The organism is Rhizobacter sp. P2_G4, from assembly GCF_056403575.1.
Map to the genome: position 1 here is coordinate 1 of NZ_JBFUFG010000010.1, position 54,603 is coordinate 54,603.

A 54,603-nucleotide genomic window follows, 5' to 3' on the forward strand; every position below is an offset into this window, starting at 1 on the left:
GGACATGGCGGCGACGATCCTGGTGTGCACGCCGATCTTCTTGCCGATCTGCCAGAAGTACGGCATGGGGGAGATCCAGTTCGGCATGGTGATGTTGATCAATTGCGCGCTGGGGCTGAACACGCCTCCGGTCGGTACGACGCAGTTCGTGGGCTGTGCCATCGGTGGGGTCTCGGTGAGCACGGTGATGCGGACCATCTGGCCGTTCTATGGCGCTCTCATCTTCGCTCTCATGCTCGTCACCTATGTGCCTGCGTTCTCGCTTTGGTTGCCTAACCTGGTGTTTCGCTGAAGCGGCATCGGGCCGACATGCAGGCATCAAGACAGGAACAGATCACCCCAACGACCTGACTCTTTTCTGACCCCGCGCGCCATGGCCGTGGCATGCGGGCGGGGCTCGCCTCCGAAGGCGCACCGCAAACCAACGGCTTCAATTCAAACGAGGAGAGAGACATGCAAACCCGAACCATCGAGAAGGCCCTCCTGGCCGCGGCCGCACTGCTGGCGGCCGGCGCATCGCAGGCCCAGTCCAGCGTCACGCTGTACGGCCTGATCGACCTGGCCGTGGACAACTACAAGGCCGGCAGCGCCGCCGGTGGCACCAACGTCTGGAAGCTCAACGACGGTGTGGTCAACGGGCTGAATGGCTCGCGTTGGGGCGTGCGAATCGGCGAAGACCTGGGCGGTGGCCTGCGCGCCAACGCGGTGCTGGAAGGTGGCCTGTCGGCCGACACCGGCGCCTTGGGCCAGGGCGGTCTCGCCTTCGGCCGCCAAGCGTATGTGGGTTTGTCCTCCGCCTCGTTCGGCGAAGTGCGCCTGGGCCGCCAGTACATCCTGGAAGACTCGACGATGGGCCTGTCGAACCCGTTCGGCAATGCGGCGGTGAACAACCAGGGCACGGGGGTGACGAACCTGGGCAAGGCGCTGCCGTTCTGGCTGAATGCGCCACGCGCGAACAACGTGATCCAGTACCAGACGCCGTCGATGGGCGGCTTCTACGTGGCAGCCCAGCTCGCCCCGGGCGAGGCGACGGCGGACCGCTTCCACGGCACCAAGTTCGGCTTTTCGTCGGGGCCGCTGAATGCGGCGGTGTCGTACGAGTGGAACAAGTCGCGCACGACGGGTGACAACACGAACAAGTCGCTGACCGTGGCGGCGAACTACAACTTCGGGGTGCTGAAGGTGCTGGGGGGCATCCAGCGCAATGACGACCTGACCACCACCGCGGGCAATGGCGCCTTCACCGGGTCGAACCTGTCGGTGACGAGCGGCAAGGGCACGTTCACGGTGGCGAAGATCGACGGCTACACGGTGGGGGTGGAGATTCCGGTCGGGGCCCTGACCTTGGGCGTCAATTACTCGGGGGTGAAGTACGAGAGCGCGGCGGGGCAGGACGTGACGCTGGGCAAGGCGGCTTTTGCGGGGCGTTATGGCTTGTCGAAGTCAACCTTCCTGTATGCGGGCTTCTCGGTCTCCACCGGGGACCTGAAGGAGTACATCACCGAGAACCGGGTCGTCCAGGCGGGGTTGCGGATGGCTTGGTGATGGGTTGATCGGCAAGGTACTCGCGAGGGTGCCTTGCCACGAACGAACGCGCCAGACACAGAACTCGAATCGGAAACACACATGCAAAGCCTTCACCCTGTCCGATGCCTCTGGCGCGCGCTCGCATCCGCCGTGGTCGCGGTGCTCGCCGCCGGCAACGCCTCGGCAACCACCTACGCCTACATCTCCAACGCCGACAGCCAGGAGATCTCGGTGCTCTCGCTCGACGCGCGCAGCGGCGAGCTGACACCCGTCGAGACCGTCAAGGTCGGCGGCACCGTGATGCCGCTCGCCGTGAGCCCCGACAAGCGCGTGCTCTATGCCGCGCTGCGCTCGCAACCCTTTCGCGTGGCGAGCTTCGCCATCGACCCCGGCACCGGCCAGCTGCGCAAGCTGGGCGAGGCCTCGCTGGCCGACAGCATGGCCAACATCGCCACCGACCGCAGCGGCCGCTGGCTGTTCGCGGCGTCCTACGGCGGCAACAAGATCACCGTCAACTCGATCGGCAAGGATGGCGCGGCGGGTGCTGTGCAGCAGCTGATCGCCACGTCACCCAACGCACACTCCATCCAGCCCGATGCGAGCAACCGCCTGGTGTTCGCCACCAGCCTCGGCGGCGACAACCTCTCGTCCTGGCGCTTCGACGACAGCACCGGCACGCTGAGCGCGAATGACCCCGCATTGACGAAGACGCGCGCCAAGTCCGGCCCGCGCCATTTCGTGTTCGACCGCGCGCAGAAGTTCATGTACCTGCTGTGCGAACTCGACGCATCGCTCTACGTCTTCGCCTACGACCCCGCGCGTGGCACGCTGAGCGAGCGGCAGGTGACGACCGCGCTGCCGACCGGCTTCACCGGCAAGCCCTGGGCCGCCGACCTGCACCTCTCACCCGACGGCCGTTACCTCTATGCGTCCGAGCGCACCACGAGCTCGCTCACCGCCTACAAGGTCGACGCTGCGACCGGCGAGCTGAAGACCATCGGCCAGGTGCCGACCGAAAAGACACCGCGCGGCTTTGCCATCGACCCTTCTGGCCGCTACCTGCTCGCAACAGGGCAGGAATCGCACAGCGTGTCCGTGCATGCCATCTCCCCTGCCGACGGCAGCCTGAGCCTGCTCAAGCGCTACCCAGTCGGCCAGAACCCGAACTGGGTCGAGATCGTGGACCTGCCCTGAGGCAGAAGAGCCCGTTTTTGTTTTACCAAGGATCATCATGACCACACGCCGCCACACCCTCGCCCTCTCCATTGCCCTGGGCCTCTCTGCGCTGGCGACCAGCGCCGCACTGGCTCAAGACACCTGGCCCAACAAGCCCGTCCGCCTCATCGTGCCCTTCTCGGCCGGCGGCACCTCGGACATTCTTGCCCGCACGATCGGCGAGAAGCTGCAGGCCGCACTGAAGCAGACCATCGTCATCGACAACAAGGCCGGTGCAGGTGGCGTGATCGGCGCCGACCTGGTGGCCAAGTCGCCACCCGACGGCTACACGATGCTGATCGGCACCATCTCCAGCAACGCGATCAACCCGGCGCTGCAGCCCAAGATGCCCTACAACGCGGCCACCGACTTCGCGCCGGTGATCCTGCTCGGCAGCATCTCCAACGTGCTGCTGGTTGGTGCCGAGCAGCCGTACAAGACGGTCAAAGACCTGATCGCCGCAGCCAAGGCCAAGCCCGGCGACATCGCCTTCGCATCGGCCGGCCAAGGCAGCTCGCAACACATGTCGGGTGAGCTCTTCAAGCTGCTGGCCGGCGCCGAGCTGATGCACGTGCCCTACAAGGGCAGCGCACCGGCGGTGCAAGACGTGATCTCCGGCCAGATCCCGATGAGCTTCGAGACGGTGACCGTCGCGCTGCCGCACATCCAGTCAGGCAAGGTGCGCGCGCTGGCCGTGACCTCGGGCCAGCGCAGCCCTGCGCTGCCGAACACGCCCACGCTGCAAGAGGCCGGCGTGGCAGGTTTCGACGTGGCCAGCTGGCAGGCGCTCTACATGCCCGCCGGCACGCCGCCTGCCATCGTTCAGCGCATGAATGCCGAGGTCGCGAAGATCCTGGCGCAGCCCGAGGTGAAGACGAAAATGGAAGGCCTGGGCCTTGTCTACAGCCCCAACACCCCCGAGCAGTTCGCGACCTTCGGCCGCACCGAAATCGCGAAGTGGACCAAGGTGGTGAAGGACGGGAAAGTCAAACCTGAATGAATACAGCCCCCCAGTCGCTTCGCTCCTGCCCCCAAGGGGCGCCACCTGGCGGACCGGCAAAGCCGGCTCCGCGGGCGTTGCTTGATGTGAGCGTCGCTTCGCTGGCTCGCGGATTCGCAGCTTTGTGGGAATGACCTGAGTTCATATGAGCGCACCTCTCTTCATCACCATGCACGATCGCGACAACGTCGCGATCGTCGCCAACAACGGCGGGCTGCCTGCCGGCACGGTGTTCGACAACGGGCTCACGCTCGTCGACAAGGTGCCGCAGGGCCACAAGGTGGCCTTGGTCGACATCGCCGCCGGTGAGCCGGTACGCCGCTACAACGTGACCATCGGCCGCGCGGCGAAAGCCATTCCCGCCGGCAGCTGGGTGCACGAGCGTTTGCTCGAGATGCCTTCGGCGCTGTCGCTCGAAGGCCTGCCCATCGCGACGGTGAAGCCGCCCGCACAGCCGCCGCTCGAGGGCTACACCTTCGAGGGCTACCGCAACGCCGACGGCTCGGTGGGCAGCCGCAACATCCTCGCCATCACGACCACGGTGCAGTGCGTGGCCGGCGTGCTCGACTTCGCCGTCAAGCGCATCAAAAGCGAGCTGCTGCCCAAGTACCCGAATGTCGACGACGTGGTGGGCCTGGAGCACACCTACGGCTGCGGCGTGGCCATCGACGCGCCCGACGCCATCATCCCGATTCGCACGCTGCGCAACATCAGCCTCAACCCCAACTTCGGCGGCGAGGTGATGGTGGTGAGCCTGGGTTGCGAGAAGCTGCAGCCCGAGCGCCTGCTGCCACCGGGCTCGTTCGCCATCGTCGACGAGCGCAACGTGGCCGACATCGGCACCAACGAAGAAGCCAAGCTCGACGTGGTGTGCCTACAGGACGAATCGCACGTCGGCTTCATGTCGATGATCGATTCGATCATGAACACCGCCGAAGAGCACCTCGAACGCCTGAACGCACGCCGCCGCGAAACCGTGCCGGCCAGCGAGCTGGTGGTGGGCGTGCAGTGCGGCGGCAGCGACGCCTTCAGCGGCGTCACCGCCAACCCGTCGGTCGGCTTCTGCACCGACCTGCTGGTACGCGCCGGTGCCACCGTGATGTTCAGCGAGAACACGGAGGTGCGCGACGGCATCGACCAGCTCACCTCACGCGCCAGCACACCCGAGGTAGCCGACGCGATGATCCGCGAGATGGCCTGGTACGACGCCTACCTCGCCAAGGGCCGTGTCGACCGCAGCGCTAACACCACGCCGGGCAACAAGGCCGGCGGGCTCTCCAACATCGTCGAGAAAGCGATGGGCTCCATCGTCAAGAGCGGCAGCGCGCCGATCAGCGGCGTGCTCTCACCCGGCGAGAAGGTCAAGCAGAAGGGTTTGATCTACGCCGCCACGCCGGCCAGCGATTTCATCTGCGGCACGCTGCAGCTCGCCGCGGGCATCAACCTGCACGTGTTCACCACCGGACGAGGCACGCCCTACGGCCTGGCCGAGGTGCCGGTGATCAAGGTGGCCACGCGCAGTGACCTCGCAAGGCGCTGGCACGACCTGATGGACGTGAACGCGGGCCGCATCGCCGATGGCGAGGCCACCATCGAAGAAGTGGGTTGGGAGCTCTTCCACCTGATGCTCGACGTGGCCAGCGGCAAGAAGAAGACCTGGGCCGAGCACTGGAAGCTGCACAACGCGCTGGTGCTGTTCAACCCAGCGCCGGTGACCTGAGCGCGCGCCTCCGTTCGCCCTGAGCCTGTCGAGAAGGGTGCGCGGCGCATCGCGCTGGCGTCCTCACAACCACAAGAGGAGACAAGACATGCACGAGAGTTCATCGGCGCCCCGCCGCCGCTTCCTGAAAGCCGCTGCGGGCACCGCCCTCGCGACGCTGGGCAGCGCAGCACTCGCCCAGGCCTTCGAGTTCAAGCCGAACCAGCGCTACCCCGACCCGGCAGTGCAGATCCTCGACCCGAGTTTCGCCAAGTACCGCATCTACAGCAGCACCATCGAGCAGGTGGCCACGGGCATGCGCTGGGCCGAAGGACCGGTGTACTTTCCCGATGGCGGCTACGTGCTGGTGAGCGACATCCCGAACAACCGCATCATGAAGTACAGCGAGCGCGACGGCAGCTTCACCGTCTTCCGCAACGCGGCCAACTACGCCAACGGCAACACGCGCGACCGGCAAGGTCGGCTCGTCACCTGCGAGCACTCGGTCACGCGGCGCATCACCCGCACCGAGAGCAACGGCAAGATCACCGTGCTGGCCGACAGCTTCGAGGGCAAGCGCCTCAACGCGCCGAACGACATCGTCGTCAAGTCCGACGACAGCATCTGGTTCACCGACCCGCTGTTCGGCATCAACGGCGAATGGGAAGGCTCGCGCGCCAAGCCCGAGCAGGCCACGACCAACGTCTACCGCATCGGTTCCGACGGCAAGATCACCGCCGCGATCACCGAACTGGTCAACCCGAACGGTCTCGCCTTCTCACCCGACGAGAAGAAGCTCTACGTCGTCGAATGGAAGGGCACACCCAACCGCAGCATCTGGAGCTACGACGTCGGTGCCGACGGCAGCTGCACCAACAAGACCAAGCTGATCGACGCCGCCGACCAGGGCGCGCTCGACGGCTTCAAGGTCGACCGCGACGGCAACCTCTGGTGCGGCTGGGGGAGCAACGGCGCACTGCAGCCGGAGCCCACCGACATGGGCGGGCGCAAGGTCTTCCAGCTCAAGGGCAAGTCCGAAGATCTCGACGGCGTGATGGTGTTCAACCCGCAAGGCAAGCCGCTCGCGCACATCCGCCTGCCCGAGCGCTGCGCCAACCTCTGCTTCGGCGGCCCGAAGAACAACCGCCTCTACATGACGAGCAGCCATTCGCTGTACGCCCTGTACGTCGAGGCACACGGGGCGGTTTGATCAGCTCGCGAAAAGGCTTGCGAGCCGATTGACGGCTGCATCAGACGCCGCACGGTCGGGCGTGCTGTCGGCATTGCCGAAATCGCCTTCGGCCTGCGCCTGCACGAGGATCCCATCGCGCCGCGGCACGACCGAGAGGTTGTGGCCGCGCCAAGTGATGCCGTAGTTCACCTCGGGCTGTGGGATCAGCCGCGCCGTCTGCCCACGCACCGGGATGATCGATTCATCGCCCAGCAAGGCACGCGCGCCGTAACCGGTGGCGTTGATCAGCGTGCGCTCCTTCAGTGAGGCGAACTGGCGTGGGCTCTCGAACTCGCGGTGCACGATCTCGCCGCCTTCGCGAAAGAAGTCGTCCATCAACAAGCGCGTGTACGACGGCAGGTTGAACACCATCTGGCTGTAGCGGCGCGCATGCGGCACGGCGAACGGGTGCTGCTCGCGCGACAGCGGCTGTGAGCGCGGCCGGATGTCACTCAGCAGCAGCCGTTCGAGCTCCGGGTACTCGGGCTCGGGGTGCGCCTCGGACACAGCACTGAATGGCGCCGGCTGGTCGAACGGCGTGTCGGACAAGACATAGCCGTCACGCCATTCCACCGGGTCGCCCGCCAAGCCGAGCAGGCTCTGGTACATGCGGAACGAGTAGCGCGCCATCGTCTCCCAACGCTGCTGGAACTGAGGTGTCGCATTCGCTTCGGTGCAGATGCGCGAGTCGGGCGACCACACGCCCGTGGCTGCCGACGAACGCACCTCTGGCGGCCGATCACGACAGTAGATGCGCACCTTCAACCCGGCGCGTTGTGCGACACGGGCGGAGGTGAGACCGATGGCGCCGCAGCCGATCACCGCCAGGTGCTTCTCTTTCGTGGCCAGCGCCAGGCGCACCGCCAGCATCGCCGAGCCCCACGACAAGGACCAGCCACTGCCGCCATGGCCATAGTTGTGGATCACGGTCTGGTGGCGCAGCTGCTGCGCCTCGATGCGTGGGCCTTCAGCGCGGAACGGACGCGTGCAGACGGAGACGTCGATGATGCGATCGGGGGTGGCGCGTATGCGGGCCAACGGCGGCATCGAAGCAAACGCCGGGAACTCCGGCAGTGGCCCAGCGGGCACTGTCTGTGCCGACACTTTCGAGAAAGGAATCGAAGACAGCGAGGCCAGCGTCACGCCGGCCCCACCGATGAACTGGCGACGTTGCATTGAGTTCAACCGTGGAAACTGGGTTTGCATTCTCTTGCAGTGGCACGGGGTTGCGGGCGAGACGTCATGCGATGCTCGGGCCGCTCAAGGAGCAACACCCAGGTCGGCCGGCGCGTCGAGCCCGTAGTGATGCGCATCGGCCTCGATGCGAGGGCGCATCGCCTTGGCAGTGGCGATGTCGGCCAGCCCCGGATCGCGGGCGCCGACCTGCAGTTGGGCTAGGCCTCGCCCCAACAGCGACCATGCCAACTTGGGGTTCAAGGCCAGCGCCGCGTTGTAGTCGGCGATCGCCTTCTTCCATTTCCCCAGGCGCAAGTACACCAGGCCGCGGCTGTCCAGGTAGGTCGCTTCCTTGGGACGCGCATCGAGCGCCTCGTCGCAATCGTCCAGGGCCTTGTCCAGCTGCGTATTGGCCAGCGCGCGCGCCCAGCATCGTGAATTGAGTACCCTGTCCAGAAGGGCCTCGCGAGAGTGCGACGCCACCCACTGATCGAACTGCGGCACCGCAAGCAGTGGCTCGTCCAGCGAGAGGAAGAGCTCGCCCATCCTGCGGCGCAGGTTCGATTGAGGCGCTACGCGGCCGTCCAGCACCTGCAGGTCTGCGCGTGCAGCGTCCACGGCGCCGTTGGCATGGAGGACCGCGGCACGATCCAGTCGCGCCTCATCGGCCTGCGGGTCCAGACGCAGCGCCTCGTCGAGATCGGCCAGCGCCGCGTCGCGCTGACGCAGGCCCAGTTTCAGCTGGGCACGCTGCGCTCGATAGCCTGCCACCTCGGGCGCCAGTTCGACAGCGCGGTCCAGGTCGGCCAAGGCGTGCTTCAGATCGCCGCGCGCAGCAGAGACCGCGCCGCGGTGTGACAGGCCGGCCGCGTCTTGCGGTGCATCGGCATTGCTTTCATCGGCGGCGGCCGGCTCGTCCGACTTCTCCGAAAGAGAGAACACCGGCCCGCCGTTGTAGGTGAACAGAAGCCGATTCTGGCTGCGTGCCACGTAGATGCGGTGCGACAGGAAGAAGTCGATGCCGATCAGCATGTCGATACCGTCCATGTCCATGATGTCGGCCACGCGCAAGCGGATGTTGTTGACGCGCTCGGTGCCGAGCTCGAAGCTGGCCACTGGCACGATCCATGAGGGGCGTTCACCTCGGCCTATGCCGAGCACCGTGCCTGCAGGTGGCAAGCGGGTCTCGTCATCGATCAGGCCCAGGCGCTTGGCCGCACTCAGCGTCAGGAGCGACCTGGCCCCGGTGTCGAACAGCACCTTCACGCTCTTGCCGTTGATGCTGGCCTTGGCCTGGATGGACGGGAGCTTGGCGCGAAGCTGGGTGATCAACGGCACCACGACGACCGGTGTCGTGTCTGTCCAATACGCGAGGTCGGCGTCCGCGCAGTCTGCGTTCGGGCGCATGAGGCGCACGAACCCGTTGGCCAGGTCGTACTCCGTGTCACCCATGCCGAGCACATTGCGTCCCAGCAGGCCCATGGTGCCAGCGCCGGGTTCATTGCCGCCCACCAGGAATTCGACGCCGTTGATTTCTGCACCCTGCACCCCGAGCCGTTCCACGCGGGTCACCTTGAAGTCGGCACGGCCTGTCACGCCCCACACGCCCAACTCGGTCCGGCGCGACTTGAGGTTCAGCTGGGCCGCCGCCGCCTCGGTCATTGAACTGAAGAACATGCCGCTGTCGACCGTGAACGGCGTCTCCGTTCCGTTCACACGCAGCTGAGCCACCGCACGCTGCCGTTTCATCGTGATTGGGATGTCGAACGACTGCAGTTGGCATTTCGCGTTGGCAGCCAAGGGCATGAGCGCGGCGCAAAAAAGGGCGATGTGACCGGCGCGACGAAGCAGTGTGGGTGCGAGCGGCATGCGAACGTTCCGGCGTCTGAGTGAGGCCATTGTGCTGCCCAGCGCCCCCCATTTGCGACGGCGCCTCGTTCAATGTGGCGCAGGCGATGGGGACGGTGTCGCCGACCCAGGTTCGATTCAGGCACCACACGGTGCAAACAACTGCACGAGCACGGTCCGTGGGTTGATTCCGTGCAGAAAGCTGCGGTTCGATCAAGTTGTTGACGGGCTGTCTTATTGAATCGAAGTCAACACCACAGAATCGCGCGGACTCTCCGCGGCCGCTTTTTCGCCTCTTCATATTCCGTTCATGTCACGAGGTAGATCAATGACACACACCACCCTCCGCGCCCACTGGGCTGCGACTTCCCTGTCCGCCGTTGCTGTACTCATGCTGGCCACGCTCGCCGCTTGTGGCGGCGGGGGCTCCTCGGCGGATTCCGTTCCCCTGCCGCCGCCGTCCGAGACGGCCACGGCCGCAAGCTACACGGTTCGCGACTTCAACTTCGTCGATACCGGCAACTACGCGCTGCGCTACTACTACAGCGACAACGTTTCCGATTCAGCAGGCCTCTACACCTACTACGACGTACGCGAAGCCCTCGGCAACGGCAAGCCTGCCGTCGTGGTGTACAGCACCAATCGCTACGTCACCGCCAGCGGCTGGCACACGCCGTTGAACGGCGCGACACCCAACACCAATACCGGCGGGGCGAGCAGCAGCTACACCTACAACTACGGCTACACCGGCCAGTCGGCGCGCACGGACAGCGACGTCAGCGGCCAGTCGATCGCGAGCGTCGTTGCGTTGGCGCAAGATCTGAGCGTCAACACCTCCTCCACATTGAATGGCGTGTCCGCGGCCGGCCTCTCGGGCACGATGCCGGCGGGTGCCAAGGTCCGCAAGATCGTCAACACCGACCTCAGCACGCCGGTCGGCTACGACCCGACCGACGGCACCGTCGGCAACGGCGTCACCAGCCTGACCACCCTGGTCACGGCCTTCCCGGTGCCAGCCGCTGGTACGACGATCACCACGTCGAACTCGGTGACGATGGGCGGGCTGCATGGCACTGCCGGTTGCGGCACAACGGTGTGCTTGCAGGAGCGCATGCGGGTGGCCTTCGGTGGAGGCACCAGCGTCACGTACTACCTGTGCGACGTCAACACCAGCACGTCGGTGCAAAGCAACTGCACGGTGGCCGGTACCGGCAGCTTTGCCAACAGCATCGCGGCCAACGGCACGACACCGATCATGAGCTTCTCCGGGCTGCCCGCCGCAGCCAGCGTGCAGACCTTCTCTCGCGTTTTCGTGCAGCTCTCCGGCAAGGTGTATTTCGGCTTCCAGGACAAGCTGACGACAAGCACCCAGACGCGCCTGAACAAGGTCGCCTTCGAAGCGCTGAGCACTGCGCTGGGCATCACGCCGCCTTCAATCTCGGCCCACCCGGTCTCGGCCGGCGGCGTCTGGAGCGTCAGCTATGTCGGCGGCGACACAGGCAACTGCGCTGCGATGACCGTCAACGCCGCCGGCCACGTGATCGGCACCTGCACCTCAACCGGACTGGGCGGCAGCTTCATCGTCAGCGGCACCGCAGCCGCCGACGGCAGCCTCACGCTCGGCAGCACCTCCAGCGATGCGAGCTTCAGCGGATCATTCGGCGCCACGACCGGCTCAGGCCCGTGGCACAGCACCAGCTTGTCGGTCTCGGGCACGTGGACAGCCACCCGCCAGTGAGTTGGTGAAGGTTCAGCAGGCGCGATGCCGCCTGCGAGTGGGGGTCAGTCCGCCGACATCGGCTCCAGCTGCGCCCGCTGTACAGCGCTGAGGACCTGCGGCTGCCTGATCGGCGCGCCGGTCGCGGCGTCGAAGAACGGGTTGTCTCGATAAGCTCCGCGCAATCGCGCCGGGATCATCGTACTCATGAGTTTCAACACCGCCATGACGCTGGCAAGCGGTGTGGACTTGACGGGCTGGTGGGCAGCGTGCGTGTTGATGCGCACCTTCACCGGCCCGAACGACGGTTCGAGGGGCTGCGCCGACAGGCAGTTGTGGATCAGGCCGATGTAAGGCGTCTTGCGGTCTCTCGGTGTGTTGCCGATCGGCGTCTTGCAGCAGCTCGCGTACCAGCGCAGCAGCCCGCGGTCGGAGAGCGACATGCACTGCACCGCGTCGAAGCCTTGCTCGATGTGAACCTGCGCCGGCATCGTTGCGATGATGTCGGTGCCGCCGGCTTCATCGAGCACGTCGCCAGCCCGTTGCAGGAAGTGGGCAAAGGCCTGGCAGTCTTTGCAGTAGCAGACGGCTCGGCCGGTCGTTGCGGGCAGTTGAATGTGGCCGCGGACCTTGCCGCAGCTGCAGCGCAAAGGGTGTCGGGTGATCATGGCTCGTCTCGTCAAACCGCGCTACCCGGCCATTCGTTGGCATGCGCCTCGAAGTCAGGGCGCTGCGGGCGGACGACGCAGAAGCGCTGGCCGGTTGGAGCCTCCATCACCCACCAGCTCTTGACCTGCGCGACGCGCTTGGCGCCGAGCGATTCGAGCCGGTGCACTTCGGCATCGATGTCATCGGTCTCGATGTCGACGTGAACGCGACTGGGGTGTGACACCGACTGCACGAGCACCTGCACTTCGGAGTCCGGGCCGGCGAGCTCGCGGTAGTTGGCGTTCTGCGGGTCGTTGAGCGATCGCGTGGGTCGGCCGAGCGCACTGCCCCAGAAGCTGGCGGCTTCGTCGAGGCGTTCGGTCTGGCAGTCGATGACGAGGGTGGCGAGTCGGCTTCTGTGCATGGGCACCTCCACGTTGGCCGGGTTCCACCCAGCCCGGCAAACTGCATGCCGAACGAGCGATTGCAAAGGCCCAATGGGTTGCGCGTGTCGGAGAGCGCGCGGCCATCACATGCCATCGCGCCGCAACGGCTTGAACATGTTCATTCCGCTGATGCCATAGCCGATGGATCGGTACAAGGCCTGCGCACCGGTGTTGAAGCTGAAGACATGCAATGCCAGCGACGACAAGCCCTGCGAGATGGCGAACTTCTCGATCAGGTCGAGCGCCGCCTTCGCGTATCCGCGCCCGCGGAAATCGGGGTGGATGCGGATGTTGTAGACGTAGCCCGAGCGCACATCACCGCTCTCGATGATGGCGAACCAGAGCACTCCGACAGGCTCGCCGGTGGGCTGGTGCTGGATCTCGAAAACGAAGTGACCGGGCGTCTGCAGGCCCTGGTGCAAAAGGCGGTGGAACTCGGCACGCGAACGCTCCAGCGCCAACTCACTCGGCCACCGACCGGATTGAACGTTGTCGGTGGCGTACCCGGCGATGGCCTCTTCGGCGAACGACTCGAACGCCTCTGGCCGCATGGGACTCAGGATGATCACGATCGATCCCCCTCGCCCGGCACGCGCCGGGCATCACGGTGTGGTGGACGTCTCCACTATCTCACCATGCAGGGCCGCTTGGGATCAAATTTCCAGTCGCGGATAAGGTACTGCATGGCCATCGCGTCGTCGCGCGAACCCAGTCCGTGCTGCTTGTACAGCGCATGCGCTTTTTCCACCTCGGCCATGTCGAGCTCGACACCGAGGCCGGGCTTCTTGGGCACTTGAACGTGGCCGCCGACGATCTGCAGCGGCTCCTTGGTCAGGCGCTGGCCGTCTTGCCAGATCCAGTGCGTGTCGATGGCCGTTACGCGGCCGGGTGCGGCGGCGCCGACGTGGGTGAACATCGCGAGCGACACATCGAAATGGTTGTTCGAATGCGAGCCCCAGGTGAGCCCCCAGTCGCGGCAGGTCTGCGCCACGCGCACCGAACCCGCCATGGTCCAGAAGTGCGGGTCGGCAAGCGGGATGTCGACCGACTGCAGGCTCAGCGCGTGCGTGAGCTGCCGCCAGTCGGTGGCGATCATGTTGGTGGCGGTGGGCAGGCCGGTGGCGCGGCGGAACTCAGCCATCACCTCGCGGCCCGAGAAGCCGTCTTCGGCGCCGCACGGGTCTTCGGCATAGGCCACTACGCCGTGCAGGTCACGCATCAGGCGAACGGCTTCTTTCAGCATCCAGCCGCCATTCGGGTCGAGCGTGACGCGCGCTTGCGGAAAGCGCTCGTGCAGCGCCCTCACCGCCTCGACCTCGGCGTCGCCGCTCAGCACACCGCCCTTGAGCTTGAAGTCGTTGAAGCCGTAGCGCGCACGGGCAGCTTCGGCCAGGCGCACCACCGAGTCGGGCGTCATCGCCATCTCGTGGCGCAGCCGCTGCCAGTCATCGGCATCCGCGGCTTCATCGGCCGGTGTGGCGTAGGGCAGATCGGTGCGCGTGCGGTCGCCAACGAAGAACAGGTACCCGAGCATCTCGACCGAGTCTCGCTGCTGGCCTTCGCCGAGCAGTGCCGCAACGGGCAGCTCCAGGTGCTGGCCCAGCAGGTCGAGCATGGCCGATTCGATGGCGGTGACCACGTGGATGGTGGTGCGCAGATCGAAGGTCTGCAGGCCGCGGCCGCCTGAGTCACGGTCGGCGAACAGGTCTCGCACGGTGCGCAGCACGCGCTGCACGTCGCCCACCGGTTGGCCGATCACGAGCTTGCTTGCGTCTTCGAGCGTCTGGCGGATCTTCTCGCCGCCCGGCACCTCGCCCACACCGCTGCGGCCGGCGTTGTCGGTCAGCAGCACCAGGTTGCGCGTGAAGAAGGGGCCGTGCGCGCCGCTCAGGTTGAGCAGCATCGAGTCCCGGCCGGCGACCGGGATCACGCGCATCGCGGTGATCTTGGGGGTGGAGGTGGTGTGAGTCGACATGGTGCGCGCTGGTTCGTTGCGTGGGTTCGGGTTCATTCCGCGGTGATCTTGCGCGTCTCGATCAGGCTCTTCCAGCGTGCGAATTCGGACTGCTGGAAGCTCGCAAACTGCGCCGGCGTGTTGGCCACGACCTCGACGCCCACCTTGGCGAAGTCGGCCTTGATCTGCGGGTCGTTGAGCGCGGCCACCAGCGCGGCGTGCAGCTTGGTCTTCACGTCGGCGGGCAGGCCCTTGGGCGCGGCGATGCCCTGCCACGAGTAGACGTCGACGCCCTTCACGCCGCTCTCGCTCAGCGTGGGCACGTCGGGCAGCACGGCGGAGCGTTTGTCACCGGTGACGGCCACCGCGCGCAGCTTGCCGGCAGCGATGTGCTGCAGCACGGCATTGACGTTCTGGAACGAGGCGTCTACCTGGCCGCCCAGCAAATCCTGAATCGCCGGCGCGCCGCCCTTGTACGGAACGTGCGTGCCGCTGGTGCCGGACTGCAACCAGAACAGTTCGGCAGTGAGGTGGTCGGACGAGCCGTTGCCCGACGAGGCGAACGTCAGCTTGCCCGGGTCTTTCTTCGCAGCGGCGATCACGTCGGCCACGGTCTTCAGCGGCGATGACGCGGGCACCACGAGTACGTTGGGGGCACGCACTGCGACGGTGAGCAGATCGAAGTCTTTCAGCGCGTCGTACGGCATGCTCTTGATGAGGTGCGGCGCGATCACGAAGGGGCCGAGCGAGGACACGAGCAGCGTGTAGCCGTCAGGCGCCGCGCGCTTCACTTGGCCGGCGCCGATGGTGCCGGTGGCACCCGCGCGGTTGTCGACGACGAAGCTCTGGCCGAAGGCGGTTTGCAGCGGCCCCGTGAGCACGCGGGCCAGGGTGTCGGTGGACCCGCCGGGCGGAAACGGCACGACGATGGTCACCGGCTTGTCGGGCCAGGCGGCCTGAGCTGGCGTGCCGGCCAGCGCGGCGATCGAGAGGGCGAGGGTGAGCAGCAGTCGGTTCATGGTGTGTCTCCAGCAAAGCCATTTGGTAGCGCTAACAGTATTCTATGGTAGCGCTACCGTCGGCGGCTGCAAAAACCCCACGAAGGCAAAGTTCAGCCGCTCGCCCGCTCGATGATCTGGAAGCCCAGGTCGACCACCTTCTCGGCCACCGGGCGGCCCTCGGCGCGGTCGACGATGAATTGCGCGGCCTGTCGGCCGATGCCGGTGCCGTCGATGCGCACGGTGCTCAGCGCGGGATGGGCGTCGCCCGCGAACGCGAGGTCGCCGAAGCCGATGACGGCAAGCTGCTTGGGCACGTCGATCCCGCGGGCCGTGGCTTCGGTCAGCACGCCGAGCGCCAGCAGGTCGGAGCTGCAGAACACCGCGTCGACTGCGGGAGCGGTGTCTAGCAGCTGCGCCAGGCCGAAGCGGCCACCGCCCAGCGTGGTGGGTGCCGGCACGAGACGCACCGGCACGTCGACCGCGTCGCGCGCCAGACCGAGCCGCACGGCTTCGTCGATGAAACCCTGGTTGCGGCGCTGCGCACGCTCGTCGTCGCCGCTCAGCAAGGCGAGGCGGCGCCGGCCCTTGGCGTGCAGGTGCCGCGCCACTGCGGCTCCGGCTTGTGTATGGGAGAAACCAACGAGCATGTCGATCGGCGTAGGGGTGAGGTCCCAGGTCTCGACCACCGGGATGCCGGCGGCGAGCAACCGTCGGCGCCCGGCTGCCGAATGCATGATGCCGGTGAGCACGATGCCGTCGGGCCGGCGGCCGATGATGGCGTCGAGCAGCGCGTCTTCGCGCGACTCGGTGTAGCCACTCTGCCCCAGCATGAGCTGGTAGCCGGCATCTGCCAACGCTGCGGTCAACGACTCCAGCATCTCCATGAACACCGGGCCCGAGATGGTGGGCACCACCGCGGCCACTAGGCGGCTGCGCGACGAGGCGAGCCCGCCAGCCATGCGGTTCGGCACGTAGCCGGTGCGCGCCACGGCGTCACGCACCTTGGCCAAGGTCTCCTTGGCGACGTGGTCAGGGGTGTTGAGTGCACGCGAGGCGGTGATGGGCGACACGCCAGCCAGCCGCGCCACGTCGCCGAGGGTGATGCCACCGCCGCCGCGGCGAGGGCGTCTTGCGGTAGAGGGCTCTTCGACGGTCATGCGGCAGTGTAGCTTTGCGGATGACACCGCTACCATTCGCGCCCATTTCAATCGCCCCTGAGTCTGTCGAAGGTGTGCCGTGCCTGCGCCTGGGAATCCGGTCGGGCTGAGACATGCCGAAGGTGAGTCCGTTACCAATCGTGATTCGCGGCCCTTTTCTGCCAGCTTTTTCGCGGTTTGCAGGGCAGCCCCCGGTGCTGCAATTCAACCCATGCAAGCCGCCGAACAGCTCTTCTTCGAAGGCACCCGCCAGATCGCCGCCCACAACTACGCCGACGCGGAAGACTGCTTCCGCCGCACGGTGGCAATCGCCCCTCACCTGGCCGAAGCGCACGCCAATCTTGGCTGGCTGCTTGACGAAGCCAACGCGCCCGAAGAAGCCGATGCCTGCTACCGCCGCGCGCTGGCGCTGAACGCGTCGAACCCGCAGATCCTCCTCAACTACGGCGCCCTGCTTGCCCGGATGAAACGGTTCCGCGAAGCCGAGGCCGTGTACCTGAATGCGCTGCAGCTCAACCCACAGTCATCCGCCGCATGGTCGAACCTCGGCGTGTTGTGCGCACAGATGGCGCGCTACGCCGAAGCGATCACCTGCTGCGTGAACAGCCTGCTGATCGACCCCGATTACGCCAAGGCACACATCAACCTCGCCTACCTCTATCTGCGGCAAGGCCGCTTCGAAGAAGGCTGGGCGCACCTCGAGCGGCGCACGTGGAAGTACACGCCGCCCGCGAGCATCACCTGTCCGCGCTGGCGCGGCGAGTCCCTGCAAGGCAAGTCCATCCTCATCGGCCATGAGAGCGGGTTGGGCGACATGATTCACTTCGCGCGTTATGCGCAGGTCTTGCGCGACCAGGGCGCGCGCCACATCACGCTGGTGTGCCCGCCGGCCTTGCAGACGCTGCTGGCGTCGATGCCCGGTGTCGACGAGGTGCTGAGCCTCGACGCTGCACTGCCGGCCGGCAACTGGGATTGCTGGGCCTCATTGATGAGCCTGCCGTTTCATTGCAAGACACGCCTGCACGGCATCCCTGCCGCGCTGCCGTATCTGCATGCGAACCAGCAGGCCGCCGCACGTTGGAACACTCTGCTGCCGCAAGCGCGTTTGCGTGTCGGGCTGGTGTGGCAGGGCAACCCGAAGTTCGAGAACGACGACGAGCGCTCGATCGCATCGCTCGATCTGCTGCAGCCGCTCGGCGGCATCGACGGTGTGGCATTCATCAGCCTGCAAAAAGGCTGCGGTGAAGCGCAGGCCCAGAATCCGCCGCAGGGCCTGGACCTCGTCTGCCTGCCCGACGAGATTGGCGACTTTGCGGACACCGCTGCCATGGTCGCCAACCTCGATCTCGTGGTCACGGTCGACACCGCCGTGGCGCACCTCGCCGGCGCGATGGGCAAGCCCTGCTGGATCATGCTGCCGCATCACATGCCCGACTGGCGCTGGCTCTCCTGCCGAGACGATTCGCCTTGGTACCCAGGTGCAGTGCGCCTGTTCCGCCAACCCAGCCGCGGCGACTGGGCCACCGTGCTCACTCAGGTGCGTGCGGCGCTGGTGGACTTCAAGCCCGCCTGAGGGAGCGGCGCTCGTTCAGCGCGCGAGGCGAATGCCGCTGAACTGCCAGCAGGCCGTGGTCGGAAAGAAGTTGCGGTAGCTCGCCCGCAGATGCGAGCGCGGCGTCACGCACGAGCCGCCGCGCAACACCATCTGGTTGACCATGAACTTGCCGTTGTACTCGCCGACCGCGCCTGCGCTGGCCTTGAAGCCGGGGTACGGCAGGTAGGCGCTGGCCGTCCACTCCCAACAGTCACCGAAGAGCTGCTGCACGCTGCCGCCGTCGCCGGCCGGGGCGGGGTGGAAGCGGCCATCGTCTTGCACGCAGCCGCTGCCCTGCCAGCCGGTGAGGTGCGCGGCTCGCTCCCACTCGGCCTCGGTCGGTAACCGCGCACCAGCCCAGCGCGCATAGGCGTCGGCTTCGAAGTACGAGACATGCACCACCGGCTCGTGCGCGTTCAGGGCACGCAGTCCGCCGAGGGTGAACTCCTGCCAGCCGCTGTCTTGCCTTGCTTCTTCCTTCCGCCAATAGAGCGGGTGCTCGCGCTTGTTGGCATTGCGCCAGTCCCAGCCTTCGGACAACCAAAGCCCTGGGTCCTGGTAGCTGCCCTCGGCGATGAAGGTTGCATATTCCGCATTGGTGACGAGGCGCGAGGCCAGCTCGAAGCTCTGCACGAACGTGCGGTGGCGCGGGCCTTCGTTGTCGAAGCTGAAGCCGTCGCCGGCGTGGCCGATCTCGGTCAGCCCTTCTTCGAACGCGTGCCACTTGAGCGGCTGTGCCAACACCTCGCGCGGCGCGAGCTTGCCGTAGGCTGGCAGCAGCGGGTTGCACGAGAAGAGGTGCTTGATGTCGGTGAGCAGCAGTTCCTGGTGTTGTTGCTCGTGGTGCAGCCCGAGCTCGATGAGTTCGAGCGCAGCCTGATCGGCGGACCCGATCAGCCGCTGCACGCGGCGGTCGACGTCGGCGCGGTAGGCCAGCACCATGTCGAGCGCGGGCCGCGTGAGCAGCCCGCGCTGCGGCCGCGGGTGCTTGTCGCCGACGGCGTTGTAGTACGAATTGAAGAGCACGCGGAACGCCACGTCGAAGGGCTTGAAGCCGCTCTCCCAGCGCTCGAGCACGAAGGTCTCGAAGAACCATGTGGTGTGCGCCAGGTGCCACTTGGCCGGGCTCGCATCGGGCATCGACTGCGCGGCAGCGTCTTCGGGCGACAGCGCATCGGCCAGCGTGAGCGTCTGATCGCGAACGTGTCGGTAGTGGGCGGCGAGTTCGCGAGCGTTCAGTTCGTGCATGGGTGTTGGGATCAAGGACAAGCCAGGACGACGGCAAACCAGCGCCGCTCGTCCGTCCAGGCCACCGTGCGGTGGAAACCGGAGTCGTCGAGCAGGCGGGCAAAGCCTTCGATGTCGTACTTGTAGCTGTTTTCGGTGTGGATGCGCTCGCCGCGTGCGAATGCGCGTCCGCCGCCCGGCCACTGCACGATGGTGTCGGCCACGGCCTCGAGATGCATCTCGATGCGAGAGGCTTCTGCGTTGAAGAAGGCCACGTGCTTCCAGTGCTTGAGGTCGAAGTCGCTGCCGATCAGGCGGTTGAGGTGGGTCAGCACATTCAGGTTGAAAGCCGCCGTGACGCCGGCCGCATCGTCATAGGCGGCTTCGAGCACCGCCACGTCCTTGCGCAGGTCGACGCCAATCAGCAGGGCCCCGTCGTCTTGCAGCATGTGCCGCATGCGGGTCAGCAGGCCTCGGGCCTCGGGCGGGTCAAAGTTACCGATCGACGAGCCGGGGTAGAACAACAGGCGATGCGCCTGCGGCACGTCGGCCGGCATGACGATCTCACGGGTGAGGTCGGCACCGAAGGCGCGCACCTTCAGAGCGGGTAGCTCGGCCTGCAGACGCTTCACCGCCTGCTGTAAAAATTCTTCGGAAATATCTACCGCAACGAAGCGCGAGGCGGCGATCGATTCGCACAGATCGCGTGCCTTCTCGCAGTTGCCGGCACCGAGCTCGATCACGGTGCGGCCGGTGCCGACCTTGCGGGCGATGTCGTCGGCATGGCGCCGCATGATCTCGCGCTCGACACGGGTGGGGTAGTACTCGGGCAGCCGCGTGATGTCTTCGAAGATCGCCGAGCCGCGGGCGTCGTAGAAATACTTGGGAGAAATGGAGGCCACGGGCCGGCTCAGGCCCTCGATGATTTCGCGTATGGCGTCGGTCATGAACTCTCCTGAGTGAGGGGCCTGGTGAGAAGCCACCAAGAGAAACAGCAAGCCCGGCGGCCACCTTCAGCGACCGTCGGCCATGATCGTCGGAGACCTGCGCTGTTGGCAACAAAGCTGCCAGCAGCTGACATCCCGCCCGACGCCTTCGATGCAGACTACCTGCAACCCCTCGTCGTCGCCGGAAAGGGGTTTCTTACACGTTGGCATTTGGCATGCCACGCCCCGCGACGACGCGTCACAGCACGGCTTGCGACGATTTGCGACAAGCTTGAAATGTTGCCGCTGCGGCGCACCACGCGCTCTAGACTTCAGCGCCATGAGCAAACCCCTGGTCCTGATGGTCGACGATGACGCCGAACTGTCGGGCATGGTGGGAGAACTGCTCGAACGCGAGGGCTGGGCCGTGCACACCGTGCTCACGGCGGGTGACGGCGAGCGGGCGCTGGCTCAGCAGCAGCCGGAGGCCGTGCTGCTCGACGTGATGCTGCCCGACGCCAACGGCTTCGACGTGTGCCGCCGCTGGCGCGCCGCCCACCCCACGCTGGGTATCGTGATGCTCACCGCACGGGGCGACCCCATGGACCGCGTGCTCGGCCTCGAGATCGGGGCGGACGATTACCTGCCCAAGCCCTTCGAGCCGCGCGAGCTGGTGGCCCGCGTGCGCGCGCTGCTGCGCCGCCAGGCACCGGGCCGCGCCGACGTGCCGCAGCTTCGCTTCCAAGGCCTGGTCATCGACCTGCTGAGGCGCGAGGTGCTGGCGGGCACGCAAGCCGTGCTGCTCACCAGTGTCGAATACAAGCTGCTGATTGCGCTTGCCCGCGTGCCCGGCAAGCCGCTGTCTCGCACCGAGCTCAGCGACGCCGTGCAGAGCGGCGGTTACAAGCCGCTCGACCGCACGGTCGACGTTCAGGTGGCCCGGCTGCGCCGCAAGCTCGCCGAGGCTGCGCCAGGGCAAGAGTGGATCGACACGATCCGCGGTGAAGGCTACGTCTTCGTCCCGAGATGACAGCCCCGGGTTGAGGACGCCATGAGATTCCTGCCCCGTTTCGACAGCCTCTTCTCCAGGCTGCTGCTGGCGCAGATCGGCATGGTGTGCGTGCTGCTCTTCGTGTTGGGCGCGCTGTTCTTCGTCGATCGCAACGTCGCCATCGCGACGCTGTATGCCGACCGCTGGGCGCCGGAGCTGGCGAGCGCGGCGGGTTTGCAGCCGGCCCCCCAAGCGTCGACACCGGTACTGCGCAGCGCCGAGCGGCCGTCGCGCGGGCGCGTGGCCTCAGAGTACTCACCGCGCTTCGTGGCCTTGCGCGAGGCCTTGCGGGCCCGCGGCGTGCCGGTCGACGAAGTCGTGCTCGCGCGGGGCGCGCCCGAGCCGATGGTGTGGCTGCACGTGTCGCCCGAAGGCCGGCCGGCGGTGTGGTTGGGCGTGGCCGGGCAACTCGTGCTGCCCGAGTGGTCGCGGCGCACCGTGCTGGCCTTCGTGCTGTCGGCCGTGGTGCTGGTGGGCATGAGCTGGGCTTTCACGCGGCGGCTTACGCGGCCGCTGGAGCGCCTGCGCACACGCATGCAGACGCACACGCCCGGCGGCGAGGCGTCGCCGCCGCTGGGCTCGGTGTCAGCCGTCTCGCCGGAGATCGCCGCCATCGATGCCGCCTACACCGACCTGCTGGCGCGGCTGCAGCAGCACGAGCGCGAGCGGGCCGTGCTGCTGGCCGGCGTGTCGCACGACCTGCGCAGCCCGCTCGGGCGCATCCGCATGGCGGCCGAGCTGCTGCCCGACACGGCCGACGTGAATGCACGCAAGGCCTTGATTGTGCGCAACATCGGCCAGGCCGACCGCCTGATCGAGAGCTTTCTCGACTACGTGCGCTCGGGTGAACTGGCGTTCGATGAAACGGTGGACCTGGCAGCCGCTGCGCGCAGCGTGGTCGCCGGTTTTGAACGGCCCGCCCATGAGCTCGACATCGCAGCCCCTGCGAGCCTGCCCTGGCCACGTGCCAACCGCCTGCTGGTCGAGCGGCTGCTGGCCAACCTGGTCGACAACGCACTGAAGCACGGCAAGCCGCCGGTTCGACTGGGCCTGGGTGGCGACAGCAAGCACGCCTGGATCAGCGTCACCGATGCCGGCGAGGGCATGGATCCGCAAACCCTCGAGCGCCTGCAGGAAGCCTTCACGCGAGGCGACGGCAGCCGCTCCACCCCTGGCAGCGGGCTGGGGCTGGCCATCGTGCGCCAGGTGGCCGCGCGCCTGGGCGGCACGCTGTCGTTCGACCATGAGGACGGCGAGCCTACTGTTCGCGTCACACTGGGGTCTGCTCACCCGCACTGAACATTTCACCGCTGTCGCAATTCGTCGCGCAACGTGACCGCACGCCCGGCCCGGCTCGACTTCAATGGGAAGCATCGACAACAACCTCCTGGAGCCGACCATGCGCCACTTCAACCCAAGCGTTTTCCACCCGAGCCTTTCGCTGACGCTGCTGTGCGCCGCGGCCCTCGCCGCCTGCGGCGGTGGTGGCGATGACGCCGACAGCAGCACCAGCGCCGACACCGCCAGCTATGCCGCCAACGCAACCCTGATCGCCGGCGACGCCGGCTCGGCGCTCGACGAAAGCGTGGTGGCAGCAGAGGCGGTGGTCGCTGCCCAGGCCGGCACCTCGGTGCCCACCGGCACACGCGAAGCCGCGATGGGAGCGCCGGCGGAAAGCCCGCAGGCCGTGGTCGACGTGCCGGTCACCTGCGCCGGTGGCGGCAGCGCCACGCTGACGATCACCGGCGGCACCGCGAGCAGCGTGCTCAACGGCCAGCTCGACACCGGCGAGGTCTACCAGATCGTGTTCGCCAACTGCAAGGGCTCGGGCAGCGCCGCCACCGTGAACGGTACGCTGGCGATGACGGTGCTGAGCGCCAACGGCAGCGACCTCTCCATCACCACCACGGCGACCGACCTGTCTGTCACATTGCCACGCGGCACCGTCACGCTGAACGGCAGCACCTCGCGCCAGGTGAGCAGCAGCGCCGGTGCCGGCGGCACCACGGTACTCAGCAGCCGGTTCATCTCGCCGAACATCACGCTCGCCACGCATTTCAACGCACGCAACAGCAGCTTCACGCTGAGCGGTGTCGACATCACGCGGCAGAGCACCTGGCTCAACGGCGTGCTGCAGTCGAGCTCGATCAACGGCACGCACACGCTGTCGGCCTCGCTGCCCAACGGCTCGTTCAGCTACACCGTGGCCACGCAAGGCGGGGTGAGCTATGCAGCCAGCGGCCTGCCGACGGCGGGCGCCTGGACCATCACGCTGCCGTTCACGCGCGTGGGCGTGTCGATCGCCAACGCAGTGGTGACCATCACCGTCGACGATGGCAAGGACGGCACGATCGACCGCACCTTCACCGTGCCGATCGGCCGGCTGGAGTCCGACGCAGGCTGACGGCCCGCGAGGGCCTGAGGTATCGTTTCGGCTCCTTCGACAACGATGAGCCGCCTCAGGCCCGTCTTCCCATGGCCACCGCACGCAACAAGCCCGTCGCGAAGTTCCGCATTCGCGTCACCGCGGGTGACGTCATCGCGATCGGACCGGGCAAGATCGCCTTGCTCGAAGCCATCAGCGAAACGGGTTCCATCACGGCCGCGGCCAAGAGCCTGGACATGTCGTATCGGCGCGCCTGGATGCTGCTCGACGAGCTGAACCGCGCACTTCGCAAGCCCGCCGTCGACTCCGCAAAGGGTGGCCAGCACGGCGGTGGCAGCGAGCTGACCGAGGTGGGCCGCCAGCTCATCGACACCTACCGCCGCATCGAAGAAACGGCCTCTCGCGCCTGCGCGGCCGACATCAAGCGCCTGGTGGGGTTGATCGCAAGCTAGCGCCGGAGCGTGCGGGGCGCCGCACGGCGAATGTAAGAAGAGCGCCGCCATGTCGACACACCCACGTCGAACTCTCGGCAAGGGTGGAAGTCGAACCAGGACCTGCACCCTCCTCTCTCGGAGAACCGCCATGAACATCCCCACCCGCAGAACACTCATGACCCTCGGCGCATCGGCGCTCGCGTACGGCTTCGTCGCGCTGCGTGGCGGTGGCTTGAAGCAGGCCGAGGCGGCCAGCCCCGAAGTGTTCGAGGTCACGCACACCGATGCCGAATGGCGCAAGCTGCTCGATGCCAACCAGTACGCGGTGCTGCGCCACGAAGGCACCGAGCGGCCCTATTCGAGCCCGCTCAATGCCGAGCACCGCGAGGGCCGCTTTGCCTGTGCCGGCTGCGCGCTCGAGTTGTTCAGCTCGAAGACCAAGTTCGACAGCGGCACCGGGTGGCCGAGCTTCTGGAAGCCGCTCGACGGCGCCGTGGTCGAGCGCGAAGACGGCTCGCTCGGCATGCGGCGCACGGAGGTGCACTGCCGCCGCTGCGGTGGGCACCTCGGGCACGTCTTCAACGACGGGCCACGGCCCACCGGCCTGCGCTACTGCATGAATGGCGTCTCGCTGACGTTCAAGCCCGGCACCGCCTGAGCGCGGCACGGCCGCAGCGCTGCGGCTCGTGTCGAGAACGGCTGAGTCGCGGCAGTCGATATGCTCTGCGGTATATTTCGGTCACTCTTCAGCCGCGGCCACCGATCTCGCATGCGCTCAGCTTTCTTCCTCCGATCACTGCGCCACATCGGCGCCGCGCTTCTCTTCGCTGGCACCTTGAGCGCCCACGCGGCCGAACTCACCGTTTCGGCCGCTGCCAGCCTGACCAACGCTTTCAAGGAGGTGGGCGCAGCCTTCGAAGCGCAGAACCCCGGCACCAAGGTGCTGCTCAACTTCGCCGCATCGGACACCCTCCTCGCGCAGATCGCCAAAGGCGCGCCCGCCGATGTGTTCGCCTCGGCGGACCAGGAGACGATGGACAAGGCCGATGCGCAGAAGCTCACCACGTCGGGTTCGCGTCGCAACTTCGCCGGCAATGCACTGGTACTGGTGACGCCGAGTGACAGCACGCTGAACCTGAAGGCGCTGGCCGATCTGCAGCAGCCTGCCGTCAAGCGCATTGCGCTCGGCACCCCGAGCGGCGTGCCCGCCGGCCGCTATGCGAAGAGCGCCCTCGAATCCGCCAAGCTGTGGACTGCTGTCGAGCCAAAGGCCGTGTTCGCGCAGAACGTGCGCCAGTGCCTCGACTACGTGGCACGAGGTGAGGCCGAAGCCGGCTTCGTCTACGCCACCGACGCGGCGACGCAGAAAGACAAGGTCAAGGTCGCCCTGACCGTCGCGACGGAGACGCCAATCCGCTACCCCATCGCCGCGGTCGCTGGGAGCCCCAACGCCGCTGATGCACGCAAGTTCATCGAATTCGTTGCCTCGCCAGCCGCGCAAGCTGTTCTGGCGCGATACGGTTTCCTGAAGCCCTAGCTTCACAGTCGCATGGACTCAGCATGGATCCCGCTCGCACTCTCGCTGAAAGTGGCAGCGTGGTCGACGGCCATCAACCTGGTGCTCGGCGTGGCAGTCGGCCTGCTGTTGGCACGGCGCCGCTTCATCGGCCGCGAGTTCATCGATGCGGTGCTCACCCTGCCGATGGTGCTGCCGCCCACCGTGCTCGGCTACTACCTGCTGGTGCTCATCGGCAAGCGCGGGCCAATCGGTGCATGGCTGTACGACAGCTTCGGCATCAATCTGATCTTCACCTGGCAAGGGGCCGTGATCGCGGCCACCCTCGTTGCATTCCCGCTGGTGCTGAAGGCGGCACGCGCCGCGTTCGAAGGCGTGGACCCGCAGCTCGAGAAGGCAGCGCGTGTGCTCGGGCTCAACGAGTGGTCAGTGTTCTTTCGCGTGACCTTGCCGATGGCCTGGCGCGGCATCCTGGCCGGCGTACTGCTGGCGTTTGCCCGGGCACTCGGCGAGTTCGGCGCCACGCTGATGGTGGCCGGCAGCATCCCGGGCCGCACGCAGACCTTGTCGGTGGCGGTGTACGAAGCCGTGCAGGCGGGGCAGGACTCGGTGGCCAATGTGCTGGTGCTGATCACGTCGGTCACCTGCATCGTGGTGTTGTTGTCTGCTGGGCGCCTCGTCCCCGGGCGCGTGGCGCAGTAGTCACATGAGCTTTGACGTTGACATCGCCAAGACCGTGAGCAGCGGCAAGCGTCACTTTCACCTGCGCGTGAAGTTCCAGTCGACGGCGCGCCGCACCGCCATCTACGGTCCGTCAGGCGCTGGCAAGAGCCTGACGCTGCAGGCGCTCGCCGGGCTGCTGACACCCGACACCGGCCGCATCGCGTTCGACGGCAAGCTGCTGTTCGACCGCGACAGCAAGGTCGACGTGCCCGCCCGCGAACGCCGCTTCGGTTATCTGTTCCAGGACTACGCGCTGTTCCCGCACCTCAACGTGCGGCAGAACATCGCCTTCGGCTTGACTGCCGGGCTGCGTAACCCGTCGGCTCAGGTGGGCGGCGAGGCCGTCGACCGCTGGCTGCGGACCTTCGAACTCAACGACGTGGCTGCGCAGTACCCGAACGAACTCTCAGGTGGGCAGCGTCAGCGAACCGCACTGGCGCGCGCCCTCGTCAACTCACCGCGTGCCCTGCTGCTCGACGAACCGTTCTCCGCACTCGACTCCGAACTGCGCGACCGCATGCGCAGCGAGCTCGACGACCTGCTGCAACGCATCGACATCCCGATGCTGATGATCACGCACGACAAGGACGACCTGGCTCGCTTCGGCGAAGCCACGCTGTACCTGCGCGACGGCCTGATCTCGGAGCGGCCCGCACCTTCGCTGCTGCGGGCTTCGCCTTCGTCACTGCATGCCGTCTGAGGACGCGCAAAGAGACGCGCTGATCAGGCAGCGCGGCTTTTCGGGTCCGAGTCCTGAATGTAGACCGCGCCCGAGACACGCCCACCAGCGTCTTGCGCCGCCATCGCGACGTTGCGGCGGCGCCAGGCCCAGGTCTTGATGGCCTGCGGCAGGATGCTGATGCACGAGCAGTAGTAGATGAACTTGAAGCCCAGCAAGCGCGGCCCCACCGGGGTGCTGCGGAACAGGTCGCCGGCCAGGATGGACAGCAGCGCCTCCTGCATGCGCCACACATTGCGCGGCTGCATGAAGATCTTGCGGATGGCCGGCGAGGTGATGCGGTAGATGAACCACGAGAACATCTTGGGGCCGTGCTTCATCATCTTCTCGAGCCGGCGGAACTGCTTCTCGGCCATGGGCATCTCGCCCTTGAGCCAGTGGTCGACGGCGACCGCGCTTTCGAAGGCACTGTTCATCGCGAGGTACACGCCCGACGAGAACATCGGGTCGACGAAGGCATACGCGTCGCCGATCATCACGAACTTTTCGCCGCGGCAGATCTTCGAGTCGTAGGCGTAGTTGCCGGTGGTGGTGGCCGGCTCCAGCAGCGTCGCGTCTTTCAAGCGCTCGGCCAGCTTGGGCGCCAGGGCGATGGTCTGCATCAGGAAGTCGTTGAGGCTTGCGCCCTTGCGGTTGTCCTTGAAGTAACCGGGGTGGGCGACGGCGCCGACGCTGGTGGTGCCGTCGAGCAACGGGATGTACCAGAACCAGCCATGGTCGAACCAGAACAGCGTGATGCTGCCCTCCCACGCGCCCGGTGTGCGGTACGCATTGCTGAAGTGGCCGAACAGCGCGGCGCTCGCATGCCGGCGGTTGCGCTGCTTCACGTCGAACTGGTTGGACAGCAGCGTGTCGCGGCCGCTGGCGTCGATCACGAAGCGCGGGCGCCACTCGGTCTCGGTGCCGTCGTCGTTCTTCACCTTGACGAGCGCGCGGCCATCACCGCCCTTGCCTGCGTCCATGTCGGCATGCGTGACGCGGCAACCCTCGAAGGTGCGTGCGCCTTGCTTGGTGGCATGGCGGAACAGCAGCTCATCGAACTCCGAACGCCGCACGTGCACGGCGTAAGGGAAGGATTTGTCCATCGCCTCGGCAAACAGGAAGCGGCTGGTGTGGTCGTGCCACGGCGAAACGAATTCGGCGCCGTGCTTGGTAATGCCGATGGCCTCCACCTCCTTGCGCACGCCGAGCCGGTCGAACAGCGGCATGTTCATCGGCAGCAGCGATTCACCGATGTGAAAGCGCGGGTGCTGTGCCTTCTCGAAGACCACCACGTCATGGCCCTTGTCGGCCAGAAGCGCAGCCACCGTCGACCCGGCCGGCCCACCCCCAATGACGACGACGTCGGGCGTGTTGCCCGAAAACTGCTGAGATGCCATTGCGCTGTTCCTGCTCTGATAAGTGATGTGTCGAGAGATCGGTGACTCAAGAATGGCCTGCCTCAGCGGTCATGCGTCGAATGCGGCTCATCCCAAAGTATAGAAATACTTTGAGGGGGCTCTGCAGGGTGACAACGTGACGCTGTGCTCGCCTCGGCGGTGCGGACGAACAAATGCCGCTGCACGGAGCGCCGGGGCGCCCGTGAGCGGCACGAAAGAGGCAGTCTGAACACGGCGGACACCGTGACGGCCATGCGCTCGCAACCCTTGGGTGATCTCGGCGGGACGCCGAAATCACCAGGTTCTCAAGTCAGGAGTTCGCCGACTTGAAATAGCGGGCTTCGAGTCCTTTGGCGTTGGTGAGGTGCAAGGCAACCATCACCCGCTCCATGAAGGTCAGCTGCTGGATGCGACCGTCAGGCATGGCCAGCACGGTGCCGAGGATCGGCTCTTCGGCGATCGTCGATTCCTGGTAGTCCCTGGACTTCAATGCTTCTCTCATGGGGTCTCCTTGTCTGCTTTGCACACCGCTACAGAGGGCTGCGGAGCCTCTGTAACAAGCTGTATTTTACGGCTCAGGCCCCGTTCATGGAGCGGTTTTGAGGGCCGCTTTCCCATGGGCAAACCCTTGATCCGGCCAGGGCCACGAGTCCTACGCGAGCTTCAGCCTGTGCTGACAGCCATGCTGAGCGGGCACTTCTAGAGTGAAAGCCGGTTCAACTTCTGGAGATGTCATGACCCAGCTCAAACGCGTTGTTCAGATCGGCTTGTTTGCCATGGCCTGCGGCCTGGCTGTTTCGGCACAGGCGCGCTCGGACGCCTCGTTCCTCAAGCAGGCGGCGCAGAACGGCAACGCCGAAGTCGAGGCCAGCAAGCTGGCAGCAACCAAGGCGCAGAACCCCGAGGTGAAGGCCTTCGCCGAAGCGATGGTGGCAGAGCACAGCAAGGTAGCGAGTGAACTGCAATCGCTCGCGGCCAGCAAGAACGTGAAGCTGCCCGACGGTCCCTCGGTGATGCAGAAGACCGAGCTGAAGATGATCAACGCCGGCGACGACGCCAAGTTCGACGAGCGCTACGCCAGAAACTTCGGTGTGAAGGCACACGAGTCGACCATCAAGCTCTTCCAGGAAGCGGCACAGAACGCGAAGGATGCGGACGTGAAGGCCTGGGCGCAGAAGACCCTGCCCAGCTTGCAGCACCACCTCGAGATGGCTCAGGCGCTGCCACCGGCCAAGAAGTAACCCCGAAAGCAAGAGGAGGCGTGTGACGAGTGGCCGGCTCGACAGAGCCGGCCACTTTGTTTGCGCTTTGTTTGCGCTCAGTCGCCGCGGTTCGGCACCAGGGCGTCTTCAACGGATTGCGGCTGGTGCATCGGGCAGCCGTTGCGGGCGCCACGAAACTCAACCGATGCGGCATACGTCTGCCGCCGCGCCCGCATCACCGAACCCAGCGGCTGGTGATCGACGACGCCATGCCACGGGCTGAACGACAGCGCATCGTCGATTGCCTGGGAGCCGTTGTCGTCCCACGTCGCCTGCCTCGGTGCCGTGATGCGCGCCACCGCCACGTAAGGGCTTTGCAGCTCCGGCCACGCAACCGATGCGTCTTCGATCGGCATCGTCTTTAGATCGGTGCAGAGCTGCACGCGCAGCTCCCACTCACCACCCTGGTCGCGAAAGTGGTCGCGCACCGCTTCACGCAGGCCGTTCGAGTGATGCCGCAAGTCCAGCGGCACGCCGGTCAACGCCTGCAGCTCAGGCGACACCGGCGCCAACGAGAACTTGCCCATGTACTTGCCGTGCCGCAGGGGCGCCTGGGTGAAGAAGGTGTCGCCGAGGATGTGCGTCATCGCGTGGCCACCCAAGCCCTTGATGGCCAGGCTCTCGATGTTCACGCTCTCCAGCGCACGCTCGGTTCCGCGCAGCAGAGACGAGAACGCCTTCTTCAGGCCTTCGGCCTTGTCAGCAGTGGTGGCCAGCAGCTTGACGCTCCCCAGAAACTTCTTGGCGCTCGGCGCCACGAACGCAGGGCCGTCGACCATCAGAAAGTCTTGCGTCGTTGCCTGCTCCGACCCGGGCAGGCGCTCGCCTTCCACGCCGATGACCTTGATCGACACGCCATGCGGCGTCGACACGCTGTCATCGAGGATGTCGCCCGGCGAGGTGGACAGGCGCATCACCACCGGGTAGCTGCGCGGCCTGGCAAAGATGCCCTGTGCCCACTCGGGCGCAAGGCCGTCGAGCACGCGCATCTCGCCACGCAGGATGCCGTGGCTCTTGGCATGCACGCTGCGCAGGCCGTGGCCGCTGTCGGCAAAGGTGGTGTGCGAGATCTTGAGCAGGGCTTCTGTCAGGTGGGCGATGGTCTCGGCTTCGTCGCTCGCAACCTGCTCCACGGAGTAGTCGTAGGGAATCGGGGTGCCGGAGGGAGTGTTGGGCATGCGAGCCTCCTGGAGCCAAGGGTCGCTCGATCTTGTGCGCAGGCGCAGGCGGCGACAAGCTGATCCTGCTGTCGGCCAGTTCCTACGCTGCCCTTGCCTTCGCGCCGCGTCACACAGGCGTCACGGTCAACAGGCACAGTCAAGGGTTGCTTTCTCGAACCCTTGCCACCATGACCCTGCGATCCCTCGTGAATTCCACTGCGTTGGCCATGGCCCTGTTGGCCTCGCCGCTCCTCGCTCAGGCCGACGGCGGTACGCCGGTCGACCTCAAGTTCGCCAGCTTCTTCAAGCAGCCCATCGGCCCGCGCGGGCTCGAGATGGCTGATGCGCTGCGCGCCGTCGATGGCAAGCGCGTGCGCCTGGTGGGCTACATGGTCGCGCAAGAGGAGCCGCTCGCCGGCCGATTCATGCTCACGCCGCGGCCGGTGCGCATGAGCGAGCACGCCGATGGCGATGCCGACGACCTGCCGCCCGCCACCGTGACCGTGCTGCTCGACGCAGCGCAGCGCGACCGCATCGTGGCCCACCAGTCCGGGTTGGTGGCCCTCACCGGCCTGCTCACGCTAGGCCGCGAAGAAGACAGCGCCGGCCGCGTGTCGTGGGTGCGCCTGCAGCTCGACCCCGAGGCACTCGCCGCCGACCGCCTCAGCGCCGCACCTGCTGCCACTCATGTTCACTGATCCCTCTCCAAAGACCATGCCCACCACCATGACCCCACGTTCCTCGTTGATCCTGTGTGCCCTGAGCCTGGCCGGCCTGGGCAACGCGTTCGCCGCGCCCACCGTCACCCGCCTCACGCCGCCGAGCGAGCTGTTCACCAGCAACCGCCCCGACCCGGTGATCGCTCGCTTTCTGCCGGGCCAGCGCTTCGACTTGCAAGCCACCTTGCGGCCCGATAGCGGCAAGCGTTTCACCGAAGCGCGCTTCTTCATTGACGGCAAGCCCGTCGCCGCGCCAGTCGCCTTGCGTGATTGCGCCAGCGGCTGCCTGAAGGGCGTGCCGGTGGAGTCGGCCATCGCCACCGTGCGCGCCGTCAGCGTCGAGACCGCGGGCCGCCATCAGTTCAGCGTCGTGGCGACACAAGACGACACGCAGACTGTCACCGCGCGTGGCGACTTCATGGTTGTGCCCTTCAGCGCCGCCATGGGCCCGAAGGTGAAGAACATCATCATCCTGCTCGGCGACGGCATGGGCGCGGCCCAGCGCACCGCAGCGCGCATCGTCAAGGGCGGCTACACGCAAGGCAAGGTGATCGAACCGCTGGCGATGGATACTTTCCCGGCCACCGCACTCGTGAAGACCGCGTCGCTGAACTCCGTGGTGACTGATTCGGCGCCCGGCATGACGTCGTACGTCTCCGGCAACAAGAACAACAACAACGAAGAAGGCGTGTTCCCCGACGACACGACCGATGCCTTCGACAACCCGCGCATCGAGTACCTGTCGGAGTACCTGCACCGCACGCAGGGCAAGGCGCTCGGCATCGTGACCACGGCCGACGTGTTCGACGCCACGCCGGCCGGCAACGCCGTGCACACCAGCAACCGCGGTGCCGGCACGGGCATCGTCGATCAGTTCTTCGACGACCGCGAGCGCACCGGCCTCACGGTGCTGATGGGCGGCGGCCGCAAGTGGTTCCTACCCGCCAGCACACCCGGCTCGGAGCGCGCGGAGAGCAACGACTACGCGTTCTCTGCCACCGAGGCGCACACCGCCGAGATCGTCAAGCGCTGGGGCGCTGCACCCGGTGCCAAGGACAAGGACCGCGACCTGATCCGGGCCTTCGAGTCGGCTGGCTACCGCTATGCCGCCACAAAGACCGACCTCGATGCATCAGCCGGCGCAGATCGCCTGCTGGGCCTGTTCGCCTACTCGAACATGAACGTGGCACTCGACAAGATCGACGGCCGGCGCGGCGCCAAGCGCGGCCTCACCGGCTCCGTGGTCGACGACTACGGCCTGCCCGACCAGCCGCTGCTTGAAGAGATGACCACCCGCGCGCTCGACGTGCTGAAGAAGCAGAAGAAGGGCTTCGTGCTGATGGTCGAGGGCGCCTCGATCGACAAGCAGGCGCACAACATGGACACCGAGCGCTGGATGCTCGACACCATTGAGTTCGACCGTGCCATCAAGGTGGCGCAAGACTTCGCGCGCGACAACGGCGACACGCTGGTGATCGTGACCGCCGACCACGAGTGCTCCGGTGCCGCACTGATCGGCGGCTCGATGGTGACCGATGCCACGCTGCGCAACCTCGCGCTCGCCAAGGGCTCGGCCAACCTGCGCGACAAGGTCGTCGGCGTCTACGAGAAGGCCGGCTTCCCGCATTACCGCCTGGCGGCCGACGGCTACCCCGAAGCAACCGACATCGACTATCGCCTGCTCGTGGGCTACGGCGCCAACGCAGACCGCTACGAAGACTGGCGCACGAACGCCACGCCGTTGCGCGACTCGCAGCAGCCGTTCGTGAAGAAGGAGCCGTTGAAGTGGTACCCCGCCAACCCGGCCGAACGCGACGACGCCATCGGCGAGTTCCTCGTCACCGGCCAGGTGCCGGGTGAATCGGCAGTGCACACCGCCACCGACATCCCGCTCTCGGCCTTCGGCCCCGGTGCCCTCGCCTTCACCGGCGTGATCGACAACACCGATGTGTTCTTCAAGCTGGCCCAGGCTGCGGTGAAAGGCACGACGGCACCGGCCGACGCCAACGGCAGCACCAAGCCGCGCAAGCGCTGACCAGCCGGGCTCGCGCAGGCGGGTCGACGGCACGACGCATGCCGCAGCCTCGCGCGACGGTGCAGCAATGCGCCCGTTGCAAACCGCCTGTTGCAAACGGCGGCGATGTGACCGTTGCTCACCATTGCTTTCTTCTTGCGCGTGGACAGCCGCGGAACGTCCGGGGTCTACTGCGGCGCGGCTCACGGCCAGACCGGCCGCACGCCCCCAAAAGGAGAAGAAGCATGAAGCAGGGACGCACCGTCACGCCGACGCCAACGCCAACGCCGACGCCGACACCGACACCGATCAGCCGCTCGGCGGCACGGGCGCACAGCACGCTGCTGCTCGGCCTGGTCTGCGGCAGCGCCCTGCTGCTCGCCGCCTGCGGCGGCAGCGACGGGGCCGAGCCTGAAGCAGCCAACGGTGCCGCGGCACCAGCACCAGCACCAGCACCAGCACCAGCACCAGCACCAGCACCAGCTCCCAGCCCTGCTCCCAGCCCTGCTCCTGCTCCTGCTCCTGCTCCTGCTCCTGCTCCCGGCTCGTGGTGGAAGCCCACTGCGGCTGCCACCTGGCAATGGCAGCTGACCGGCACGCTGAACACCTCGTACAACGCCACCGTCTACGACATCGACCTCGTCGATGCGAGCAACGCCACGATCGCCCAGCTGCAAGCCGCGGGCCGCAAGGTCGTGTGCTACTTCTCGGCCGGCAGCTCCGAAGACTGGCGCCCCGACTACGCGAAGTTTCTTGCCGCCGACAAGGGCAAGGCGCTCGACGGCTGGGCAGGCGAAAAATGGCTCGACATCCGCTCGGCCAACGTGCGCGCCGTGATGGCGAGCCGGCTCGACCTGGCCAAGTCCAAGGGCTGCGACGGCGTCGAGCCTGACAACGTCGACGGCTACACCAACTCGACCGGCTTTACGCTGACGGCGCAAGACCAGCTCGACTACAACCGCTACCTCGCCGAGGAGGCGCACGCGCGCGGACTGGCCATCGCACTGAAGAACGACGTCGACCAACTGGCGGCGCTCGAACCGTCGTTCGACTTCGCGGTCAACGAGCAATGCAACGAGTATTCCGAGTGCGGCGGCTACTCGGCCTTCACGTCGAACAACAAGCCCGTCTTCAACGCCGAGTACAAGAGCAGCTACGCCAGCAACTCGAACGGCGCACGCGACAAGCTGTGCGCAGCGTCCAAGGCAGCGGGCATCCGCACCCTGGTGCTGCCGCTCTCACTCGACGGCAGCTCCCGCTACAGCTGCGACTGACGCACCCGCCTCGCGCCAGCGAGGCGGGTCACGTCGACTGCGCGACGATGGCTTTCAGCTGCTCGCGCAGCGCCTTGCGGCCCGCGGCATTCGTGGCACGCCACGCGGCCAGCGCCAGGTCCATGAAGGCTGTCTCTGCGGGCGTGGGGGCAGCGTCCTTCTGACGTTCGTCGAGCCAGCCGGCGGGTTTGGCGCAGAGCGATTCGATCTGCCGTGCGAGCTTGTCGCCGATGGGCCGTGAGGCCTTGATCTGGCTCCACATGCTGGGCGAGATCTGCAGCGTGGCCGCGAAGGCCTGCTCCAGGCCCTTGGGCGCCGCACCCGCAGCCATGGCTTTCTCGGCGTGAGCCTGGAACAGGGCCAGTGCGTTCTGTCTTCGAATGAGGGTGGTGTTGTCCACGGGTGTTGTGCGCAAGATGCAACGAGTTCAACTTGCATTGTCGCAAGGGCTTGACGGCACAGTAAAGACTATTTACAGTCCGCTTCCTCTGCTCATCGAGCACCATTTTTCTTCGAAAGCTTCATCGTGAAAACCTCGCGCATCGTCACAAGCAACCGACCCCTGATGGGGCTGGTCGCGTTCGTGTGCGCTGGGGCGATCAAGCCGATGGGCTGCTCGTTTGGCGGTTGCATGAGTGCTCTGCATCTGGGTCAACCCGCGGGCCATCAGCAGCTTGATCGGGCCGAGGACCAGATGCATCCGGGAGAGGGCAGCGCCTAGCCGCGCACCCTCCAAGCTCTGTTCGCAGAGGCCCGGATTCCGAAAGGATCCGGGCCTTTTTGTTTTCTGTTTCACCACAACGGCCTGCGCATCGGCGCAAGCCGGCGATCGCTGGATCGCGCTGCCGGCAACGGCAGATGCTCTTTAACAAATTGCTGCAAGACGACCTCGATACTGGTCGAAGGCCGTCTTGCAAATCTTGCGGATATAGCTCAGTTGGAAGAGCGCGGCCACGCCATGGCCGAGGCCACGAGTTCGAGACTCGTTATCCGCTCCACTTCGGCTGTGTCTTTTCACTCCGTACCGCGCGACATGGTGTTGGCGGTGCGGGATGTGCATCACCCATGGCCAGGTCATGTGCAGCGAGACACCACATCCGACGGGATGCTCGCGTCAGGGCACAGCCGAAGTGGAAGGCTATTGTTGGCCCCCCAGTCGCTATCGCTCCTGCCCCCAGGGGGCGCCGCCCTAAGGACCGGCAAAGCCGGATCCTTGGGCGTTGCTTGTGGCATAGCGCAGTGCCGGCTGACATCGCAGTGGCATTCGTCGCGTTCGTCTAGTGGTAAGGACTCCGGGCTTTCATTCCGGGTACGCGGGTTCGAACCCCGCACGCGACACCAGAACAGGAACTCTCGTCGAGCCAACGATTCGGGAGTGGAAATCGGCCGCAACGATTGGGCGGCGCCGGAACCCGTGACCGGATGGATTGATTGCTTCGTTAACTCAGTGGCCAGAGTGCCGGCCTGTCTAGCCGGAAGCCGCGGGTTCGACTCCCGCACGAGGCGCCAGAACATTGACCGAGATAGCTCAGCAGGTAGAGCGGCGCGTTGAAAGCGCGTGCGTCGGGGGATCGAAGCCCTCTCTCGGTACCAGACAACACCTCGTTAGCTCAGTTGGATCAGAGCACCGGCCTACGAAGCCGGGGGTCGCACGTTCGAGTCGTGCACGAGGTACCAGTTTTCTCGACGTAGCCAAGTGGTCGAAGGCATCTGATTGCAAATCAGCCGGCGCCAGCCCGCGTCCGTTCGAATCGGACCGTCGAGTCCATTCCCCGATAGCGCAGTGGGCAGAGCGCCTGGCTGTTAACCAGGAGGTCCGTGGTTCGAAGCCACGTCGGGGAGCCAACTTCTGTCTCGGTGTAGCGCAGCGGGCAGCGCATCGCGTTTGGGACGCGAGGGACGCGAGGGTCGCAGGTTCGAGCCCTGCCACCGAGACCATTTCCATTTCCATATCAATTTCAACCAACGAGACCCACCATGGCACGCACGATGATCCAGCGCAGGCAGGACGCCGAGCGCGACCGAATACAAATCTACGACGCCACGCTTCGCCGTGTCGGACGTCAACCCCGGCCCACGCCGGACTTCCACCGGGCGATCGAGGAAGCACAACACGGCTTCGCCGGCGAAGCCGTGCGCGACCCACATTCGTGGCACCCGCAAATGAAGACGCGCGACGCTGCGCGCTTGCGCCTTGCAGCGGCTCGGCACCTCTTTGCACGCTATCCCGTTCCTGCCATGCTCGAGCACATCTGGATCGACGATGCAGGGCTCGATGCGGAGGAAGTGCGGCTGCGCAAGCGCTGGTACGTCGTGGCCGCGTGTGGTGGATCGCTCTACAAGGCGGGCGCCAGCCAGTGGTTGACACGCAAGGAAGTCCACGCGTTCCTCAATACCCCGGCCGGCCTGGGCTTCGACGAAGCCTTCTGGTTTGCGATTGCCCGCTCCTACGCCGACGAGCCCACCCCGGCGCTTCGTATCGCACGCTCGAAGATCGCGCGCGCACCGCGCGGCGAGATCGCTTTCTGGCGCGAGGTGGCGCGGTTCTTCTGCGTCAACCACGCGCCGGTGGAAACGATCGACGATCTGTGCGACTACCTGACCGAATGTCGTCGTCGTGATGCCAGCTACAGCGTCGAAGGGCGCACACTGGCCTCGCTCAGCCGCCGAATGCACGATTGGCATCGCGACATCGCAGCCATAGAGCGCATCGAGGCGATCCGTCGTCGAGCAGAGGGAAGGACCAGCTCCCACGACGCGAATGCATCGCTACCTGCGCATTGGTCCGGCTCGCCGCTTGCCGACTGGGAGTGGGTTCCCTCGGCCAAGGACGCCCGCGCCAAAGGCGAGCGTTTCGTGGTGCGTCAGCTGAAGCAGGCCGATGACCTGGTGATGGAGAGCCGGGCGATGCGCCATTGCGTGTCGACCTACGCTAGCAAGTGCATCGCCGGCCATGCATCGATCTGGTCGCTCAGGCGCTGCACCAAGGACCGCATCGACCGGCTGCTCACGATAGAAGTCGACCAGCAAAGCCGGGCGGTTCAGGTGCGGGGCTTCGCCAACCGGCTGGCGCAGGCGGACGAGCGCAACGTGCTCGAACGCTGGGCCAGGGCGCGCAGGATTGCCCTGCGATAGACAGCGCGTGTGCTTGGGTGTGGCTGTAGCTCAACGGCAGAGCCGTGGAATGTGACTCCACTGGTGTCGGTTCGACTCCGACCGGTCACCCCCAAGCGCATGCATTCATCAAAAACCCCTCGTGGCGGAACTGGAATACGCAACGGTCTCAGAAGCCGTGGCCGCAAGGCATGTCCGTTCAACTCGGACCGAAGGGAGTGAACGCCGCGGCTCCAAGCCCGCCTGCGCGGGCTTGGACGGCGTGAACGCCCGTCACGTCCCGTGACGGGTCAAAGGTTCTGTAGCTCAGATGGAAGAGCAACACCCTCACAAGGCGCAGGTCGCCGGATCGTGACCGGCCAGGACAACCATCAGGAAAGCTGCCCGAGCGGTAAGGGGCCGCCTTGCTAAGGCGTGGCCGGTGCGCGAGCGCCGCAGGGGTTCGATCCCTCTGCTTTCCACCATTCAACCCAGCACGCGGGCGTAGCTCAGCGGCAGAGCAGCCGGCTTTTAACCGGCAGGTCGGGGTTCGACACCCTGCGCCCGCACCAGATTGTTTTCAACCCGTTGGGGCGTAGTCGAGCGGCCTCAGACACCCGGCTTTGACCCGGTTCACGCAGGTTCGAATCCTGCCGCCCCTGCCAATTCAATCACCACACAACGGCCACAGAAGGGAGGCCACCCATGCACTCACACCCACACAGCCACGTGCTGCAACTCGACATCCAGGGCACGCCGCAGGCGTGGATCTCGCTCGAGCACGCGGCCACGCACATGGCCACGGGTTCGGTGGCGTGGGTCGATGGCGACGGCCCGCTGGCCACGCTGCGTGGTGGCTTCAACGTCGCTCGCGGCCACCAGTCGGTGATCGAGATTCACCCGATCGTGGCGCTGCACGGCGCCTCGCGCGTGAACCTGTTCGACGTCGTGCCGTCCTTCAGCAAGGGCAAGCTCTTTCGTCGCGACCGCTTCACCTGCGCCTACTGCGGCGACCGCTTTCCGGAGCGTGACCTGCAGTGCGAGCACATCGTGCCCGAGTCGCGCGGCGGCTTGTGGAACTGGATGAACCTGGTCACGGCCTGCGGTGGGTGCAACGGCCGCAAGGCCGACCGCACGCCGGACGAAGCGGGCATGCCGCTCATGTACCTGCCGTACGTGCCGAGCCGCTTCGAAGGCTTTCTGCTCGAAGGCAGGCACATCCGCGCCGACGTGCACGACTGGCTGGCGTCGCGCCTGCCGAAAGGGTCTCGCCTTCACTAAGGCGACGCTGAATGAGTCTCTGCGAGGCGGCGCGCCTCGGTTTGGGATGGGCTGCAAGGCGCAAAGCGCAGCGATACCCGCAGGTATCGCGAGCATTTGCAACGCCGCAGACCGCCCAAACCGAGGAGGCGCCGTCCGCAAGGGACTCGTTCAGCGTTGCCCTGGGGCATCACACAACGCACCTCGCGTTGCTCGTTGGGGGAGCGCGCCAAAGCTGAATGGGCGCGCTCCCCGAGGGGCGGAGGGCACTGAAGAAACAACATCATGAAGAACGAACAACTGCCTCCCATCGAGGTCAAGATCAAGCAACCGCCGGTGCTCTTCACCAAGACGCAGGCGCTCATCGCCCAACTGGCCGAACGCCTGGGCGGCCCGCTCGTGGCCTACTGGAACGGCCCGCGGGGCTCGGTGTGCCACTCTGATGTGGTCGCGCTGTACCACGTGCTCGCACGGCTCGGCCAGCATGAGGTGATCTACCTCTTCCTCAAGTCGGACGGTGGCAGCGGCCAGGTGTCGCTGCGTCTCGTGAACCTGCTGCGCCAGCACTGCCAGCGCCTGGTCGCGTTGGTGCCGCTGGAATGCGCCTCGGCCGCAACGATGATCGCGCTCGGCGCCGACGGCATCCAGATGGGCCCGACGGCCTATCTGACGGCAGTCGACACCTCGCTCAACCACGCGCTGTCTCCGGTGGACCGCGACAACGACCGTGTGAGCGTGAGCCTGAACGAGCTGCAGCGCGTGATCCGCCTGTGGCGCGAGCAACAGGGCGACGTGTCGGAGAATGCATACAAGGCGCTCTTCCAGTATGTGCACCCGCTGGTGATCGGCGCGGTCGACCGCGCGGAATCGCTGTCGATCATGTTGTGCCGCGAGTTGCTGGCCTATCACATCGCCGATGAAGCGAAGGCCGACGGCATCGCGACGGCGCTCAACGGCAAGTACCCGTCGCACGGTTACCCGATCCTGCTGGATGAAGCCTTGAAGATAGGCCTGCAGGCCCAGCGCATGCAAGCCGATGTCAACGACCTGCTGCTCAAGCTGAACGCCTGCTACAGCGAGATGGGCCAGAAGGCCACGACCGACCACGACGAGGTGCGCGCGCACAGCAACGAGATCGTCAACATCTGGGAATCGACGGGCACGCAGGTCTACTACCAGCAGGACAAGGACTGGTTCTACCGCGCCGAAGAGCGCCGCTGGATCACCCTGAACGACAACAGCGGCTGGCGCCGCACCGAACGTGTGGGCTCGCGCATCAAGCGCGGTGCATTGCACGTGGCGTGAAGCGCCTGAGGTATCGAAGCTCCGCTCTCAAGTTAAAGGGCACGCAAGGCACAGAAGGGAGCGCCACTGCCAAAAACGATTGTGTTATCGGCAGACCGGGTAACACCGGCTGCGGCGGGAAAGTGAGTCGACGGGTACGGTTGAGGATGCAGGTTGCCGCTCCGATGACGGGTGTCAACTGGCGCGCGTTTGCCAACCGTCGACCCGGCCGGGGTGAAATTCCGCGGTCGCCGTAGTGTTGCGGGTTCGAATCCCGCCGTGTCCACCAACACCATTCACAGCAAGTGAGACCCAAGTGAAAACAACGAAGAAGCACGACGATCTGCTCGACATGAACGCTCAACAGTGGTCACCGCAAGACATGGGGCTAGACACGTCGCGATATGAAGCCGCTTTGCGCTTTCTCTTCGACCGGCCTGTGCCGCAAGGGCAGGAACAGGAGTGGTATTGGGAGTTCGACGAACCCGAGTTCGAGGCCACGCCCCTTGAATGGACGCGCATCCAGACCGTGCTCTTTGCCAACGCGGGCCGCGATTTGGCGCGCTATGGCGATGAGCAGGTCGGCTTGGGGCTGAACTACGTGATGAGCAACATGGTGAGCAATGTGCCATTTGCCGCCACAGACGCCTCCGTCCCACTCGACGAAGCCATGCGCATGATGGACGCGATGCCCTTGCTCTGGCGCGACTGTTTCGGTGCTCGCCTCAAGGGCGTCAATGCGCCGATCGGCTCGGCGACGGGGCGGCTGGCGTATGCGTGCTACATGTGGTTTGACGTCTGGCCCACGTTCCGGCTCCAGGCCGACGTGACCGAGTGGCAGGTCGCCATCGTGAATGTCTTCCGCGCCATGCTGGAAATGCCCTGCCGTGAAGTACAGGTCGCCGCACTGCACGGGATTGGGCACAACATCGGCGACGAGGGACGAGCGCTGATGGAGCAACTGGTCGACGACTTCCTGCAGCGCCTCGACCCGCGCGACGAAGAACTCAGGAACTACGCACGCGCGGCCCGAGCCGGCGAAGTGCAATGAAGGCCCCAACGCCATGGAACCCTCTACACGTCCACTAGGACGTGCCAGGTGATATGCCGGCGACGATTTGGAGGCGGCTCGGCGTGACTGCCGCCCGTCCACAAGCACTCGCTGCGATGCCCGAGGCGCACTGCTGCATCGGCGAAATCAGGCGAAGGCGAGCGCTGCCACCATCAGGCAGGCCACGAAGGCCAACGCCAGGGTGACGCGGCGTTCGCCTCGTTCGCCGTGTGTGTGCGCTTCATCGGGGCGGAGAACCGCTTCACGCAGCAGCGCAGGGGGCAGGGTCAGCAAAGACATCGGATTCATGGTGTTGCCTGTCAGGCACCGAAGGGCGCCTCGATGCAAGCAGTGTGGGCAGCGCCGGTTTCGCTGGCGTTTCAGGCTGAGCCGCCATGCGTTTCACGTGTTTCGGTGGCCCGCAGCGGACAAGACCCTGACGTCGGGTAGGCAATTACAGACTTGAGCCTGTGCGCCTGCGGTGAAAGAATGGCGCGGCATCGTTCTCGCCAATGTCAACAACAACCAGGAGATCGCCATGTACAAACCCGACCCGGTGCTGGTTCAGCGCCTGCTCTCCGTGATGCGGATCATCTTCGGCTTCTTGATGCTGCAGCACGGCACTGCCAAGCTGCTCGGATTCCCGCACGACCCGCGCTTCGACAGCCTGCAGATCATGTCGCTGATCGGCGTGGCGGGCATTCTGGAGCTGGTGGGCGGCGCCTTGCTGATGGTCGGGCTCTTCACCCGCGTCACGGCATTCGTGTTGTCGGGTGAGATGGCGTTTGCCTACTTCATGGGCCACGCGTCCAAGGGCTTCGTGCTGTCGCCGATGCTCAACCAAGGCGAGGCTGCGGTGCTCTACTGCTTCGGGCTGTTGTACCTGGCCGCCGCCGGTGGCGGGCCCTGGAGCCTCGACGCGAAACTGCGGCCCGCGGCCGCGTAGGCAGCGAGCTGGCCCGGCTGCCGGGCCTCAGTTCTTCAGCCGATAGCCGGTGCGGACCATCCAGCTGACGACGGCCAGGCACACCGCGAGCAGGCTCAGCGTGGCGCCCAAGCTCCACCAGATGCCCACGTCGGCCGTGTCGAAGAAGGCCCAGCGAAAGCCGTCGATCAGGTAGACCACCGGGTTGAACAGCGTGACGGTGCGCCACACCGGCGGCAGCATGTCGATCGAATAGAACGCGCCACCCAGGAAGGTGAGCGGCGTGATGATCAGCATCGGGACGAACTGCAGCTGCTCGAAGCCCTTGGCCCACAGCCCGATGATGAAACCGAACAGGCTGAAGGTGGCCGAGGTGAGCACCAGGAACGCGATCATCCAGAACGGGTGGGCGATGTGGAGGGGCACGAAGAGGCTGGCCGTGGCCAGGATGATCAGCCCCAGCACGATCGACTTGGTGGCCGCCGCGCCGACGTAGGCCAGCACCATCTCGAGCGACGACACCGGTGCCGACAACAGCTCGTAGATCGTGCCGGTGAAGCGCGGAAAGTAGATGCCGAACGACGCGTTCGACAAGCTTTGCGTGAACAGCGACAACATGATCAGCCCCGGCACGATGAACGCGCCATAGGCCACGCCGCTCACCTCCGACATGCGCGCGCCGATGGCCGCACCGAACACCACGAAGTAGAGCGAGGTGGTGATCACCGGCGCCACCACGCTCTGCCCCAGCGTGCGCAACGCGCGCGCCATTTCGAAGCGGTAGATCGCCCACACCCCATAGGCATTGAAGGAACCGACGTTGCTGCTCATCGCGCGCCTCCTGCACTGGGTTGGGGGGTGTCGTGCGTGCGGTCATGCACCAGGCTCACGAAGATGTCTTCGAGCGAGCTCTGCTGGGTGTTCACGTCCTTGATGCCGAGGCCGATCTCGGCCATGCGCTTGAGCAAGGGCACCACGCCCGCGCTCGTGTCGTCGGCGTCGAAGTCACGCTGCAAGGTGTGGCCTCCGGGCTTGAGCACCAGGTTCCATTCGGAGAGCGCAGCCGGCACCGCGTCGATCGGGTGCTCCAGCTCGACCGTCAGCTGCTTCTTGCCGAGCTTCTTCATCAGCGCGGCCTTCTGTTCGACGAGGATCAGCTCGCCCTTGTTGATGACGCCGATGCGGTCGGCCATCTCTTCGGCCTCTTCGATGTAGTGCGTGGTGAGGATGACGGTCACGCCACCGTCGCGCAGCTTACGCACCAGCGCCCACATGTCGCGGCGCAGCTCCACGTCCACACCGGCGGTCGGCTCGTCCAGGAACAGGATCTCCGGTTCGTGCGACAAGGCCTTGGCGATCATCACGCGGCGCTTCATGCCGCCGGACAGCGTCATGATCCGATCGTTTCGCTTCTCCCACAGCGAGAGGTCGCGCAGCACCTTTTCCACCAGCGCCGGGTTGGGTGACCGGCCGAACAGGCCGCGGCTGAAGCTGACCGTGGCCCACACGCTCTCGAAGGCATCGGTCGACAGCTCTTGCGGCACCAGGCCGATCTTCGAGCGGGTGATGCGGTAGTCGCGCCCGATGTCGTGCCCGGCCACGGTGACCGTGCCCGCCGTCGCGGTGACGATGCCGCAGACGATGGAGATCAGCGTCGTCTTGCCGGCGCCGTTGGGGCCGAGCAGCGCGAAGATCTCACCGCGGCGGATGTCGAGGTCGACGCCCTTGAGCGCCCGGAAGCCGGTGGCGTAAGTCTTGGTCAGGCCGGAGATGGAAACCGAACTCGGGGCAATGGGTGTCGACGTCATGGGGCGATTCAGCAGGCGGTGCCGCATGGTAGGAGCAAACCGCCGCATCGGCAGGGCGCCGCCCGAGAACGCTGACTCTCAGTGTGGGCAGGCGCCCGTCTTCTTGCCACCTCTTGCCATTCGTGCCTCGCGTTAGCGTTCGCCCTAGTGCCCGGCCTCGATGCCCGTCACCGTGATCGCGCCGTTGAGCCTGTCGGCAGAGAAGCGGACCTTGTCGCCCTCTTTCAATGTGTCGAGCATCTTCGGGTCGGCGACCTTGAAGACCATGGTCATCGCGGGCATGCCGAGGTTGCCGATCGGTGCGTGACGCAGCGTCACCTTCTCGGCGGCCTTGTCGATTTTGCGCACTTCGCCTTCGGTCATCGCTTGTGTCGCAGGTGATGAAGCAGCCGGCTGGGTCTGGGCGTGAACGCCGGTCGCCGTGGCGATCAGCAGGGCGGAGAACAGAACAATGGATTTCATGATGGGTACCTCGTTTACTTGACGGTCAATTTGCCAACCATGCCCGCCTCGAAGTGGCCGGGCTGCAGGCACGCGAACTGGAAGACTCCGGGCTTCGTGAACTGCCAGACGATCTCGCCTTTCGCGCCGGGCTTCACGTGAGCCATGTTCGCGTCGGCGTGTTCCATCTCAGGGAACTTCTTCATCAGCTCGGCATGCTCCTTGATCGCCTCTGGCGTGCCGAGAACCATCTCGTGCAGGACCTTGCCGTCGTTGCTCACCACGAAGCGAACCGTCTCGCCGCGCCGGACGGACACGTCGGCCGGCGAGAAACGCATGCTGTCGGCCATGTGGACCTGAACGGTCCGCGTGGCCTTCTTCGGGTTGCCCTCCTGGCCGAAGGCGGTGGCCTCGACCTTCGCGGCGTCGTAGTCGCGCGGTGCCTCGGCGTGTTCATCGCCGTGCGCGAATGCCGTCGAGGTGACGAACACCATCGCCGTGGCGGCCGTGGTGGTGATCAGATTGAGACGCTTGTTCATGTGCAGTGCTTTCATGGAAGAGATGAAGTCAATGGCCCTGGTGGCCCGTGGGTTTGCGTGCCTTGAGTGTGTTGGCATCGGCAGCGGGTGAAGGAGCGCGCACCGCAGGTTCGAGCTCGCCCGTGTACTCGCGTGCCACGCTGCCGGCCGGGTGTTTGAACCAGCCGGGGTCGCGGTAGTCGCCCGCCTTCACGTCGTCGCGCACCTTGAGCACGCTGAACATGCCGCCCATGCCGATGCCGCCGAACGGGCCGCTGCCGGTCATCATCGGCAGCGTGTTGTCGGGCAGGGGCATCTCCATCTCGCCCATGTCGTGCATGCCCTTGTCGCCCATGTGCATGTAGTCGGGCACGAGCTGGGTGATCTTGTCGACGACACCGCGCGCATCCACGCCGACCATGGTGGGCACGTCGTGTCCCATCGCGTTCATCGTGTGGTGGGACTTGTGGCAGTGGAAGGCCCAGTCGCCTGCGACCGCGTCGAACTCGAAGGCCCGCATCTGGCCCACGGCGACGTCGGTCGTCACCTCGGGCCAGCGCGCCGACTTGGGCACCCAGCCGCCGTCGGTGCCGGTCACCTCGAAGGTGTGGCCGTGCAGGTGGATCGGGTGGTTGGTCATCGTGAGGTTGCCCACGCGGATGCGCACGCGGTCGCCGGTGCGCGCGACCAGCGGGTCGATGCCCGGGAACACGCGGCTGTTCCATGTCCACAGGTTGAAGTCGAGCATGGTGTTCACCTTCGGCGTGGCCGAGCCCGGCTCGATGTCGTAGGCCGCCAGCAGCAGCGCGAAGTCGCGGTCGACCTTGTGCTGGCGCGTGTCCTTCGGGTGCACGATGAACAGGCCCATCATCCCCATCGCCATCTGCAGCGTCTCGTCCGCGTGCGGGTGGTACATGAAGGTGCCCGACTTCGTCAGCGTGAACTCATAGACGAAGGTCTTGCCCGACGCAATGGCGGGCTGCGTGAGGCCCGTCACGCCGTCCATGCCCGAGGGGATCAGCAGGCCGTGCCAATGCACGCTGGTCGGTTCGGGCAAGCGGTTGGTCACGAAGATGCGCACGCGGTCGCCTTCGACAGCTTCGATCGTCGGGCCCGCGCTGGTGCCGTTGTAGCCCCACAACCGCGCCTTCATGCCGGGCGCGAGCTCGCGCACCACCGGCTCGGCGACGAGGTGGAACTCCTTCACGTTGTCTTTCATGCGCCACGGCAGCGACCAGCCGTTGAGCGTGACGACCGGGTTGTAGGGCCGGCCGGTACTCGGCGCAGGTGGAGGCTGCGTGGCAGCAGACGACTGCGTCACCGCCTCGGGCAAGGATGCAGCCGCCACGCGGCTGACGGCGGCGGCGCCCAGGCCCATCGCGCCGGCGCTTCGCAAAAAGTTTCTTCGGTTGGTCATCGTGTTTCCTTCAAGGGGCGGGGGCGGGGGTGGCCGGGCCGCCGGTCAGCGCGGTCTGCAGGCGGGACTCGGCCACCCAGTACTCGTGCAGCGCCTCGACATAGCCGGTGACACTCGTCACCTGGTCGCGCGCGTCGGCGAGCAGGTCGAACACGCCCAGCAACATGCCGTTGTAGGCCAGCAGGTTCTCGTCGGAGATGCGCTTCTTCAGCGGGACGATCTCGTCGCGGTAGTGCCTGGCGAGCTCGTAGGCCGTGCGGTAGGCCGAGTAGGCCTCGCGCACTTCGGAGCGGGCGTTGACCGCCACTTCGGCCGTGCGTGCGACCGACTGCAGGTAGCTCGCTTCGGCGCGCGCCGAGCGCGCCGAGCCGAAGTCGAACAAGGGCAGCTCCAGTTCGACCTCGTAGCCGTTCCGGCGCGCCTCGCCGGTCTGGCTCTTGTTGACGTAGCCCGCATTCAGCACGTTGACGAAGCGCGTGGCGCGGGTGAGGCCCAGTGCATGGGCGGTGGCCTCGGCCGAGCGTTTGGCCACCTGCACGTCGAGGCGCTTGTCCATCGCCGTCTGCTCGGCGTTCTGAATGGTTGCCAGCTCGGTGGGCAGGTCGGGCAGGCGCTCGGGCAGCTTGAAGCCGAGCTGCACACCCGACAGGCCGAGCAGGCGCACCAACCGCTCGCGCTCGGCGGTGGCCTGGTGGCGTGCGCGTGCCAGCTGCGCCGTCGCGTCGGCCTGGAAGGCCTGCTGCCGCATCTGCGCCAGCCTGTTGAAGTTGCCGGCCTGCAGCATGCGGCGCGCGAGTTCGCCGGACGCGTCGGCAGCCACCTGAACCTGTTCGCCGTAGCGCACGAGGTCTTGCGCCGCAACGGCCGCAAAGAACGCGCGCCGCGTTTCACCGGCGAGGCTCACTGCCTCGGACGCCGCCTGGTACTGGGCCTGCTCGAAGCGGCCCTGCTCGATCCGCTTGGCCGCGGGCATCGTGAACAGGCTCAGCACGCTGAACACGATGGAGCGGTCGATCTCGGTAACGCCACCGCCGGCGACGCGAGAGAACGCAAAGGACGGGTTGGCCAGACGCCCGGCCTGCACGAGATCGGACTCGGCAATGCCGAGTTCGAAGAAGTGCGCCTGCAGGCCGCGGTTGTTCAGCAGGGCCAGTTCGACGGCGGTGTCGGCACTGAGCGGCTGCCTGAGCAGCTCGGCCACGCGGGCCTGCGCCGAGTCGGCCTCCCTGCTCGTTCGCTGCCAGGTGGTGGCCTGGCCGGTGCGCTCACGCGTGAGGTCGGCAACCTTGCCGAAGCCGCCGTCCGTCGAGAACGACGCGCAGCCCGCGAGCAGCAGCAACGCAGCCGCCCCCGCAATGGGTTGAAGATGGTTTTTCATGGTTCCCGAAACATCCAGACCGCTGGCCGGGTTGAACCCGCGCCAGCCGATGCGCGCGCAGCACGTGCGCGAGCGCTGTCAGGCCTCTCGCAGAGGCCTCAACGGGTCAGGTGCTTCGGGGAGGGCGCTCCTGGCCGTCCGAGAGAAAGCTCGCGGCCGGCGCAGAGAGGTCAGGGAAAGAGATCACCGACAGATCGATCGGTGACGGGAGAGACGGCAGGCTGCTCACCATCGGTGCCAGCGTGCAGAAGGCACAGCACAGATTGCATTTCTCCATGCTGCCGTCGTTGTGATGACCGCCCGCGGCGCCCTCATCAGCGTGATGGCTGGCATGGTCATGTGCAGGCGCTTCGTCCGCCGCGGCCATCATCGATTCGTGATGGTGCGCGTGCTCCGCCGATGGCATCTGGCTCTGCGCCTGGGCCTGGTTGTGGCCGCTCATGCTCGCTGGCGAGCACAGCATTGCCGCGGCCACCGCACCGCGAATGGGCAGCAGCACGGCAAGCAAGACCAGCAGGCAGATGCGGAGAGTTTTCAAGTCAGGGGACAAAGGCCGGCACGAGCCCGAACTCTAAACCTTGCCACCGGGGCAAGGTCAAGACCAGCCCGCTAAGCCCGCTTGGGCGCGAGCGTGGTCGTCCAGAGCGACGCGCCGTCGATGTCGCGCAGGTGAACGGTCAACCCGGCCGTCCTCGCATCGATCTGCACCTCGCCGAAGAATTGCATGCCGGCGCTCGGCGGCAAATTGACTTGCCCCGCAGCAGGCGCCTTCATGAACTTCACGTCGAGGCCGAAGGTGTTGTCCGGGTCGTTGGGACCGAAGGTGCCGGCGTTCAAGGGCCCGCTGACGAACTCCCAGAAGGGCTCGAAGTCCTGGAACTGCGCCTTGTTCGGGTCGTAGTAGTGGGCGGCGGTGTAGTGCACGTCAGCTGTCAGCCACACCACGTTGTGCACGCGCTGGCGCTTGATGAACGAGAGCAGGCCCGACATCTCGATCTCGCGGCCCAGCACCGGCCCGTCGCCGTTGGCCACGGCCTCGAACTTGGTGCGGCCCTGCGCGTCCTTGCCGTCGGGCACCTGCAGGCCGATGGGCATGTCGGACGCAATCACCTTCCACGTCGCCTTCGAGGCTTTGAGTTCGCGCTTCAGCCATTCCAGCTGCACCGGGCCGAGGTACTGCGATTCGTCGTTCAGCGCATCTTGGCGGTTGTGCGTATTGGGGCCGCGGTAGCTGCGCATGTCGATCACGAACACGTCAAGCAACGGCCCGTAGGGAATCTTGCGGTACACGCGCTCCTCTTCTTCTTGCGCATGCCAGCGCATCGGCGCGTTCTCGAGAAACGCCCGGGCACCGCGCGCCACCATCAGCGGCACGTTCTTCTCGGTGTAGCGGGCGTCGCCGCCCACGTCCTTGCTCGACGACCAGTTGTTCATCACCTCGTGGTCGTCCCACTGCCAGATCTGCGTCACCTCGGCGTTGAAGCGCCGCACGTTGGCGTCGAGCATGTTGTAGCGGTAGGCGCCGCGGAACTCTTTCAGCGTCTCGGCGACCTTGCTCTTCTCTTCGGTGACCACGTTGCGCCACAGGCTGCCCTCGGCGAGCTTCACCTCGGCCTGGATTGGGCCGTCGGCGTAGATGGTGTCGCCGCTGTGGATGAAGAAGTCCGGGTTCAGGCGGCGCATGGCCTCGTAGATCTTCATGCCACCGAAGTCTTCATTGATGCCCCAACCCTGCCCCACGGTATCGCCCGACCAGACGAAGCGGATGTCGCGCTTCTCCGTCGGCGCGGTGCGAAAGTGCCCTTGCTGCGGTGCGCTCAGGCCGCCGCCGGCAAGATCCTCCCAGGTCACGCGGTAGAACACGTCTTGCCCGGCAGGCAGGCCGGTGAGGTCGATGCGCGCCGAGTAGTCGGTGGCTTCCAGCGCATAGGGGCCACGCAGCTTGCGTGCGTTGGCGAAGCTCGCCGTCGTCGCCCACTCGACCCACATGCGCGCGGACCGATCGCTGCGCGCCCACACCATGCCGCGATCGCCCAGCACGTCACCGCTTTGCACGCCAGACGGGAAACCCGGGCGAGCCCGGTCGGAGGTGATGGCGGCCGGCGCCTGTGCATGCGCAAGCACGCCACCCAGGCCGGAAGCCGCGGTGGCGGCGGAGGCGATCAACAAGCGGCGGCGCGGCAGGGACAGGTCGGTCATCAGGGTTCCTTCAAGGTGGAACCCGACATGCTGGCGGGTCGTGATGACAGCGCTGTGAATCGTCAGCTCCTGGCCACCCAAAGCCGGCCGATCGGCCACTGCATACCCCGCCGGATTGTTGGTTGCAGCGCCCAGACGTATGCTGCATCGAGGCCAGACAGACGGTGCATTGACTGACATGAACCAGATACTCGTCAGAGCGATCGAGCACAAGCAACGGCTGCGCTTCCTCTACAACGGGAAGCTTCGTCTCGTTGAGCCGCAGTGCTACGGAATCGGCACACGCGGAACCGAGCTGCTGCGCGTTCACCAGCTACAAGGCGGCAGCGAGCGAGAGCCGCTCTTCGACGTCGCCAAGATCACGGGCCTCGAGGTGCTCGACGAGGTGTTCGTCCGGCCCGGGCCGAACTACAAGAAAGACGACTCGGCGATGAAGACGATCTTTGCGCAGCTGTGAGCGTGCGAGTTCCGTCTAGAAGTCAGGCCAACTGCCTGATAGAAGCCAGATGCTGATTGCCAGCGTGGCCAGGCCGACGGCTTCGACGAAAAGGGAAAGCGCCGTACTGGCTTGCTCCACTCCGCCCAGTGGCTCCCGTGGAAACTGGCCAAACGTGACGAGCCTGAGCACCAGCCAGCCGATTGACCAGCCGACGGTCTCGACGCAGAAGTCCCAAGCCAGCCACCATAACGCTCGAAGGGCTCCAACGAAGAAGCTCCTCGGCAACTCAAGCAAGTCCGAGGGATCGAGCATGTCTGTGGCGAGCGTTTGACTTCAGCGGACCGTCGTGAGCAGCATGCGCGCAAAAGGCGAAGCTACTCATGCGAAAGAATTTCGTTTGTGACGTTGTCTACCACCACAGGACTGTCGAAGTAGGTAACCAAGGGCTCGGTGCTGTACTTCTCGCGCACGAAAGCTCTCCAACTCTCCGTGTACATGGCATCCGCGTCGACTCTGGAGTTCCAGAGATAGATGCCACCGACCGTGCTCCTCTCCTCAGAGAGGACATAGACCTTGCGAACAAGGCCCGGCACGCCTTGGTATTTCGGTGCCGTGCTCAGGAAGATCGTTCGTGCCTCCTCCCGCGTGATCGGCTTCGGCAACTTGAACGTGGTGATGGCTGTGATCATTCAGACCCTCCTTTTGGGATGATGGTGACTGCGCTTAACGTTTGACGGGCGGCGCCCGCTTGCCAGGTTAAGCCTCCGCTCCGGACTAAAGAGACCTGCCTTCATGGCACTCAGTCCACTCAAGGTTCAGCACGGGACGCCTTCTTGCGAAAGTACAAGACGTTGAATGTGATGGCCAGCACGACGGCCAGAAGAACCGAGGCAGCAGATACAAGGAGCACGGCACCCAGACCACAACCACCCTCGAAACCAGAACCAAACCACGAGCAAGGAAGAGTATTCACTGCTATGGCTCCAAGAATCGCGGCTCCGATGGCGGCGAGAAGAGACAAGGCTATTGCTACTGCGATCGATTTGAGCATCTTGGGATGGAGTGTGTGACCATAGTGACCAATTGGCGTGGCCGGCGGCGCTTGGTTTTTTGAATTGGTAGAGCACATGCTGCCAGACACTCAGCTTGGTGCCCAGTACCTGGTCGTGACCAACATGACGATGCCAGTGAGCGCTGGAAGCAAGAAGACCAGAGTGCGGAGACGGTCCTGTGCATAGATGAGCGCGCCCCCTACCAGGACGAAAGCCAGTAGGGAGAAGCTGCCGCTAAAGAGCATCGCTCCAATGGCGGCAGTAGCCGCCTCGCTGAAGCCGGGGCCAACGTTCGGCCGGGGAAGATGCGGTAGACCAGATGCCTGTCTCAGGCCGGCAACCAGGACAAGCACAGAAAGGCACCCTACAAGGCAACCTGTCCAAGCGAGAGCAGCAGACAGCCAGTGAGACTGTCGTCTTGCAGCGAGTGCGCGCAACTCTCGGGCGCGCTCAGTCTTTGGCTTTGTGACTCGAACCGGATACATGCGCTCTAGCGTTTGACATGAAATGCTGCGGCGGGCTTGCCAGACGACGTACTTTCAATAGATGGGCTGGGCGTCATGTGCGCGAGTAGCTCTTGGCCAGCAGCTTGGAGTACCAGTGGCGCAGAAACTTTGGACGCTTGTTGTGCACAAATTCCTCTGCAAACTTTAGTGGCACTCTCGTAGGCGCCACGAGAAAGATGAGCGCCACGTCGACCGCAACTACAACGAGTGGAGAGGTTGCCAGAAAGATTAGCTTGAGTTCTGGAACCTTGTACGGACAGCCGTTTGAGTAAGCGATTAGGCAATAGATTGGCTTAACCACTATTGCTGCACCGACGGCTGCCGCGATGAACAGCAGAACCTGCGCGACAACCAAGGACACAACGCGGGGCCTTAAGTCCCGCTCTCGCTCCTGCGCTTTCACTCGTGCAGCAGCCATAGCCAGAGTAGAGGGTGTTGAACCCTTGATGGTGTGGCAGTTCCAGCATTCATCGGTGCTTGCGGACGTAAGAGCTTTGCAGCCTTTGCACTCCCAATTCTCCACAGATCCCTCCCATGACTCCTAACGTTAGCTAAACAGACAGCCGCGAACGATAGCCATCCGCCCCGTATCAATGGCCCTGATGGCTCGACTTATGAAAGTGACCAGGCGCATTAGGCCATCCAAAAAGCACGGAATCAAAAAGCACATCGCCGTACGATTCTCGCAGTGGCTCAGGGGTATGTCGATCGCAGCGATGCGGGCATGCTCAGCGCTTTTACTGAGTTCGGCTTGTGCACCGGGCCTGCAGTGATGTCGGCAGAGGAGCGTTTGTGCCCTCCGCCGTCGTGTCCTCACGGCGTTGCCGGCGCGCCGGCCCCTGGCCCAGGGTTGAAGTGTTGCGTCAGGTACGCGCAGCAGGCAGTCGCTGCGCCGGTGCTGTGGTCGATCGCACACGCAGCGAAGCCGATGTCATCAACATCCGCTGGTGAAATACCCGCAAGCCGAAGTTGTCGCCTAGAGTGCAACCCATGCGCTGTGAAGACATTGCCTCCCACCCCGACTTCCGCCGCCTCTCATCGATACCCGACGTCGTTGTCGACTTGCGCTACGCGGGCCTCCGCAACTTCGTCGGCCGCGATCTCTACGGCGCGCTCGACTGCAGCTGGCTACATCGGCTTGCCGCCGAGGGGCTCGAACGTGCGGCCGAGCAGCTCGCTCGCGAGGCGCCAGGCCATCGCCTGTTGGTGCTGGATGCGCTGCGCCCGCACCGCGTCCAGGTGCAGCTATGGAACCACCTCGACGGCACCGGGCTGCGCCAGTACGTGGCCGATCCGGCGCGCGGTTCCATCCACTCGTTCGGCATGGCGCTGGACGCGACGCTGATCGACGCCACAGGTCGCGAGCTCGACATGGGCACCGGCTTCGACGAGATGACAGAGCTCTCCCATCCGCGGCTCGAAGCACAGCACCTGGCCAGCGGCGCGCTGACGCCGACGCAGCTTCAGCACCGCGCACTGCTGCGCCGCGTGCTCGCGCTCGGCAACTTCAACGGCATCGACAACGAGTGGTGGCACTTCGACATGCTGGACCGCCAGCACGTGCGCCAGCATTTCACGCGCATCGACTGACGACGCGATGCACCTGCCCGTCAGGGCTTGGTGGCGCTCGAAGGCTCGGCGGTCGGCAGGCGCCACAACCACACCGCAACCGCCGCGCAGCACACGCCCGGCGACCAATTCCACGGTGACGGGATCAGCCACCACGACAACACCGAGCTGCCCGCCATCATCACCGTGGCGAGCTGCTTGGCACGCAGCGGCACCGCATGGTTGGTGCGCCAGTCGAGGATCATCGGGCCGAAGCGCGGATGCGCCAGCAGCCACGCCTCCCAGCGCTCGCTGCCGCGCGAGAAGCAGAAGGCGGCCAGCAGCACCAGCGGTGCGGTGGGCAACAGCGGCACCACGATGCCGATGACGCCGACAACGAGGCTCAGCACGCCGGCCACGAGCCACAGCACACGCTGCCAGCGCGGCCGATCACGGGTGGGAATGGAACTCATCGCCCCGATGCTAAGGCGAGACGTCATGGCCACGTCACGGCCGCGTCATCGTCGCCCTCGACCATGCACGTTTGTCTTCAGACGGAACCGATTCCATGCGACCTTCCCATTGGTGCGGTGTGCTTGCTGCAGCCGCCTTGCTCGTCGTTGCCGCTTGCGGCGACAGCAACAGCCCCCCTCCTCCGGAG

The 54,603-nt window shown here is 65.8% G+C and carries 56 protein-coding genes and 12 tRNA genes (1 of these 68 only partly in view); 41 read left to right on the top strand and 27 right to left on the bottom strand.

Translation table 11 applies throughout. The features are described 5' to 3' along the window. The 6 genes from AC1DYS_RS25710 to AC1DYS_RS25735 form a co-directional block, all read left to right on the top strand. Positions 1-292: TRAP transporter large permease subunit (locus AC1DYS_RS25710; protein WP_477904412.1), on the top strand; the 292-nt coding region annotated here is incomplete at its 5' end. A gap of 161 nt (positions 293-453) precedes the next feature. Further along, positions 454-1,545, top strand: coding sequence for a porin (locus AC1DYS_RS25715; RefSeq protein WP_477904413.1), 1,092 nt, complete (start codon positions 454-456; stop codon positions 1,543-1,545). A gap of 81 nt (positions 1,546-1,626) precedes the next feature. Continuing rightward, the gene (locus AC1DYS_RS25720; protein ID WP_477904414.1) at positions 1,627-2,721 is read left to right on the top strand and encodes a lactonase family protein; all 1,095 of its coding nucleotides are present in this window, start codon (positions 1,627-1,629) and stop codon (positions 2,719-2,721) included. A 37-nt stretch (positions 2,722-2,758) separates the two neighbouring features. Then, entirely contained in the window at positions 2,759-3,742 is a 984-nt protein-coding gene (locus AC1DYS_RS25725) for a Bug family tripartite tricarboxylate transporter substrate binding protein (RefSeq protein ID WP_477904415.1), read from the top strand. 145 nt (positions 3,743-3,887) lie between these two features. Next, positions 3,888-5,462 (top strand): galactarate dehydratase, encoded by a 1,575-nt coding sequence (gene garD, locus AC1DYS_RS25730; protein WP_477904416.1) that lies wholly within the window; start codon positions 3,888-3,890, stop codon positions 5,460-5,462. Positions 5,463-5,550: 88 nt separating this feature from the next. Beyond that, entirely contained in the window at positions 5,551-6,651 is a 1,101-nt protein-coding gene (locus AC1DYS_RS25735) for an SMP-30/gluconolactonase/LRE family protein (protein ID WP_477904417.1), read from the top strand. Here the strand turns inward: AC1DYS_RS25735 and AC1DYS_RS25740 are convergent, their stop codons facing one another. Both AC1DYS_RS25740 and AC1DYS_RS25745 read right to left on the bottom strand, forming a co-directional pair. Further along, on the bottom strand, positions 6,652-7,848 hold the full coding sequence (locus tag AC1DYS_RS25740; RefSeq protein ID WP_477904418.1) for an FAD-dependent oxidoreductase: 1,197 nt from the start codon (positions 7,846-7,848) through the stop codon (positions 6,652-6,654). A gap of 84 nt (positions 7,849-7,932) precedes the next feature. Then, a complete protein-coding gene (locus AC1DYS_RS25745) occupies positions 7,933-9,717 on the bottom strand; it encodes an aspartyl protease family protein (protein ID WP_477904419.1) in 1,785 nt (594 codons plus the stop codon). Between the two features lie 307 nt (positions 9,718-10,024). Here AC1DYS_RS25745 and AC1DYS_RS25750 point away from each other — a divergent pair, with 307 nt between their 5' ends. Next, complete coding sequence (locus AC1DYS_RS25750) at positions 10,025-11,434, top strand: hypothetical protein (protein WP_477904420.1); 1,410 nt, start codon at positions 10,025-10,027, stop codon at positions 11,432-11,434. A gap of 44 nt (positions 11,435-11,478) precedes the next feature. On the opposite strand, the gene AC1DYS_RS25755 is transcribed toward AC1DYS_RS25750, so the two are convergent. The 6 genes from AC1DYS_RS25755 to AC1DYS_RS25780 all read right to left on the bottom strand — a co-directional run bounded on the left by AC1DYS_RS25755 (position 11,479) and on the right by AC1DYS_RS25780 (position 16,619). Further along, positions 11,479-12,081 carry a DUF6151 family protein gene (locus tag AC1DYS_RS25755; RefSeq protein WP_477904421.1) on the bottom strand — a complete coding sequence of 201 codons (603 nt, stop codon included), beginning with the start codon at positions 12,079-12,081 and terminating at the stop codon, positions 11,479-11,481. A gap of 11 nt (positions 12,082-12,092) precedes the next feature. Further along, positions 12,093-12,485, bottom strand: a complete 393-nt coding sequence (locus tag AC1DYS_RS25760; RefSeq protein ID WP_477904422.1) for a VOC family protein — start codon at positions 12,483-12,485, stop codon at positions 12,093-12,095. Between the two features lie 105 nt (positions 12,486-12,590). After that, positions 12,591-13,076, bottom strand: coding sequence for a GNAT family N-acetyltransferase (locus tag AC1DYS_RS25765; RefSeq protein ID WP_477904423.1), 486 nt, complete (start codon positions 13,074-13,076; stop codon positions 12,591-12,593). Between the two features lie 56 nt (positions 13,077-13,132). Next, entirely contained in the window at positions 13,133-14,482 is a 1,350-nt protein-coding gene (gudD, locus tag AC1DYS_RS25770; RefSeq protein ID WP_477904424.1) for a glucarate dehydratase, read from the bottom strand. Between the two features lie 32 nt (positions 14,483-14,514). Further along, a complete protein-coding gene (locus AC1DYS_RS25775) occupies positions 14,515-15,480 on the bottom strand; it encodes a Bug family tripartite tricarboxylate transporter substrate binding protein (protein ID WP_477904425.1) in 966 nt (321 codons plus the stop codon). Between the two features lie 92 nt (positions 15,481-15,572). Then, on the bottom strand, positions 15,573-16,619 hold the full coding sequence (locus AC1DYS_RS25780) for a LacI family DNA-binding transcriptional regulator (RefSeq protein ID WP_477904426.1): 1,047 nt from the start codon (positions 16,617-16,619) through the stop codon (positions 15,573-15,575). A gap of 211 nt (positions 16,620-16,830) precedes the next feature. Here AC1DYS_RS25780 and AC1DYS_RS25785 point away from each other — a divergent pair, with 211 nt between their 5' ends. Then, positions 16,831-18,192: a tetratricopeptide repeat protein gene (locus tag AC1DYS_RS25785; RefSeq protein ID WP_477904427.1), complete on the top strand. Its 1,362-nt coding sequence runs from the start codon at positions 16,831-16,833 to the stop codon at positions 18,190-18,192. A gap of 15 nt (positions 18,193-18,207) precedes the next feature. Here AC1DYS_RS25785 and egtB read toward each other — a convergent pair whose 3' ends face one another. After that, positions 18,208-19,461, bottom strand: coding sequence for an ergothioneine biosynthesis protein EgtB (egtB, locus tag AC1DYS_RS25790; protein WP_477904428.1), 1,254 nt, complete (start codon positions 19,459-19,461; stop codon positions 18,208-18,210). An 11-nt stretch (positions 19,462-19,472) separates the two neighbouring features. Continuing rightward, positions 19,473-20,387 carry an L-histidine N(alpha)-methyltransferase gene (gene egtD / locus AC1DYS_RS25795; protein WP_477904429.1) on the bottom strand — a complete coding sequence of 305 codons (915 nt, stop codon included), beginning with the start codon at positions 20,385-20,387 and terminating at the stop codon, positions 19,473-19,475. A 319-nt stretch (positions 20,388-20,706) separates the two neighbouring features. Between egtD and AC1DYS_RS25800 the strand changes: the two genes are divergently transcribed. From AC1DYS_RS25800 to AC1DYS_RS25835, 8 genes are all read left to right on the top strand, one after another. Further along, positions 20,707-21,396: a response regulator transcription factor gene (locus tag AC1DYS_RS25800; RefSeq protein ID WP_477904430.1), complete on the top strand. Its 690-nt coding sequence runs from the start codon at positions 20,707-20,709 to the stop codon at positions 21,394-21,396. A gap of 21 nt (positions 21,397-21,417) precedes the next feature. Next, positions 21,418-22,716 carry a sensor histidine kinase gene (locus AC1DYS_RS25805; protein ID WP_477904431.1) on the top strand — a complete coding sequence of 433 codons (1,299 nt, stop codon included), beginning with the start codon at positions 21,418-21,420 and terminating at the stop codon, positions 22,714-22,716. A 64-nt stretch (positions 22,717-22,780) separates the two neighbouring features. Next, positions 22,781-23,821: a hypothetical protein gene (locus AC1DYS_RS25810; RefSeq protein ID WP_477904432.1), complete on the top strand. Its 1,041-nt coding sequence runs from the start codon at positions 22,781-22,783 to the stop codon at positions 23,819-23,821. A 71-nt stretch (positions 23,822-23,892) separates the two neighbouring features. Further along, on the top strand, positions 23,893-24,255 hold the full coding sequence (locus tag AC1DYS_RS25815) for a winged helix-turn-helix domain-containing protein (RefSeq protein WP_477904433.1): 363 nt from the start codon (positions 23,893-23,895) through the stop codon (positions 24,253-24,255). A gap of 136 nt (positions 24,256-24,391) precedes the next feature. Beyond that, positions 24,392-24,895 carry a peptide-methionine (R)-S-oxide reductase MsrB gene (gene msrB / locus AC1DYS_RS25820; protein ID WP_477904575.1) on the top strand — a complete coding sequence of 168 codons (504 nt, stop codon included), beginning with the start codon at positions 24,392-24,394 and terminating at the stop codon, positions 24,893-24,895. A 111-nt stretch (positions 24,896-25,006) separates the two neighbouring features. Further along, positions 25,007-25,774, top strand: coding sequence for a molybdate ABC transporter substrate-binding protein (gene modA / locus AC1DYS_RS25825; RefSeq protein WP_477904434.1), 768 nt, complete (start codon positions 25,007-25,009; stop codon positions 25,772-25,774). Between the two features lie 12 nt (positions 25,775-25,786). Continuing rightward, complete coding sequence (gene modB, locus AC1DYS_RS25830; RefSeq protein ID WP_477904435.1) at positions 25,787-26,455, top strand: molybdate ABC transporter permease subunit; 669 nt, start codon at positions 25,787-25,789, stop codon at positions 26,453-26,455. A gap of 4 nt (positions 26,456-26,459) precedes the next feature. Then, positions 26,460-27,176: a sulfate/molybdate ABC transporter ATP-binding protein gene (locus AC1DYS_RS25835; protein ID WP_477904436.1), complete on the top strand. Its 717-nt coding sequence runs from the start codon at positions 26,460-26,462 to the stop codon at positions 27,174-27,176. A gap of 23 nt (positions 27,177-27,199) precedes the next feature. Here the strand turns inward: AC1DYS_RS25835 and AC1DYS_RS25840 are convergent, their stop codons facing one another. Together AC1DYS_RS25840 and AC1DYS_RS25845 are read right to left on the bottom strand one after the other, a co-directional pair. After that, positions 27,200-28,594, bottom strand: coding sequence for an NAD(P)/FAD-dependent oxidoreductase (locus tag AC1DYS_RS25840; protein ID WP_477904437.1), 1,395 nt, complete (start codon positions 28,592-28,594; stop codon positions 27,200-27,202). 310 nt (positions 28,595-28,904) lie between these two features. After that, positions 28,905-29,096, bottom strand: coding sequence for a hypothetical protein (locus tag AC1DYS_RS25845; RefSeq protein WP_477904438.1), 192 nt, complete (start codon positions 29,094-29,096; stop codon positions 28,905-28,907). Between the two features lie 232 nt (positions 29,097-29,328). On the opposite strand from AC1DYS_RS25845, the gene AC1DYS_RS25850 reads away from it, so the two are divergent. After that, positions 29,329-29,835 carry a DUF4142 domain-containing protein gene (locus AC1DYS_RS25850; RefSeq protein WP_477904439.1) on the top strand — a complete coding sequence of 169 codons (507 nt, stop codon included), beginning with the start codon at positions 29,329-29,331 and terminating at the stop codon, positions 29,833-29,835. Between the two features lie 77 nt (positions 29,836-29,912). Here the strand turns inward: AC1DYS_RS25850 and AC1DYS_RS25855 are convergent, their stop codons facing one another. Then, on the bottom strand, positions 29,913-31,034 hold the full coding sequence (locus AC1DYS_RS25855; protein ID WP_477904440.1) for a catalase family protein: 1,122 nt from the start codon (positions 31,032-31,034) through the stop codon (positions 29,913-29,915). 170 nt (positions 31,035-31,204) lie between these two features. On the opposite strand from AC1DYS_RS25855, the gene AC1DYS_RS25860 reads away from it, so the two are divergent. From AC1DYS_RS25860 to AC1DYS_RS25870, 3 genes are all read left to right on the top strand, one after another. After that, on the top strand, positions 31,205-31,714 hold the full coding sequence (locus AC1DYS_RS25860; RefSeq protein WP_477904441.1) for a hypothetical protein: 510 nt from the start codon (positions 31,205-31,207) through the stop codon (positions 31,712-31,714). Positions 31,715-31,742: 28 nt separating this feature from the next. After that, positions 31,743-33,770, top strand: a complete 2,028-nt coding sequence (locus AC1DYS_RS25865; protein WP_477904442.1) for an alkaline phosphatase — start codon at positions 31,743-31,745, stop codon at positions 33,768-33,770. A 224-nt stretch (positions 33,771-33,994) separates the two neighbouring features. After that, positions 33,995-35,023, top strand: a complete 1,029-nt coding sequence (locus AC1DYS_RS25870; RefSeq protein WP_477904443.1) for an endo alpha-1,4 polygalactosaminidase — start codon at positions 33,995-33,997, stop codon at positions 35,021-35,023. A gap of 28 nt (positions 35,024-35,051) precedes the next feature. On the opposite strand, the gene AC1DYS_RS25875 is transcribed toward AC1DYS_RS25870, so the two are convergent. Further along, entirely contained in the window at positions 35,052-35,423 is a 372-nt protein-coding gene (locus AC1DYS_RS25875; protein ID WP_477904444.1) for a hypothetical protein, read from the bottom strand. Positions 35,424-35,549: 126 nt separating this feature from the next. Between AC1DYS_RS25875 and AC1DYS_RS25880 the strand changes: the two genes are divergently transcribed. From AC1DYS_RS25880 to AC1DYS_RS25960, 17 genes are all read left to right on the top strand, one after another. Beyond that, positions 35,550-35,744 carry a hypothetical protein gene (locus AC1DYS_RS25880; RefSeq protein ID WP_477904445.1) on the top strand — a complete coding sequence of 65 codons (195 nt, stop codon included), beginning with the start codon at positions 35,550-35,552 and terminating at the stop codon, positions 35,742-35,744. Between the two features lie 201 nt (positions 35,745-35,945). After that, positions 35,946-36,021, top strand: a tRNA-Gly gene (locus tag AC1DYS_RS25885). Between the two features lie 268 nt (positions 36,022-36,289). Beyond that, positions 36,290-36,364: transfer RNA gene (locus AC1DYS_RS25890), tRNA-Glu, on the top strand. A 92-nt stretch (positions 36,365-36,456) separates the two neighbouring features. After that, a tRNA-Asp gene (locus AC1DYS_RS25895) sits at positions 36,457-36,532 on the top strand. Between the two features lie 8 nt (positions 36,533-36,540). After that, positions 36,541-36,616: transfer RNA gene (locus AC1DYS_RS25900), tRNA-Phe, on the top strand. Positions 36,617-36,622: 6 nt separating this feature from the next. After that, positions 36,623-36,700: transfer RNA gene (locus AC1DYS_RS25905), tRNA-Arg, on the top strand. A gap of 5 nt (positions 36,701-36,705) precedes the next feature. Continuing rightward, positions 36,706-36,791: transfer RNA gene (locus AC1DYS_RS25910), tRNA-Cys, on the top strand. 1 nt (position 36,792) lies between these two features. Next, positions 36,793-36,868: transfer RNA gene (locus tag AC1DYS_RS25915), tRNA-Asn, on the top strand. Positions 36,869-36,876: 8 nt separating this feature from the next. Beyond that, positions 36,877-36,961, top strand: a tRNA-OTHER gene (locus tag AC1DYS_RS25920). Positions 36,962-37,000: 39 nt separating this feature from the next. After that, complete coding sequence (locus AC1DYS_RS25925) at positions 37,001-38,158, top strand: PcfJ domain-containing protein (RefSeq protein ID WP_477904446.1); 1,158 nt, start codon at positions 37,001-37,003, stop codon at positions 38,156-38,158. Positions 38,159-38,177: 19 nt separating this feature from the next. After that, positions 38,178-38,248: transfer RNA gene (locus AC1DYS_RS25930), tRNA-His, on the top strand. A gap of 25 nt (positions 38,249-38,273) precedes the next feature. Beyond that, positions 38,274-38,356 (top strand) — tRNA-Leu (locus tag AC1DYS_RS25935). A gap of 155 nt (positions 38,357-38,511) precedes the next feature. After that, positions 38,512-38,601: transfer RNA gene (locus tag AC1DYS_RS25940), tRNA-Ser, on the top strand. A 13-nt stretch (positions 38,602-38,614) separates the two neighbouring features. Further along, positions 38,615-38,688, top strand: a tRNA-Lys gene (locus AC1DYS_RS25945). 133 nt (positions 38,689-38,821) lie between these two features. Next, positions 38,822-39,397 (top strand): HNH endonuclease, encoded by a 576-nt coding sequence (locus tag AC1DYS_RS25950; RefSeq protein WP_477904447.1) that lies wholly within the window; start codon positions 38,822-38,824, stop codon positions 39,395-39,397. A 264-nt stretch (positions 39,398-39,661) separates the two neighbouring features. Next, complete coding sequence (locus AC1DYS_RS25955; protein ID WP_477904448.1) at positions 39,662-40,681, top strand: hypothetical protein; 1,020 nt, start codon at positions 39,662-39,664, stop codon at positions 40,679-40,681. Between the two features lie 295 nt (positions 40,682-40,976). Continuing rightward, complete coding sequence (locus AC1DYS_RS25960) at positions 40,977-41,711, top strand: hypothetical protein (RefSeq protein WP_477904449.1); 735 nt, start codon at positions 40,977-40,979, stop codon at positions 41,709-41,711. A gap of 147 nt (positions 41,712-41,858) precedes the next feature. Here the strand turns inward: AC1DYS_RS25960 and AC1DYS_RS25965 are convergent, their stop codons facing one another. Then, a complete protein-coding gene (locus tag AC1DYS_RS25965) occupies positions 41,859-42,020 on the bottom strand; it encodes a hypothetical protein (RefSeq protein WP_477904450.1) in 162 nt (53 codons plus the stop codon). 229 nt (positions 42,021-42,249) lie between these two features. On the opposite strand from AC1DYS_RS25965, the gene AC1DYS_RS25970 reads away from it, so the two are divergent. Continuing rightward, positions 42,250-42,657 carry a DoxX family protein gene (locus AC1DYS_RS25970; protein ID WP_477904451.1) on the top strand — a complete coding sequence of 136 codons (408 nt, stop codon included), beginning with the start codon at positions 42,250-42,252 and terminating at the stop codon, positions 42,655-42,657. Between the two features lie 27 nt (positions 42,658-42,684). Here the strand turns inward: AC1DYS_RS25970 and AC1DYS_RS25975 are convergent, their stop codons facing one another. The 8 genes from AC1DYS_RS25975 to AC1DYS_RS26010 all read right to left on the bottom strand — a co-directional run bounded on the left by AC1DYS_RS25975 (position 42,685) and on the right by AC1DYS_RS26010 (position 50,397). Further along, a complete protein-coding gene (locus tag AC1DYS_RS25975) occupies positions 42,685-43,467 on the bottom strand; it encodes an ABC transporter permease (protein WP_477904452.1) in 783 nt (260 codons plus the stop codon). Continuing rightward, positions 43,464-44,444, bottom strand: coding sequence for an ABC transporter ATP-binding protein (locus AC1DYS_RS25980; RefSeq protein ID WP_477904453.1), 981 nt, complete (start codon positions 44,442-44,444; stop codon positions 43,464-43,466). The genes AC1DYS_RS25975 and AC1DYS_RS25980 overlap by 4 nt, the downstream gene beginning before the upstream one ends. A gap of 144 nt (positions 44,445-44,588) precedes the next feature. Further along, positions 44,589-44,906 (bottom strand): copper-binding protein, encoded by a 318-nt coding sequence (locus AC1DYS_RS25985; protein WP_477904454.1) that lies wholly within the window; start codon positions 44,904-44,906, stop codon positions 44,589-44,591. Between the two features lie 14 nt (positions 44,907-44,920). Further along, positions 44,921-45,424, bottom strand: a complete 504-nt coding sequence (locus AC1DYS_RS25990; RefSeq protein WP_477904455.1) for a cupredoxin domain-containing protein — start codon at positions 45,422-45,424, stop codon at positions 44,921-44,923. A 28-nt stretch (positions 45,425-45,452) separates the two neighbouring features. After that, on the bottom strand, positions 45,453-46,820 hold the full coding sequence (locus tag AC1DYS_RS25995) for a multicopper oxidase family protein (protein ID WP_477904456.1): 1,368 nt from the start codon (positions 46,818-46,820) through the stop codon (positions 45,453-45,455). Between the two features lie 10 nt (positions 46,821-46,830). Continuing rightward, positions 46,831-48,198 (bottom strand): TolC family protein, encoded by a 1,368-nt coding sequence (locus AC1DYS_RS26000; protein ID WP_477904457.1) that lies wholly within the window; start codon positions 48,196-48,198, stop codon positions 46,831-46,833. A gap of 106 nt (positions 48,199-48,304) precedes the next feature. Then, a complete protein-coding gene (locus AC1DYS_RS26005) occupies positions 48,305-48,736 on the bottom strand; it encodes a hypothetical protein (RefSeq protein WP_477904458.1) in 432 nt (143 codons plus the stop codon). 71 nt (positions 48,737-48,807) lie between these two features. Next, positions 48,808-50,397, bottom strand: coding sequence for an alkaline phosphatase D family protein (locus AC1DYS_RS26010; protein WP_477904459.1), 1,590 nt, complete (start codon positions 50,395-50,397; stop codon positions 48,808-48,810). Positions 50,398-50,575: 178 nt separating this feature from the next. On the opposite strand from AC1DYS_RS26010, the gene AC1DYS_RS26015 reads away from it, so the two are divergent. Next, positions 50,576-50,854: a WYL domain-containing protein gene (locus AC1DYS_RS26015; protein WP_477904460.1), complete on the top strand. Its 279-nt coding sequence runs from the start codon at positions 50,576-50,578 to the stop codon at positions 50,852-50,854. Positions 50,855-50,869: 15 nt separating this feature from the next. On the opposite strand, the gene AC1DYS_RS26020 is transcribed toward AC1DYS_RS26015, so the two are convergent. From AC1DYS_RS26020 to AC1DYS_RS26030, 3 genes are all read right to left on the bottom strand, one after another. Continuing rightward, positions 50,870-51,148, bottom strand: a complete 279-nt coding sequence (locus AC1DYS_RS26020) for a hypothetical protein (protein ID WP_477904461.1) — start codon at positions 51,146-51,148, stop codon at positions 50,870-50,872. A 62-nt stretch (positions 51,149-51,210) separates the two neighbouring features. Continuing rightward, on the bottom strand, positions 51,211-51,525 hold the full coding sequence (locus AC1DYS_RS26025; RefSeq protein WP_477904462.1) for a YdhR family protein: 315 nt from the start codon (positions 51,523-51,525) through the stop codon (positions 51,211-51,213). A gap of 119 nt (positions 51,526-51,644) precedes the next feature. Next, positions 51,645-51,887, bottom strand: a complete 243-nt coding sequence (locus tag AC1DYS_RS26030) for a hypothetical protein (protein WP_477904463.1) — start codon at positions 51,885-51,887, stop codon at positions 51,645-51,647. A 1,497-nt stretch (positions 51,888-53,384) separates the two neighbouring features. Between AC1DYS_RS26030 and AC1DYS_RS26035 the strand changes: the two genes are divergently transcribed. Continuing rightward, positions 53,385-53,984, top strand: coding sequence for a M15 family metallopeptidase (locus AC1DYS_RS26035; RefSeq protein WP_477904464.1), 600 nt, complete (start codon positions 53,385-53,387; stop codon positions 53,982-53,984). Between the two features lie 20 nt (positions 53,985-54,004). On the opposite strand, the gene AC1DYS_RS26040 is transcribed toward AC1DYS_RS26035, so the two are convergent. Then, on the bottom strand, positions 54,005-54,415 hold the full coding sequence (locus AC1DYS_RS26040) for a YbaN family protein (protein ID WP_477904465.1): 411 nt from the start codon (positions 54,413-54,415) through the stop codon (positions 54,005-54,007). Between the two features lie 95 nt (positions 54,416-54,510). Between AC1DYS_RS26040 and AC1DYS_RS26045 the strand changes: the two genes are divergently transcribed. Then, positions 54,511-54,603, top strand: partial view of a metallophosphoesterase gene (locus AC1DYS_RS26045; protein ID WP_477904466.1) — the 5' portion only. Its footprint extends 2,049 nt past the window's final position; 93 of the gene's 2,142 nt are visible here — the first part of the coding sequence; it begins with the start codon at positions 54,511-54,513; its stop codon lies beyond the right edge, outside the window.

Bases quoted from the DNA above. Each gene is read 5' to 3' on its own strand.
- AC1DYS_RS25720 (WP_477904414.1), top strand. From the start codon at position 1,627: ATGCAAAGCCTTCACCCTGTCCGATGCCTCTGGCGCGCGCTCGCATCC.
- AC1DYS_RS25990 (WP_477904455.1), bottom strand. From the start codon at position 45,424: ATGAACAAGCGTCTCAATCTGATCACCACCACGGCCGCCACGGCGATG.
- AC1DYS_RS25965 (WP_477904450.1), bottom strand. From the start codon at position 42,020: ATGAATCCGATGTCTTTGCTGACCCTGCCCCCTGCGCTGCTGCGTGAA.
- AC1DYS_RS26030 (WP_477904463.1), bottom strand. From the start codon at position 51,887: ATGCTCAAATCGATCGCAGTAGCAATAGCCTTGTCTCTTCTCGCCGCC.
- AC1DYS_RS25925 (WP_477904446.1), top strand. From the start codon at position 37,001: ATGGCACGCACGATGATCCAGCGCAGGCAGGACGCCGAGCGCGACCGA.
- AC1DYS_RS25995 (WP_477904456.1), bottom strand. From the start codon at position 46,820: ATGACCAACCGAAGAAACTTTTTGCGAAGCGCCGGCGCGATGGGCCTG.
- egtD (WP_477904429.1), bottom strand. From the start codon at position 20,387: ATGACCGACGCCATACGCGAAATCATCGAGGGCCTGAGCCGGCCCGTG.
- AC1DYS_RS25800 (WP_477904430.1), top strand. From the start codon at position 20,707: ATGAGCAAACCCCTGGTCCTGATGGTCGACGATGACGCCGAACTGTCG.
- AC1DYS_RS25760 (WP_477904422.1), bottom strand. From the start codon at position 12,485: ATGCACAGAAGCCGACTCGCCACCCTCGTCATCGACTGCCAGACCGAA.
- AC1DYS_RS26010 (WP_477904459.1), bottom strand. From the start codon at position 50,397: ATGACCGACCTGTCCCTGCCGCGCCGCCGCTTGTTGATCGCCTCCGCC.
- AC1DYS_RS25750 (WP_477904420.1), top strand. From the start codon at position 10,025: ATGACACACACCACCCTCCGCGCCCACTGGGCTGCGACTTCCCTGTCC.
- AC1DYS_RS25865 (WP_477904442.1), top strand. From the start codon at position 31,743: ATGACCCCACGTTCCTCGTTGATCCTGTGTGCCCTGAGCCTGGCCGGC.
- AC1DYS_RS25745 (WP_477904419.1), bottom strand. From the start codon at position 9,717: ATGCCGCTCGCACCCACACTGCTTCGTCGCGCCGGTCACATCGCCCTT.
- AC1DYS_RS25955 (WP_477904448.1), top strand. From the start codon at position 39,662: ATGAAGAACGAACAACTGCCTCCCATCGAGGTCAAGATCAAGCAACCG.
- AC1DYS_RS25980 (WP_477904453.1), bottom strand. From the start codon at position 44,444: ATGACGTCGACACCCATTGCCCCGAGTTCGGTTTCCATCTCCGGCCTG.
- AC1DYS_RS25970 (WP_477904451.1), top strand. From the start codon at position 42,250: ATGTACAAACCCGACCCGGTGCTGGTTCAGCGCCTGCTCTCCGTGATG.
- AC1DYS_RS25870 (WP_477904443.1), top strand. From the start codon at position 33,995: ATGAAGCAGGGACGCACCGTCACGCCGACGCCAACGCCAACGCCGACG.
- AC1DYS_RS25985 (WP_477904454.1), bottom strand. From the start codon at position 44,906: ATGAAATCCATTGTTCTGTTCTCCGCCCTGCTGATCGCCACGGCGACC.
- AC1DYS_RS26000 (WP_477904457.1), bottom strand. From the start codon at position 48,198: ATGAAAAACCATCTTCAACCCATTGCGGGGGCGGCTGCGTTGCTGCTG.
- AC1DYS_RS26015 (WP_477904460.1), top strand. From the start codon at position 50,576: ATGAACCAGATACTCGTCAGAGCGATCGAGCACAAGCAACGGCTGCGC.
- AC1DYS_RS25835 (WP_477904436.1), top strand. From the start codon at position 26,460: ATGAGCTTTGACGTTGACATCGCCAAGACCGTGAGCAGCGGCAAGCGT.
- AC1DYS_RS25950 (WP_477904447.1), top strand. From the start codon at position 38,822: ATGCACTCACACCCACACAGCCACGTGCTGCAACTCGACATCCAGGGC.
- AC1DYS_RS25810 (WP_477904432.1), top strand. From the start codon at position 22,781: ATGGGAAGCATCGACAACAACCTCCTGGAGCCGACCATGCGCCACTTC.
- AC1DYS_RS26040 (WP_477904465.1), bottom strand. From the start codon at position 54,415: ATGAGTTCCATTCCCACCCGTGATCGGCCGCGCTGGCAGCGTGTGCTG.
- AC1DYS_RS25815 (WP_477904433.1), top strand. From the start codon at position 23,893: ATGGCCACCGCACGCAACAAGCCCGTCGCGAAGTTCCGCATTCGCGTC.
- AC1DYS_RS25725 (WP_477904415.1), top strand. From the start codon at position 2,759: ATGACCACACGCCGCCACACCCTCGCCCTCTCCATTGCCCTGGGCCTC.
- gudD (WP_477904424.1), bottom strand. From the start codon at position 14,482: ATGTCGACTCACACCACCTCCACCCCCAAGATCACCGCGATGCGCGTG.
- modB (WP_477904435.1), top strand. From the start codon at position 25,787: ATGGACTCAGCATGGATCCCGCTCGCACTCTCGCTGAAAGTGGCAGCG.
- AC1DYS_RS25755 (WP_477904421.1), bottom strand. From the start codon at position 12,081: ATGATCACCCGACACCCTTTGCGCTGCAGCTGCGGCAAGGTCCGCGGC.
- AC1DYS_RS25845 (WP_477904438.1), bottom strand. From the start codon at position 29,096: ATGAGAGAAGCATTGAAGTCCAGGGACTACCAGGAATCGACGATCGCC.
- AC1DYS_RS26035 (WP_477904464.1), top strand. From the start codon at position 53,385: ATGCGCTGTGAAGACATTGCCTCCCACCCCGACTTCCGCCGCCTCTCA.
- AC1DYS_RS25855 (WP_477904440.1), bottom strand. From the start codon at position 31,034: ATGCCCAACACTCCCTCCGGCACCCCGATTCCCTACGACTACTCCGTG.
- AC1DYS_RS25860 (WP_477904441.1), top strand. From the start codon at position 31,205: ATGACCCTGCGATCCCTCGTGAATTCCACTGCGTTGGCCATGGCCCTG.
- AC1DYS_RS25735 (WP_477904417.1), top strand. From the start codon at position 5,551: ATGCACGAGAGTTCATCGGCGCCCCGCCGCCGCTTCCTGAAAGCCGCT.
- egtB (WP_477904428.1), bottom strand. From the start codon at position 19,461: ATGCACGAACTGAACGCTCGCGAACTCGCCGCCCACTACCGACACGTT.
- AC1DYS_RS26020 (WP_477904461.1), bottom strand. From the start codon at position 51,148: ATGCTCGATCCCTCGGACTTGCTTGAGTTGCCGAGGAGCTTCTTCGTT.
- AC1DYS_RS25775 (WP_477904425.1), bottom strand. From the start codon at position 15,480: ATGAACCGACTGCTGCTCACCCTCGCCCTCTCGATCGCCGCGCTGGCC.
- AC1DYS_RS25785 (WP_477904427.1), top strand. From the start codon at position 16,831: ATGCAAGCCGCCGAACAGCTCTTCTTCGAAGGCACCCGCCAGATCGCC.
- AC1DYS_RS25840 (WP_477904437.1), bottom strand. From the start codon at position 28,594: ATGGCATCTCAGCAGTTTTCGGGCAACACGCCCGACGTCGTCGTCATT.
- AC1DYS_RS25805 (WP_477904431.1), top strand. From the start codon at position 21,418: ATGAGATTCCTGCCCCGTTTCGACAGCCTCTTCTCCAGGCTGCTGCTG.
- AC1DYS_RS25715 (WP_477904413.1), top strand. From the start codon at position 454: ATGCAAACCCGAACCATCGAGAAGGCCCTCCTGGCCGCGGCCGCACTG.
- garD (WP_477904416.1), top strand. From the start codon at position 3,888: ATGAGCGCACCTCTCTTCATCACCATGCACGATCGCGACAACGTCGCG.
- AC1DYS_RS25850 (WP_477904439.1), top strand. From the start codon at position 29,329: ATGACCCAGCTCAAACGCGTTGTTCAGATCGGCTTGTTTGCCATGGCC.
- AC1DYS_RS25975 (WP_477904452.1), bottom strand. From the start codon at position 43,467: ATGAGCAGCAACGTCGGTTCCTTCAATGCCTATGGGGTGTGGGCGATC.
- modA (WP_477904434.1), top strand. From the start codon at position 25,007: ATGCGCTCAGCTTTCTTCCTCCGATCACTGCGCCACATCGGCGCCGCG.
- AC1DYS_RS25740 (WP_477904418.1), bottom strand. From the start codon at position 7,848: ATGCAACGTCGCCAGTTCATCGGTGGGGCCGGCGTGACGCTGGCCTCG.
- AC1DYS_RS25780 (WP_477904426.1), bottom strand. From the start codon at position 16,619: ATGACCGTCGAAGAGCCCTCTACCGCAAGACGCCCTCGCCGCGGCGGC.
- AC1DYS_RS26025 (WP_477904462.1), bottom strand. From the start codon at position 51,525: ATGATCACAGCCATCACCACGTTCAAGTTGCCGAAGCCGATCACGCGG.